Here is a 56,234-nt window from a genome sequence, read left to right on the forward strand (position 1 = left end):
GACTCGTGACCCACACAGGAAGTAGCAGCATGTCCACGCAACCTACGAATCAAGCCAGCATTGAACAACTGCACCGCGACGTTGCAGCTTTTGTCGAGGAGATGCGTAGTCCCGCCCCGAACGCGATCCGCTCTGCTGTGGTGCCGTTCAGCATCGGTGCCGCGCTGGCACTGGCAATCTTTGTTGTCGCCGCCATCGTTGTCCGACTGCTCTAGTCCTTTGCCCTCCCGCCGTCCTCAGCTGTCGTTGAGGACAGACAAAAAGAAGAACACAGACGCCTTCGACACCCAAATGTAGTCACTCTCCCACCTGCGCCCGCAACCGCCGGCCAATCACATCCATCAAATCACAACCATCGCGCAACGGAATGACCAGCAGTTTGCAGAAGTCCTCCAGCACCACCGTGTCGCAACCGAGTTCGGAGCGATAGGCGATATTTTCCAGCACCTGTGTGACCGTGCGAATCCGGTAATCCGCCGTGGCTTGCAGAACGTCGAGTGGGGCTTGGGTGTCGATGAGCAGGGAGGCCGGAACCAGGTCGATTCCGGTGAGAGGCATATATCGATTCATTGTGAAGATCTCTGTTTGATTGGCTCAAGGCCGTCACGCAGTCGTCGCCAAACGATTGGGTGGCAGCTGTGCGCAGGTTGGCGAACCGGCACAGAGAAAACCGGCAGACCCGAAGGCCTCCCGCGCACAGCCGCCATGACAGCGGCTTTGCGGGTGCGATGATACCTGCAATGAAGCGGATAGCCTTCGCATTCTCTGAAGTCAGGTCGCCAAACCCGAATCGCCTTTTGGGCGACGGCGCCGACTATAAGCCGCATGAGTTCAGCGCGGGAAGGTGAGGCATTCCGAGCTTTGTGTAGGACCGGTGACGATGAATCTTCAGACCTTTCACATCTCATCACTGGAAATGTAAACACAGACCTGAGATGTTCACCGCCCCTTGGTTTCAGCCACCAACGCTATCCTTAATCATCGCTCTCACCGTCGAGATGGACCTTCCCGAATGCAAACCCCACCCCCCCAACGCCCCCTCTGGAAAACCTACCTGCTTTTCCTCGCCCCGATGGTCCTGTCGAACTTTCTGCAATCCATGTCCGGCACGGTCAACAGCATCTACATCGGCCAGATGCTTGGCACCCAGGCGCTGGCGGCCGTGTCGGGGATGTTTCCCATCGTGTTTTTCTTCATCGCCCTGGTCATCGGCCTCGGCGCCGGCGCGGGGGTGTTGATCGGGCAGGCGTGGGGTGCGCGGGAGACGCATCTGGTGAAGGCGATTGCCGGGGCGACGTTGTTGTTGGGGGTGTTGATCGGGTTGGTGGCGGCGGTGGTGGGGAGTGTGTTTGCGCGGTCGGCGTTGGAAGGGTTAGGGACGCCGGCGGATGTGCTGGACGATGCGGTGGCGTATGCCCATGTGATGTTGTGGATCATGCCGTCGCTGTTGGTGTTTGTGTTGTTCACGCAGTTGTTGCGTGGGGTCAGTGATACGTTGTCGCCGTTGTTGGCGCTGGTGGTGTCGACCATGGTGGGGTTGGCGTTGACGCCAGCGTTGATTCGCGGCTGGTTGGGTTTTGCGCCGATGGGGATTCAGAGCGCGGCGGTTGCCGGGTTGGTGGGTAACCTGGTGGCGATGGGGTTGTTGGCGTGGCGCTTGCTTGGCAAGGGGCATCCGCTGGCGCCGGACCGTGAGTTCTTTGCGGCGATGAAGCTGGACGTGGCGATTCTCGGCAAGGTGCTGCGCATCGGTTTGCCCACCGGGTTGCAGATGGTGGTGTTGTCGCTGTCGGAGCTGGTGATTCTGGCGCTGGTGAACCAGCACGGTTCCCAGGCGACGGCGGCTTACGGGGCGGTGACGCAGATCGTCAATTACGTGCAGTTCCCGGCGCTGTCGATTGCGATTACCGCGTCGATCCTCGGGGCGCAGGCGATCGGGGCCGGGCGCATCGAGCGCATGGGACCGATTTTGAAGACCGGGCTGATGATCAATGTGTGCCTGACCGGTGGTCTGGTGGTGTTGGGGTATTTGCTGTCGCACTGGTTGCTGGCGTCGTTCCTCACCGAAGAGGCGACGCGGACCATGGCCCGGCACCTGTTGCACATCATGCTCTGGAGCCTGTTGGTGTTCGGCTTCCAGGCGATCATCGGCGGCATCATGCGTGCCAGCGGCACGGTGATGGTGCCGGTGGCGATTTCGATTGTGTGCGTGGTGGGCGTGCAGTTGCCGGCGGCGTATCTGCTGGATGCGAAGTTCGGGTTGCAAGGGGTGTGGATGGCGTTTCCGGTGGCGTATCTGGGGATGCTGGTGTTGCAGACGCTGTATTACAAACTGGTGTGGCAGCATCAGAAGATTGAGCGGTTGGTTTAGTTGGTTTTTTGATTGCCTGTTCGCGATTGTGGTGGTTCAGTGGTGTAGATGTTGACTGTGCTGACGCTTTCGCGGGCAAGCCCGCTCCTACAAGGGTAGTGGTGTTCGTAGTACTTGTGCACGACAGGCATGCCTGCCTGGGGAGGTTTTAAATGAGCCCCTTGTCCCATTCCATCCTGCAAGACCGGCCAGCGGCCGGGCGGCGTTTGGTAGAGCCGCTGCTGCCTTACGCCAATCGCCCCGATGTGATCGTTCTGGCCTTGCCCCGTGGCGGCGTGCCGGTGGCTTATGAGGTGGCCACGGCGCTGAAGGTTCGCCTGGACCTGATGCTGGTGCGAAAGCTCGGCGTGCCGTCCCACCCGGAGTACGCCATGGGCGCAATTGCCAGCGGCGGTATCCAGATTCGTAATGAAGAGGCACTGCGCGTGCACCCGATCGATCGCGCCGCTTTCGACGCCGTGGTCGAACGGGAAAGCCGCGAACTGCTGCGCCGCGAGAAGGTCTACCGCGGTACGCGGCCTGCGGTGCTGCTCAAGGATCAGGTGGTGATCCTGATCGACGACGGCCTGGCCACCGGCGCTTCAATGAGGGCGGCGATCCAGGCGCTACGGGTGCAGGCGCCTTCGCGCATCGTGGTGGCGGTGCCGGTGGCGCCGATCGAGACGGTGCAGGCCCTGCGCAGCGAGGTGGATGAACTGGTCTGCCCGCTGATGCCCGAGTGGTTCACGTCGATTGGGTATTGGTACATGGATTTTACCCAGACCTCGGATGCCGAGGTGATTGAGCTGTTGCAGCGGGCGTGGCAGCGCGAGGAGTGCTGACGGCCATCTGCAGGTGGTCGCAAATTACCGCGTGAGGTGGAATAAACGCCGGTTGTTTGCTTAAGTCATTTTGATGCCACCCGACCTGTGCGGCACCCCAATTCAAGACGGGAGCCCTCCCGGAGAGTGCCATGAACCTTCGATCCGCGCGTTGCATCGCTCTGGCCGGAACGTTGGTGTTCGGCCTGGTGCAGTTCAGCCTGGCGCCGTTCGCTGAAGCCGTGGAATACAAGAAAGTGAACGCCAAGGCCAGCACCTTGAGTTTCACCTATCAGCAGATGGGTTCGCGAAGCTACGGCACTTTCGGCAAGTTCGAGGCCAATCTCGACTTCGACACCGATAACCCTGGCACCGCCCACGCCACGCTGACCATCGACCTCAACAGCATCGACGCCGGCAGCAGCGACGCCAACACCGAGCTGCAAAAACCGGCGTGGTTCGATACGGCGACTTATCCGGTGGCGACCTTCGAGTCGACGTCCATCAAAGCCCTGGGCAATAACCGTTACACCATCACCGGCAAGCTGTCCCTGCGGGGGCTCACTCGGGAGGTGACTGTGCCGGTGCAACTGAGATCAGAGAGCGCCATCGGCATCTTCGAGGGCCAACTGGTGCTCAAGCGTGACGACTTCAAGATCGGCGAGGGCGAGTGGGCGGACAGTGTGGTGTCCAACGAGATCAATATCCGCTTCCGGATGGTGGCGCCGCAGCGGTGACACGGGCTGAACGTTAACTTCCGGTCGACGACATTCCTCCTGTGGGAGCCTGCTCGCGAAGACGGCAGAGCTGTCGAAGTGATGTCGCCTGACACTCCGCCATCGCGAGCAGGCTCGCTCCTACATTTGATCCTTGGTGAATGCCAAATCTGTGTACGACGCCGATTCAATGGTGGGAGCGAGTACGCCGCATAAAAAAAGCGCCCGATCCACATTGCATGGACCGGGCGCCGATCAAACCGCTCTACTGCGCCACTATTGGCACCGTCACGGTTTTGCCGAAGGCTGATTTGACGGTCGCCGTCGGGTTGGGCGCCGGGCCACTGCCGACGGTCGTCACCGCTATATTCCAGCGCGCGCCCGTCGCCGTAGGCGTCAGGGTGGCGGTGCCAAGGTTCGCCGTACCGGTTGTGACCGTGGCAGTCGCCGTGATGGTGTTGCCCGTGCCACGCGAGGTGGTGCCGGACAGGACCCAATACCAGCGGCTATTGCTGCGAGCGGTGACGGTAGCGCTGGTGACGATCAGGTTCTCGACGACCGCTGCCGAGACCGCCACGGACACCGTCGCCGATGCCGACTCCGCGCCCTTGGCATCGGCTGCCTTATAGGTAAAGGTCGCGGTGAACGGCGCGGCGACCGTGGCCGGTGGTGTGTAGGTCACGCGCGTACCATCGGTGCTGACCACGCCCGTGCCGGAGTTCGGTTGCTCCAGCCCCACCACTCTAAGTGGCACGTTGCCGTCAGGGTCGGTGTCGTTGGCCAGGACGTTGATGATCACCGGTTGGCCGGTGCTGCTGACGGCGCTGTCGGGGTTGGCGATCGGTTTTTGGTTATCGCCATCGTTATTGGCACGGGTATCGCCAGTGCGGAAAGTTGGCAGCGCGGAGGAGTTGACGTAGGTGACGCCGTCCCAGCCGGGCAGAGGCGCTGGCATCAACTGGAACTGGCCGGGGTGCTCGATATCCCAGCGCAGCAGCATGGACGTGTCCTCGTGCTGAGTGTTGTGGCAGTGCTCCATATAGGTCCCGGCGAATTCCCGGAAGCGGATCGCCATTTCCACGTCCACCGAGCTGTCGATGCCTTCGCCGATGCGATAGACGTCCTTGCGCGCCCATTTTTCCCATTCCGGCGGTGGGTTGCCATCGCGGTGGAGGATGACCCCCTCTTCGAAGTGCACGTGCACCGGGTGGTTCCAGCCGTTGCCGCCGCTCTTGATTCTCCACACTTCCAGGGTGCCGTCGCCGGAGAACCCGGCAGGGGTCGGGCCGTTGGCCAGTTGCGGAGCGGCGCTGATGATTCGAGGGTCCATGGGGAAGCCGAATTGACCACCGTCGGTCTTGATCGTCCAGGGTGCTTCGTCGGTGCCGTCGGAGCGGCCGAAGATGAACTCGCGATGGCGCGCCACATTGAGCTTGGCCTGCATTGCTGGGTCGTCGCGGTTGATGGTCAGCGGGATCATGACCTTGCCGGCTGGTTTGCCCGGTTTGGCGGGTTCGTAGTCGGCGGGGTTCATGCTCACGTCCTGGCCGGCATAAGGCTGGACTACCATTTGCATGAACTTGCCCACCCCCGGGTCGCCGCCGGTCCATTCCAGCCCTTTGCTGCCCAGCTGGAGCACCGCCTTGTACGTCCCGGACAGCACGTCGGCCAGGCTCAGCAGTGTAGCCTCCGGCCCCTTGCCGTCGTGGTGCTCCATCAGGTTGACGAAGTACAGTTTGTCGCCGGTGTTGATCCCGTTTTTCGCGAAGTTGACGATGATGTCGTAACGCTCGGCGATCCCTATGGTGGGCAGGATGGCGTTGTGGTTCTGAGTGTTGCCATCACCTTCCAGGTCCATGCTGCCGTCGAACGGCACAGCATGTTCCATCAGGTTGCCGTCGTTGGCGATCAAGTGGAACGGCACGCGGCTATAAGACAGGCCGGAACCGGCCGGGCCGGGGAATTCGCCGCCGGTGCCGGCGACCTCACGCACCAGCGCGATCCTGAAGTAACGCGATACCGAGCCATTGAGGATGCGGAAGCGATAGCTGCGCGCCCGCACATTCAGGCGCGGCTGGTACTGCCAGTTGACCAGGACCTGATCGCCGAGGAAGCCGTCGGTGTTGAACGGGTTGAACCACAGCTGGCCGTTCTGATCCCAGGCCTTGTCGGCAATCATCAGGTTCACATCGTAGTCGCGGTTGCCCCAGGGCAATGCCGAGCCGCTGGGCAGGCGCAGGTTGACGCCGTCTTCGAAGGCTTCGTTACCGCGATCCAGGGCGCTGTAGTAATTCATCATCACCGCGTTGCCCTTGTAGACGTTCTGCGCGGTGAAATCGACCATGTGGTCATGGAACCAGTGGGTGCTCATGGTTTCGTGCCAGTCGCCACGGATCTTGATGCTGCCGTTGTTGCATGTCTTGAGGCCCGGCGTGGCATCGTTGACGAACAGGGTTTCGCCCGGGGCGCAGGGGAACGCCGCGCGCGGATCCTGGGCGCTGGTGTTGATGGTGTCGTAACCGGCCAACTGGATCGGCCAGCGATAGTCGTAGTACTGCCCCGGAAAGAAAAACGCACCGGAAAAGCCATCGCTTTCGGCCGGGGAGTGGCCGTTGTGTTCGTGGGTGGTGAGGGTGTGCAGGCCAAACCCCATGTTGGCCGCCGGATCGATCGGCAGGGCGTTGTAGTGGCGCATCAGCGCGGCTTGACCGTAACGCACCATCAACAGTTTTGGCGGAAAGGTGCCGTCGAAGGTCCAGAGCGCCTTGTGGTTCTGAATCGGCATGTTGGGGTGAAAACGGACATTGATGCCTTTGGTGGTGCCCGCAATGACCGGGGTAATCGAGGTCTGGTTGTACAGCCCGCCCGGCCCGAACTCACCGACGGCGTAGTTGTGCAACTGTCGGCGGTCGCGCATGCCGCTGTTGATCTGGGCGCCCGCTTGCGCGGTTTTGAAGCCGACCTGCGGGAAGAACTCGTTCCAGCGTTGGTGCGACCAGCCTTTTCCTGGCGGCCGACCTTCGGCCGGCGAGCCGACCGGATGGCGGTTGAGGAAGGCTTCGATCTGCGCTTTCCACGGGTTGCGGTCCAGCACGTTGGAAAACTGCGACGGAAACGGGAACAGCCCCGGCTGGCGCATGAAGGCTACCAGCGCTGTGGGCGAAGGACTGCTGCGGGCGATGTTGTTCGGGTCCTGCGTAGGTGCCGGGCCGACGAGCGGAACCGGGAAGGTCAAGGGCGGTGCCGGCAGTGTCGGGTCGAGTGTTTCCGTGCCGAATTCTTCGAATAACAGCAGTTGCTGCGTGTACGGCTGGGCCCCGAACAATGGGCTGGGTTTGCCATTGGTGGGGATTTTGAAGGATGTCTGCAGGGCTGGCGGCAGCACGTTGTCGGTCGTTGGCGTGGTGAGGCGGGCACCAAAAGCGCCATTGGGCAGGGCGATGGCGCCCTGGTAGACGGGTGGCATGGCCCGCAAGGCAGCCGCCGCGGCATCGAGGTCGGCCGGCGGGTTGCTAAACGCCGAGGGGTCCGTCGGGGGTGGCGGGCCGAAATCATCCAGCGGTACGGCATTGGCGGTGCCGAGGCTGATGTTGATCAGCATCACAGCGGCGATACTCGGTTTCAGGAAAAAGCCGAGCGACTTGAGGTTAGGTTTGTTTTTCATTTTGTTTCCCTTGGCGCGCGCTGGTGTGGCTGATATTCGCAATTCGCCCGTTGCAAGAGGTGCGCCAAAAGCGGGGGGGACGGGGGGGTGAAAAATAGCTGTTTGATATCAAACGCTTGATGGATTCGACTTTGGTCGTGGTGGCGCAGTGGGCGGGAATCCTCGATGTTGGGGGCTTCACCCACCCATTTCCCCCCCACTCACACCACAGGCGGGTGTGAGGGTGGACGCTCTCGCGAGCAGGCTCGATCCCACAGAAAAACCAGTTGTGGGCAAACCGCTGTCCCTCTGTGGGGACGAGCCGGCTCACGAAAAGCTCAGTTAGTCCAGCACAAAGTGTGCCGGACTCCGCTGCCAGCCTCGAAAACGCAACGCCACCAGCCATAAAGCAAACGCCGGCGACGCTCATGGCGCATGAATGGGGAATGTCTGTCCATCACCCTTCGGACCGCAGGTGTCAGGCGCGCTATGATAGGCGGCCCTTGCCCCCCGGAGCCCGTCACCGCAATGCCCCTGATCAGCCACTTCAAGACCCCGTGCCCCGAGCACATCAATAGCCAGATCCTGCAGATGGTGGTCGACAACCTGACCGACATCAGCATGGTCGCGATCCCGCCCAGCAACCTGCTGTACAACCTCTATCAATACGCGATCGGCTTTGAGGTGCACCTGTATCTGGAGGCGCTGAACGGTGAAAAGGGCATTGCCGTGGAGCTGATCGTTGCGACCGACGAAGACGACCCGCAAAAGGTGATTGGCTTTGTACTGTACCTGCCGGTGCAGGACGACCCCGAGGCGTGTGGCGTGGCGTACATGGCGGTGCAGGCCGAGTATCGGCGCCAGGGCGTGGCCCGGCGGATGCTGCGGGAAATGGTCGGCCGCTATCCCCATGCCGAGCTGACCTGTGCGGTGGCCAAGGTGCCGTATTTCGAGGCGATGGGCTTCGAGGTGGTGGGTGTGCGTGCGACCCAGGTGTTGATGAACACCCGCGACCACGCCACCGATGGCTTGATGGCGCTGCTGGATGTGGCGTCGATCTACAGCTCGCTGGAAGTGCGGCAGATTCACACCTATCTGCTGCAAAAGCATGGCAAACGGGCCATGACCGACGCGGAAAAACAGCGCGACCGGCATCTGGACCAGTTGACGCGCAAGGCCAATGAATTTGTGCGGGGGCGGTTGGGTGAAGATGCCGTACCGGCCGCCGGCCCTCGGTTACGCCTGGTCTGACCGCACTCTCCCAAACACCAAATATCCCCTGTAGGAGCTGGCTTGCCAGCGAAGGCGTCTGCAGCAACAGCGCATGACTTGAGGCTGCCTTCGCTGGCAAGCCAGCTCCTACAGGGGGTGGTTGTTCGCGAGAGCTGGGGCGGTGCTTAAGTCAGCTTCACATTCATGGTAATCCGCGCCGTGAACACCTTCTTGCCCTCGGCATCGTGAATGTCCACCGGCACGATCTTGTCGCCTTCGGTGGTCCAGTCCACCGCATCCCCCTCGGCCACCGCTGTCACATCGCTCTTGGCCTTGGCCAGGTATTCCACGGTCATGCCTTTGGGTATCCAGCGCGCGCCGGCGGGAATGGAAACGTCGGTCATCATCCCGGCGGCCAGCTCGGCGGCGTTGCACATTGCAATCGCATGCACCGTACCCAAATGATTGGTGATTTCCCGGGCAAAGGGCACCTGCACGGTGGCCGAGCCTTTACGCAAATCCTTGACCAGCGGGTTGATGGTGGAGAAGTAGGGCGCCACCTGGCAGGCCATTTGGCTGAACGCTTGCGGGCCTGCGCTGTTGAACATGCTGAGGAACTGACTCATTTTGATGCCTCTTGAGGATGACAGATTGCAGAATAATGCTCTGTAACGGAATATTATTCTGTTACTGAACAGTATTCTGTCGAAGAGAAAACTGTCAACCTAGCGCCACCTGTTCGTTGGCAATCGCCAGCCTCCACCGATGACTTTTCCGGACTGTTTTTACGCATGGAAACCACCGACCTGCTCGAACGCTGCTACCCCGGACGCCGCGCCGAACTCAAGCGCGACATCTTCAGAAAGGCCCTGGGCCTGTTCAACGAACTGGGGATCGAGGCCACCACCATCGAAATGATCCGCGCCGAATGCGATACCAGTGTCGGCGCGATCTATCACCATTTCGGCAACAAGGAAGGCTTGGTGGCGGCGCTGTTTTTTACCGCCCTTGATGATCAGGCGCGCCTGCGCGACAGCTACCTGGCTGATGCGCAAACCACGCAAGCGGGGGTGCACGCGCTGGTGCACAGTTATGTGGATTGGGTCGACAGCCAGCCGGAGTGGGCACGGTTCCAGTACCACGCGCGGTTTGCCGTCACCAAGGGGCCGTTCAAGGACGAACTCGCCACCCGCAACAAGACGCGCAACAAGCAGTTGCTGGAGTGGCTGGGAGCGCACGGCAATGAGCTGGGGAGCTTTCCGGCAGAATTGATACCGTCGTTGATCGTCGGCCAGGCAGACAGTTACTGCCGCGCCTGGTTGTCGGGCCGGGTCAAGGGCAGCCCGAAGGCGTACCGGGACATGCTGGCGCAGGCGGCATGGCGGTCGCTGTGCATCGCCGAAACCCACTGAAAATCCCCCTGTAGGAGAATTGTGTTGGTTTTCAGAGGTAAAAAAAGAGCCTCAAAGCTCTTGATGGGGAGGAAGTGGAGCCGAGAGGCTCAAGATGCGCGTGAAGCAGGCGGTGAGCTTGGTAGGGGTTCAGTGCACTCACCACCTACGCAGCGGCTTGAGCAAGCAAGCGGCTGCGCAAGTTCATCCTAAAAAGACCAAGTGTTGCACTCAAGTACCGCTAGTCGCATCCCCCGGCCAACCGGCGCGACGCAACGCCTTGAGCAAGGTTTCGACATCCAGCCCCGGTACCCCATGCCCGTTGCCTTCGGCGGTGTCGGCGGCGAGCAAGGCATTGATGATGGCTTCTTCCACGGCTTCGGTGGCGGCCAGGAACAGCTCGCTGATGTGATCGTTATTGACCATGCTCAGGTTGTCGGTGGTCGGTGCTTTCTTGCTCTCATAGGCGGCCGGCGGCACGTGTTCATTGCCGGTGGCGAAGGCGATGAAGATGTCGCCGCTGTGGTCTTCATTGCCGCCGCCGGTGCGGGCCAGGCCGAGGCTGGCGCGCTGGGCCAGGCGAGTGCACTGGTGCGGCAGCAACGGCGCATCGGTGGCCAGGCAGACCACGATCGAGCCCATCCCCGGGTGGGGCAGCGAGGCCTTGAGGAACGGCGAATCGACCTGTTCCATGTAGCGCCCGACCGGATACCCGTCAACGCGCAGTTCATTGCGAATGCCATGGTTGGCCTGGACAATCGCGCCGACCGTCCAGCCACCCTGGGCGCTGCTCAAGCGTCGCGATGCGGTGCCGATGCCACCCTTGAATTCGTGGCAGATCATGCCGCTGCCACCGCCGACATTGCCTTCGGTCACTGGGCCGCCCGCCGCCGAACGCATGGCCTGGGCCACGTGTTCCGGCTTGACGTGAAAGCCGTTGATGTCGTTGAGCAGGCCGTCGAAGGTTTCCAGTACCACCGGCATGTTCCAGTAGAGGCGCCCGTCATCCGGTTGCTGCTCGCGGTCGAGCACGATCAGCGCATCGCGCACCACGCCCAGGCTGTGGGTGTTGGTGAAGGCGATGGGGCTGGTCAGCAAGCCCGCTTCGCGAATCCACTCCAGCCCCGTGGCATCGCCGTTGCCGTTGAGCACATGCACGCCGGCAAAGCACGGCTGCTGGCTGGTGGAACCGGCACGCGGTTCGATGACTGTAACGCCGGTGAGGATGTCGCGGCCGGTGGCAGTGCGTCCTCGTACATTGCTGTGGCCGACCCGAACGCCGGGGACGTCAGTGATGGCGTTGAGCGGGCCGGGCTGCAGTTGGCCGAACTGGATGTTCAGGTCGCGGGCACGTGGTTTCATGGGTATTCTCATTTTCAATTTTTGGCAGAAAAAGATGGCTGAACCTGTGTAGGAGCTGCCGAAGGCTGCGATCTTTTGATCTTTTGTTTTTGTCGATCCGCAATCTTTCAAGATCAAAAGATCGCAGCCTTCGGGGAGTGTGGGTTATTGGCCGTTTTTGACCTTGCTCCAGATCCGCGTGCGCACCCGTTCGGTGGCCGGCGGCAGGGGCTGGAGGGTGAACAGGGTGGCCATGGCTTCGGCTGGCGGATACACGGCCGGGTTGCTGCGGGTCGCTTCGGCCACCAGCGTGGTCGCGCTGCGGTTGCCGTTGGGGTAGTTGAGGTGGTCGCTGACCGGGGCGATCACTTCAGGGCGCATCAGGTAGGCGATGAAAGCCAATCCTTGTTCCGGGTGCGGTGCGTCCTTGAGCAGTACCAGCGTGTCGAACCACACCGGTGCACCTTCCTTCGGCAGGCTGTAGGCGATCCTCACGCCGTTGCCGGCCTGCTCGGCGGTGTTCTTGGCTTCGAGCATCGCGCCAGACCAGCCGACCGCCACGCAGATGTTGCCATTGGACAGGTCGCTGATGAACTTCGACGAATTGAAGTAGGCGATGTGCGGGCGCAGCTTGAGCAGCAGCGCTTCGGCCTTCTTGTAGTCCTCGGGGTTGGTGCTGTTGGGTGGCAGGCCGAGGTAGTGCAGGGCGACCGGCAGCATCTCCGACGGGGAGTCGAGCATGGCCACGCCGCATTCGCCGAGTTTGGCCAGGTTCTCTTCCTTGAACACCAGGTCCCAGGAATCCATCGGCGCCTTGTCGCCCAGTACCGCGCGCACTTTGTCGACGTTGTAGCCGATGCCGTTGGTGCCCCACAGGTAGGGTACGGCGTACTGGTTGCCCGGATCGTTGTTGGCCAGTTTCGCCAGCAGTTCGGTGTCCATGTTCTTGAAGTCCGGCATCTGCGCCCGGGGCAATGGCGCCAGGGCACCGGCCTTGATCAGCGTGGGCAAGCTGAAGTTGCTGGCAACCACCACGTCGTAGCCGCTGCGGCTGGTGAGCAGTTTGCCTTCGAGCACTTCGGCGCTGTCGAAGGTGTCGTAGACCGGCGCAATCCCGGTGTCACGCTTGAAATCCTGCAAGGTGGTGGGGCCGATATAGTCGTACCAGTTGTACACGTGCACGGTCGGGGCTTCGACGGCAAAGGCCGGCAGCGACACCGCCAGGCAGGCACCAAATCCCAGATTGAAATACAAGCGGTGACGACGCATGATGCGGCACTCCTGGCCTGTTGCGGCCGGTGGTAATCAGGAGTTTGCAGCGTATCGACCGGGGTGGCCTTTACCCATTCCCATCATGGGTTACTCGAAAGGGGTAGTGCGTGGACGCGTTGTTGAAAGAGTTGCCGGTGCACCAGGGGCTGGCACGGGTTTTCACGGCAGTGGGGCAGGACAGCTTCTGGCGTGCGCTGGTCGATACCCTGCGCTTGCTGGTGCCGCTGGACAACGCGCTGGTAGCACTGATGCGCCCGGGTCATGTGCCGCGCCTGCTGATTGACTTCGATGCCAAGGGCAGCCCCGACGAACATGAAGAACTGGCGGACTACAGCGCTGGCATGTACCTGCTCGATCCGTTCTATCAAGCCGCCTGCGCCGGCATCGCCGACGGCTTGCACAGCCTCGAATCGGTGGCCCCCGACCAGTTCCAGCACAGCGAGTACTACCTGAGTTACTTCAGCACCGTGGTCGGTGGGGACGAGTTGCAGTTCATGGTCAACGTCGATGGCGCCGTGCTCGGCCTGTCCCTGGGGCGTGCGACGCGCTTCAGTCTCGAGGAGCAGGGCCGCCTTATTTGTGTGCGTGACTGGGTGCTGGCGGCGATGCGCCGACACCTGGATTTGCTGCCGCCGCAAGGGCCGGTCGCCGAACCACCGGCGGGTGATCTGGCGACCTTGCTCGATCGCTTCGACGCACGCCTGACGCTGCGGGAGGTAGAAACAGCGCGGCGGATTCTCCAGGGCTTCTCCAGCAAGGCCATCGCCCAGCAAATGGGCATCTCCCCGGAGACGGTGAAAGTGCACCGGCGCAACCTCTATCACAAGCTCAACGTGAACGGGCATGGCGAGTTGTTTGCGCTGGTGTTGCAGCCGCGTTGAACCGTCAGCCGCGGCCCGAGCCATCGTGAGCAGGCTCGCGATGGCGATAACACTGATAACCGATTGCTCAGCCCTTTTTCATCCCCAAACATTCAATGGAGTGATCCACCATCGCCTTGGCAATCTCCAGCAAATGCCAGATCGAGTACACCATCGCCCGGTCGGCGCCCTTGAGTTGATCGCCACACTGATACGCCATGACCGAAGCACAGCGCAGCAGGTCGGCGACATAGAGCTGGGTGTCTTCAAAACTCACGTCTTTGCTGACGTTGTAGAAGCGCATTTCATCTGGTGGTGCGGGTTGCTTGCCGGTGAGGTAGAAATCGATGGCCCGATAAAGCGCGGAACGATCTCTGAGCAAATCGTCGGTGACGGTTTCGTTGGTAGGGTTTTCGGGAGGTGGATCGGGAACGGATTTTTCCATGAGTGTTGCTCCTATTGCTGTATGGGAGCCATCACTTATCGCCTACTAAACGATTGGGTGGCGGCTGTACGCAGGTTAGTAGGCCGGTCAATAGGAAAAACCGGTGCACCCGAAGGTGCCCCACGCACAGCCACCATATTCTGCATGCGGCAAAAATTACCGGACATGAGTATGGAATCGCTATGCGCCTATTGTTCCGGGCTACTAAACCCGATCACGGATGAGCAGTGACGGACCGAGACTAGCCACGGAATTCGGCAGGCGCAAGCGAGCGAAATGATCTAGGAAATGTCCTGCAAAAGAAAGGGAACGGGCCTGCAAAACCGCTGATTTTCCTGTAAGAAATATCATCAAGATCGCCACTCGTGTAGGAGCGAGCTTGCTCGCGAAAAACCTGAGGGCGCCACGGGGAATCTGGTTTCCCGCGTTATCGTTGACCTCCATCGCGAGCAGGCTCGCTCCTACAGGGCTAGCGCTTGTTCACCCCCGCGCCAACCGGTCCCCCCCAACTGAATCACCGCGACCAACACCACCAGCAGCACAACCACCGTCAGCACTAGCTGGCTGACAAACCACTGATATCCATTCGGCGCGATCCATTGTGGAAGCGAGCCTGCTCCGGGCGGCGTTCCGATGATGGCGATTTCACAGGCGCCGACCTGTTACTTCTTACAGTTTCGGTCCGGCCAAAAAAAGCTCAGTCTGTCCTCAGTCAAAGCGCAGGACCGTCAATGCCGTGAACACTCATCACCACACCGCGACACCAACGCTGTTGGTCATCGATCCACGCGTCCTGACGGTTCGTAGCGTCGGCTATTGCCGCCATCCCGACAGCCCGGAGATTACCCCACGCATCACCCGGCAACGCTTCGACGCGGCGGGCCGCTTGGTCGAGTCCTGCGACCCACGGTTGTGGGGCACGGCGCCGATGCCGAACCTGACCACGCTCTACGGCTTGAACGGGCAACCGTTGTTGACGGACAGCGTCGATGCCGGGTGGCAGTTGAGTGTGCTGGATCAGGCGGGTTCGCCCTGTTCATTCTGGGATGCACGAGGCAGTCAGCGTCACACCGAGTTCGACGAACAACAGCGGCCCGTCACCGTCACGGAACAGGCCGTGGGGGAACGACCTCGCGTGGTGGAGCGCTTGATCTATGGCGGCTCCGAACCCGCGTACGCAGCGCACAACCAGTGCGGACAGATGATCCGCCATGACCATCCGGCCGGCACACAATGGGTGGCCGACTATGGGCTTGCCGGTTCAGCGCTGGTTGAAGAGCAACGCTTGCTCCTCGAACTTGAAACACCCGACTGGCCCCCCGAACTCGATGCCAGAGATGAGCACCTGGAAGCTCAATCATTCATCACCCGCCACCGTTTCAATCCCACTGGTGAGCTTCAGGAGCAAACCGATGCCATGGGCAACGTTCACACCTTTGGCTATGACGTGGCGGGCAAGCAGAGTGAGGCCTGGTTGCAATTGGTCGGCGAGGGTAAGCGAGCGCAACGCCTGGTCAGCGACATCCGCTACAACGCCCAGGATCAAGTCGAAAGTGAAACCGCCAGCAATGGTGTGTTGACCCACGCCGAGTACGCCGCCGATGACGGACGGCTGATCCGGCTGATCCGGCTGATCCGGCTGGTGGCGGCAGTCGGCAACCAGAAGCCCTTGCAGGACCTGAACTATGTCTACGATGCGGGGGGCAACATCGTCGAACTGCACGACCTGTCCCAGCCCGTGACCCATTTCAACAACCAGCGCATCGACCCGATCAACCGCTACCGCTACGACAGTCTCTATCAACTGGTCGAAGCCCAAGGCTGGGAGGTCAGCCAGCCGAGCCATGGCCCGGCTCTGCCGACACTGTTGCCCACGCCGCTGGACCCCAACCAACGGCGCAATTACACCCAGCGCTTCGAGTACGACCGGGGCGGGAATTTGATCACCCGCCACCACAGCGGCGCGCCCGGGTTTTCGATGTTTACCTCGGCACGAAGCAACCGCAGCCTCGGGCAACGGGGCGACGGCTCGCTACCGGGAGAGCCTGGAATCGCCTTGGGTTTCGATTCCTGCGGCAACCAGTTGGAACTGCAACGCGGGCAAGCCATGGTCTGGGACATCCGCAATCAATTGCACCAGTTCACCTTGGTCAAACGCGAAGCCGAGCCCGACGACTACGAATGCTACCGCTACGACCGCCCCGGCCACCGCTTGCGCAAAACGGGATTCGCCCACAGCAGCGGCCGCACCCTGCGCACCGAAGTCCGTTACCTCCCGGGGTTGGAAATCCACCGCCAGGCCAATGGCGAAGAACACCACGTCATCAGCGTCGAAGCCGGGCGCAGCAACGTGCGGGCGCTGCATTGGCCCCAAGGCGCGCACAGTGACCAGCTGCGTTACAGCCTCGGCGATCACCTCGGCTCCAGCACCCTGGAACTGGATGACGAAGCGGGCGTGCTGACTCAGGAACACTATTACCCCTTCGGCGGGACGGCCTGCTGGGCAGGAAAAAGTGCCTTGGTGGCGCAGTACAAGACCATCCGCTACTCGGGTAAAGAGCGAGATGCAACGGGGCTTTATTACTATGGATACCGGTATTACGCACCGTGGTTACAACGGTGGATAAATCCGGATCCAGCGGGCCCCGTAAATGGGTTAAATATTTTTTGTTTCGTTTCAAACAAGGCTGTCAGTGTTAGCGATGTGGATGGACGATATTATCCTGATGAAAATGATCAGATTGAAGAAGAGATTATTCCGAACGGTTCTGTAATTGTCGCTCGTGGCCTTCATCAGTTTTCATCAGCACAATCGACCTACATTAGGTCAGAGACTCTTGAGGCGATGAATTTTTTTTCAGGTGCGCAGAATTCTGTGCACTCAGGCTATATGGAAAATACAGATATTTTGCAAAGCTACTTCAGCTCGGGATACAGCTCAGTAATGAGTAAGGTCTTGGGCTCTATGAGGCGAGGAGAAGGGCTGGCCAGGGAGTACCATGGTCCGCGTGGTCGTGGAAAGTTTCTTGGTTTTAGTGGAGTCAGTGAAAACATTAATGCCAGGGTTCACCCGGCGGACTTTTATGGTCGAGTCGCTATAAATGTAAATCCTGTTGGAGATGTTTCACTTGGGGCGGTATTAGGTCATGAGTTTTTGCATTTAAATAGAGTGAGTGGGATGGTTACTGTTGGGCCGAATGCCGTAGATCATTTTTATTTGAATCATCATGCGCAGTGGGCCCTAGGTCAGCCTATCCGGCAGTATGAGGTTCCGCAACAGGGTGTTTCTGAAGTTATCATGCGCGGAGAATTGACTGCGCAATATCTCAAAGTATTTACGAGCGATCATCGTGATTTTATTTTTGCGGTCGGAGAATATGTCTCAAAAATGCATCCTGGTATTGAGTTTAAAGGAGGTTTAGAAGATGCGGTCTCGTTTTTTAATGTTTCTCAGGATCTTAGAATGAGAATGGCATCCGAAAACTCGGACAGCATTACATTTGCAGCAATAAGCTTGCACCGGTTAAATCAGACCAGAGTTGCAGATAGCCAACTTCTCTATGATTTGCTAAGAAGTTGAGCCTATCCAACTGCTGAGCATCAAGAAGAAAGTGACTAAACAGCGAGTGTGGAAACGAGCAGGGCCGCCCCACACGGCATCTCCACCGACACAGGGAAAACCAGGATATCTTCTTTTTAAGCGTTTTCTTGGTTGGCGCTGAAAGGGCGGCGTTTATCCATGTTGTGAAAATTCTCGTTATTTCTCCAGTTTGAACACCAACGCCTTCAACCCACACTCCACATCCGCATCCGGAAACTCCGGCGGATTCTCCAGCCGCTGCTCGAACCGCAGGCTTGGCGCCTCACGGGTCACGCCGTCGATCAGGAAATCGGCACCAAACGCCGGGTCGTTCATGCAGGCCAGTACGGTGCCTTGAGGGCTGAGCAATTCCGGTAACCGGCGCAGCACGCGCTGGTAGTCCTTGGTCAGCAAAAAGCTGCCTTTCTGGAACGACGGCGGGTCGATGATCACCAGGTCGTACGGCCCCTTGCCAATCACCTTGCCCCAGGATTTGAACAGGTCGTGACCGAGGAAGCTCACCTTGCTCATGTCGTGGCCGTTGAGCCGGTGGTTGTCGCGGCCACGGTTCAAGGCGGGGCTCGACATGTCGAGGTTGACCACGTGGCTCGCGCCGCCTTCGATGGCCGCCACCGAGAAGCCGCAGGTGTACGCGAACAGGTTCAATACCCGTTTGCCCTCGGCATTGGCGCGGACCCAGTCGCGGCCGTAGCGCATGTCGAGGAACAGCCCGGTGTTCTGCTTGCGGCCCAGGTCGACCCGGTACTTCAGCCCGCCCTCAGTGATCGTCAGTTCGTCGATTTCTTCCCCCAGCAACCATTCTGTGGTGCTTTGCAGCAGGTAGCGATGTTGCAACAGCAGCGTGTGGGCACCGGATTTTGCCCACTGCTCAGACTGAGTGATCGCCATCAGCAGCTGTTTCAAGTCCTCCAGTTGCGCCGCATCCGGCTCCTTGAACAGCGCCACCAGCACCACGCCCTGCAACCAGTCCACAGTCACTTGTTCCAGCCCCGGCCAGCAGCGGCCACGGCCGTGGAACAGGCGGCGGGTTTCGGCGGGGGCGGCCGCCAGGGCGGTCAGCAGGTGCTGGTTGAGGGTGGCGAGGGCTTCAGGGTTCATCGGGTCGGGTCGGTCATTTGTGGGGGGCGGCATTTAACCATAATTGCGCAACCGGCGGACCACCACAGAACCCTGTAGGAGCGAGCGTGCTCGCGATGGTGTGTCAGTCGGCACAGCGGCGCCTGATACACCTTCGCGAGCACGCTCGCTCCTACAAGTATCCGGTGGCAGTTATCACGTTTAATTTAACTTTACGTGAGGATTTGGCGATCTCCGTACTCCCATACTCGGCTCCAACGAACAACAACAACCGGGAGCCGGACATGTCGCAGACCACTGCTTCACCCAAGTCCACTCATCCACGCTGGCTACGCCTGACCCATTGGCTCAACGCCCTGGCGGTGCTGGTGATGGTGACCAGCGGCTGGCGCATCTACAACGCCTCGCCGATCTACGAATTCAGTTTTCCCAAGTCGATCACCCTCGGCGGCTGGCTCGGTGGTGCGCTGCAATGGCATTTCGCGGCGATGTGGTTCCTGGCGATCAACGGCCTGATCTACCTGGCCTTCAATCTGTTCAGCGGACGCCTGAAACGGCGTTTCTTCCCGGTTTCACCCAAAGGCGTGCTGCAGGACCTGTGGGCCGCCTTGCGCGGAAAACTCGGGCATGCCGACCTCAGTCATTACAACCAGGTGCAACGGCTGGCTTACCTGTTCGTGATGGTCGACATCACGCTGCTGGTGCTCTCCGGGCTGGTGTTGTGGAAGTCGGTGCAGTTCCCGCTGTTGCGTGAATTGCTGTTTGGTTATGAAGGCGCGCGCCGTGTGCACTTTTTCGCCATGGCGCTGTTGGTGGCCTTCGTCGCAGTGCATCTGCTGATGGTCGCGCTGGTGCCGAAAACGCTGTTGGCCATGATTGTCGGCCGCAAGGAGCAGGTATGAAAAAGCGTATTCAGGTGCCCGGGCTGGACGAGGCTTCGATCCTCGCCGACGCCCGCAAGATCCTCGCCCCGCAAATCGAAGACCGCTCGCGCCGCTCGTTCCTGTTGCGTGGACTGACCCTCGGCGGCGTGGCCATGCTGTCCGGCTGCAACATCACCGACAACGAAAGCGTCGAGACTGCGTTGTCGTCCATGTCGCGCTTCAACGATCGGGTACAGGGTTGGCTGTTCAACCCCAATGCGATGGCGCCGACCTATCCGGCGTCGATGATCACCCGGCCGTTTCCCTTCAATGCCTTTTACGGCATCGACGAGGCGCCGACAGTGGAGGAGGAGGGCTATCGCCTGGAAGTCACCGGCCTGGTCGCCGACAAACGCAGCTGGCGCCTCGAAGAGCTGCGCGCCATGGCCCAGACCGAGCAGATCACCCGACACATTTGCGTCGAAGGCTGGAGCGCCATCGGGCGTTGGGGCGGCGTGCGCTTCAGTGACTTCCTCAAGCGCATCGGCGCCGACACCGATGCCAAATACGTCGGTTTCAAATGCGCCGACGACTACTACACCAGCATCGACATGGCCACCGCACTGCACGCGCAAACCCTGCTGACGCTGACGTATGACGGCGCGGTGCTGCCGCGCGAATACGGCTTCCCGATGAAGCTGCGCATGCCCACCAAGCTTGGCTACAAGAACCCCAAACACATTCAGGCGATTTTCGTCAGCAACACCTACAGCGGCGGCTACTGGGAAGACCAGGGCTACAACTGGTTCGGTGGCAGCTGATGGATGCCTGGCCATTTCACACGCCCACAACCCACGCTCCAAGGAGTTTCATCATGAAAAAGTTGACCACCGTTGTTCTGTCCATGTGCCTGGCCGTTGGCGCTGCCTCTGTGTTCGCAGCTGATACGATGAGCAATGACAGCATGAGCAAGGATTCGATGTCCAAGGACGCCATGTCCAAGGATGCGATGAAAAAAGACGCGATGAAGAAGACCGATTCCATGTCCAAGGACGCCATGTCCAAAGACAGCATGTCCAAGGACACGATGAAAAAAGACGCAATGTCCAAGGATGCGATGAAAAAAAGCGAAATGTCGCAGTAAGTCCAGACAACCGAAATCCCCCTGTGGGGGCAAGCCCGCTCCCACACGGATTTTGCAAGCGCCACAGATCTCCGTAGGAGCTGGCTTGCCAGCGAAAGCGCCCTCAAGGTCACTACAAAACCCGGATCGGTCACCTGGTTGCATCAAAAATGAATTTCCGCCGAGTCCGCTGCTCATACCTTTTAGGTAGCGGGTCAGAGCCCGCGAAATCATTGAGGCTATCAGGGGGCGGCACAGTCATGAGTCGAGTACCGACGGCGGGTGGAGATCTTCCTGGCGGGTTGATTCTGGTGGTTGAAGACGACCCGCTGATCCTGGATTTTCTCTGTGAGATTCTTCAGGAGGAAGGTTTTGTCGTCGAGCCGCAAACCAGTGCGGACGCGGCAGTCATGTATCTGGAGCAGCATGCGCCGGAGGTGGGCATGCTGCTGACGGACATCACCATGCCCGGCACGCTCAATGGCGCGGACCTGGCGAACCAGTTCGGCGATCGCTGGCCGGACAAGCCGATCATGATCATGTCCGGTTTCGAAACCCCTGAAAGCGCAGGCGTGCGACACGAGGTGTCCTTCATCAAGAAACCCTGGATGATTGGCGGGCTGCTCGATTGTGTGGGCCAGACCTTCAAGTCCAAACGACTCAACTGACCTGCGCGCAGGTGTTACATTGCCGGGCAAATCCGTCCGGCGCCTGCGAGGTTCTTTTCCTTGTCTGATCACACTGTTTTCAATTCGACTTACCGTGCCTTTCTGTTCGACATGGATGGCACCGTGCTGACGTCCATTGCCGCCGCCGAGCGGGTCTGGACAACCTGGGCAGTGCGCCATGGTGTCGATGTCGATACCTTCCTGCCCTCCATTCACGGCGCCCGCGCCGTCGACACCATCAGGCGCCTGGGCTTGCCCGGGGTGGATGCCGAGGCCGAGGCCGCGTGGATTACCGAGGCGGAAATCGACGATGTCGACGGGGTATTCGAAGTGGCTGGCGCGGCGAAGTTCTTGCGGTCGCTGCCTGCCAGCCAATGGGGCATCGTCACTTCCGCCCCGCGGGAACTGGCGTTGCGGCGGATAGCGGCGGCGGGGATTCCCGAGCCTGCCGTCATGATCACCGCCGAGGATGTGACTGCCGGCAAGCCGGACCCCGCCGGTTACCGCCTCGCGGCCCGGCGCCTGGGTGTCGAGCCCGGGCAGTGCCTGGTTTTCGAAGACGCCACGGTGGGGATTCTGGCGGCCGAGGCGGCGGGGGCGGACTTGATGATTGTCACGGCGACTCATGAGCAGCCTATTGAGACCCCGCATGCGACGTTGGCAAGTTATGAATCGGTCCGGGTTCAGGTGGATGCCGATGGTTCGGTTCGATTGAAGTCTGTGTAAACAACAGCAATCCCTGTAGGAAGGGCCGGGCGACGTTCCAACAGGGGATGTATGTCAGTAAAGCCCGGGGATCAGCCGCCAGGAGCGGGCGCAATAGGCCTCGTATTCGCTGCCGAACTGCGCCCGGAGCAAGGCTTCTTCCGAGTGAATGCGCGCGATCAGCGGGATCAGCGTCAGCGCCACCAGTATCAGCCCGACACCAGAACGAAAGGCCAATGCCCAACCCATGCCGATGACCATCATCCCCAGGTAACTGGGGTTGCGCAGGTTGCGGTAAATCCCGTCGGTGACCAGCCGATGCCCCGGCTGAATGGCCACCAGCCCACTGAAGCGCTTGCCCAGCACAAACACCGGCCACAGCCGCAGCGCACCGCCGACGACGAACAAGAGTGCGCCGAGCCAGCGCACGCCTTCACCGCCAAAAGTCCAGAAATCGATGCGGTCGGTATAAGCCGGCAGAAAGCCGCTCAGTAAACCGATCACGCCGAAGGCCGGAATGACCCAGCGGTTGGCCCGGTCTTCGCGTTCCCCCGAACTCAGGTTGACCTCGGTGAACAGAGATGCGACAGCCATGATCAGAGTGGCCAGGGCAACGACGACCAGTGAACCGTGGCTGAAATAGGCTGCGAAACCACCCTGTCCCCAGATCGCCAGGGCGAGGTAGGCGAGGGTGCTGACGACAGCGAAAAATGCCAGTTTGGCCGAAATTTTCATGGTACCTCCGCGAACAGCCTTACGTAGGAGCTGCCGTAGGCTGCGATCTTTTGATCGTTCTTTGGCCTTCGAGTTTCCATGGGTAAAAGATCGCAACCTGCGCCGGACCGCTGAGACGGTCGCCCCGAGGCCGGGTGAACTAAGCTTGGGAGAGAGGACCGTTCACCGCCGGCTCGCACGAGTTCGACGAGCCGGTGGCGTGAAACAGGAGCCTGTATGCTTCACATCCGCACGCCTTTGATCCTGCACCCGGGCCTGTCGACTCCGACCCGCCGTATCTGGCTGAAACTGGAAAACCTGCAACCTGGCGGCTCGTTCAAAATTCGCGGCATTGGCTTGCTGTGCAGCCGGGCGGCGCAGCAGGGCAAGCGCAAGGTGGTCTGCCCCTCCGGCGGTAACGCGGGACTGGCCACGGCCATGGCCGCTGCATGCCTGGGGCTCAAAGCATGCATCGTGGTGCCGCACACCACCCCGCAAAGCACCCGGGCGCGAATCAGCAAGACCGGCGCCGAGGTGATCGTGCACGGCAAGGTCTGGGACGAAGCCAATCAACTGGCGCGGGAACTCGCCCAGGACCCACGCAGTGAATTCGTGCCGGCCTTCGACCACCCGGTGTTGTGGGAAGGGCACAGCACCATGGTCGATGAAATCCTTGAAGACTGCCCGCCAGTGGATGTGCTGGTGACCTCGGTGGGCGGCGGTGGCTTGCTGGCGGGGCTGCTCACCGGCCTGATTCGTCATCGGCACACCGATTGCCGCATCGTGGCCTGCGAAACCGCAGGCGCGGCGTCGTTCGCCGCGGCGGTGGCGGCCGGGCACCCGGTCAAACTGGCGAAAATCGATACCGTCGCCACGTCCCTGGGCGCCGCGCAAGTGGCCGCCTGGCCGGTCAGGCACATCGGCGATTTCTCCCATGAGTGCGTGGTGCTCAGTGATGATGAGGCAATCATGGGCGTGGTGCGTTACGCCAATGATTTGCGTCAGCTGGTCGAACCGGCATGCGGGGTTTCATTGGCGATTGCCTACCTCGATCACCCGGCGATTGCCGACGCCAATGACGTGGTGATCGTGGTGTGCGGCGGGGTGAGTATCAACGCGCAACTCGTGGCCGGATGGGCACGCATGTCCACTGGCACGCACGCGAGGTAGGGCCGCAAACGCTATCCCGGTGTCACAAGCCCCACCGCTGGCGATGACGATCTTCAGTGACCGGTGACAACGCCTTCCTGGACCAGAATGGCGCGCGCCAGGTCTTCGTCGCTTGCGTTGTTGAGGGCGGGATTGTCCTGGCGGACCTTTTTCAACAGCGCCTCCAGGTAAGCACCACGAATCGCACCGCCACTGGCGACGAAGCTGGAAGCGTCATCCCGGGCGGGAATCATGAGTTTGTCGTCTTTGAACGTCGAATAAAGCGAGGCGGAAACCCCGGCCGAGGTGGCGACATCTTCGGCATCCACTTTAGCCAGAGCGGAACCGACGGGCAAACAAAGCAGCAGGGAAGAAAGGATAAACATGCGGCGCATGATGGTGTCCTCCAACAGCATGGAGCATAAGGGAAATACCACATAGTTTAGGATGCGTGGCAATCGCCGAGAGTTCCCTGGCACTGCCGACTGTGCATATGGACGGGGACTTCATGGCCTTGTCACTGGCGATTTTCTCCAGCCTGATCGACTATCGACAGCCAGAACGGGTGTGAGAGGGCTGGGGCGTTGAACGTCGATATTCAAAGTGTGGTGATCGGGGCTGGCGTCGTTGGATTGGCAGTGGCCCGGGCCTTGGCCATGAGCGGGCGCGACGTGTTGGTGGTCGAGGCCGGTGAGGGCATCGGCATGGGCATCAGCTCGCGTAACTCGCAAGTGATTCACGCCGGTATCTATTACCCGGGCGGCAGCCTCAAGGCGCGGTTGTGCGTGGAGGGCAAGCAGCGTCTCTATGCTTATTGCGATGAGCACGGTGTTGATTACCGGCGCGTCGGCAAGCTGATCGTGGCCACCGATGAGCCGCAGCGCACGGCTTTGCAGCGTCTGTTGGTGCAGGGGCGTCTTAACGGCGTCGATGACCTGCAATGGCTGGATGGCGCACAGGTCCGGGCGCTTGAACCGGCGTTGTCCTGCGTCGCGGCGCTGTGGTCGCCGTCCACCGGCATCGTCGACTCCCACGCCCTGATGCTGGCGCTTCAGGGCGATGCCGAGCGGTTCGCCGCGACGCTGGCCTTGCGCGCACCGCTGCTGTCGGCCCGTTGCATGGAGCAGGGCTTCGAGCTGCGCATGGGCGGCATTCAACCCATGACCCTGTGTTGCCGCGAATTGATCAACTGCGCGGGGCTGTCCGCTCCGGAGGTGGCGGGCAGCATCGTCGGTCTGCCTGGGCAATTCATTCCCCAGGCGCATTTGTGCAAGGGCAGTTATTTCAGTTACAGCGGCCGGGCGCCGTTTCGCCACTTGGTGTATCCGGCCCCGGAGAGCGCGGGACTGGGTGTGCACATGACGCTCGACCTGGGCGGACAGGCGCGCTTCGGGCCGGATGTCGAATGGGTCGAGCACATCGATTACCGCGTCGAACCCCGCCGGGCCGAAGGGTTCTATCAGGCGATCCGCCGTTATTGGCCAGGTTTGCCGGACAACAGCCTGCAACCGGCCTACAGCGGCATTCGCCCGAAAATCAGCGGGCCGACCGAGCCGGCCGCCGATTTTCTCATCAGCGGATGCGCCGTACATGGCGTGCCGGGGCTGGTGAATCTGTTTGGCATCGAATCACCGGGGCTGACCAGTTGCCTGGCGCTCGCCGAACAGGTAGTAAAACGCCTGGACGACCGATGATCAGGGCTGGCACTGCCTTGCGGGCATTGGGTCTATGCTTGGGAGTGCGCTTACTGCCATCGGAGAACTCTGATGATCACCGTACGCACTGCCTGTCTGCTGGCCGATTACAAACGCTGGGCCAATCAGCGCCTCTTTGACAGCCTCGCAGCGCTCCCTCCGGGGGAAGTCAAAAAAGAACGGGTGTCGGTGTTCAAAAACATGATCGGCACCCTCAATCACGTCTACGTGGTCGATTGCATCTGGCAGGCGCACCTCGAAGGCCGGGGGCATGGCTTCAAGACCTCACACGACCTGCTGCATGCCGATCTGTTCGAACTGCGCATGGCACAAAAAGAGATCGATCGCTGGTACTGCGACTGGAGTGCCCGGCAAACCGATGCCTCCCTGGACAAGCCCCTGGAATTCACCTTTGTCTCGGGCGAAAGCGGCACCATGAGCGCTGGCGCGATGCTGATGCACGTGGTCAACCACGCCAGCTATCACCGTGGCTGGGTGGTGCAGATGTACTTCGAGATTCCGGCCATGCCACCTGTGACCGACATGCCGGTGTATTTGCGCGAGTCCGAGCCGTTAGTCCTGCAGTCGATCAATGCCCCGATAGTGGCGCCGCCATGTGCTGTGCAATTTTCGAGCGCAACCAGCGTTCTGCCGGATCGTTATCGTTGACCCCGTTCCAGACCATCGACAGTTCGGACAGCTTGATATCAAACGGCGCGTCGTCTGCCCGCAGCTGACTGCTGCCTTCGATCAACGCACTGGCCGCGTAATCCGGCACGGTGGCGAGCATGTCTGTACCCGCCAGCAAGGCCCGCAACCCCGCGAACTGTGGCACCGCCAGCACCACCCGGCGCGAACGGCCGATGCGTGCCAGGTCGTTGTCGATGGCACCGCTCAAGTCCCCGGAGAACGACACCAGCGCGTGAGGGCGTTCGCAGAACTCGTCCAGGGTCAACGGACCCGGACGATCATCGCCGCGCAGGATCTTCACACTCAAGTCGCGCAACTTCTTGCGCTTGGCATTGGCTGGCAACTCCGTGGTGTAGCTGATTCCGACGGAAATCTCGCCGCTGGCCAGCATCGATGGCATCAGCAGGAAATTCACCCGGCGCACCACCACCACAACGTTCTGCGCCTCTTCACGAATCTGCTTGAGCAGCGGTGGAAACAGCCCAAACTCGGCGTCGTCGGACAGGCCGATGCGAAACACATCGCGGCTGGTGGAGGGTTCAAAATCCTTGGCCCGGCTGACTGCCCCGGAAATGGTGTCCATCGCCGGCTGCAATTCCTTGAGAATCTGCAACGCCCGCAGGGTCGGCTCCAGGGTGCGTCCGTTGCGCACCAGCAACGGGTCGTCGAACAGATCGCGCAACTTTGCCAGCGACGCGCTGACAGCGGGCTGGCCGAGGAACAGTTTTTCCCCGGCCCGGGTCAGGTTCTTTTCGAACATCAGGGTTTCGAAAATCACCAGCAGGTTCATGTCCACGCGGCGCAGGTCGTTGCGGTTCATGGTGGTGGCTCGCTGGGGTTTGGGGTCTTTTCAGTAAAGCACCAAACCCTGCGGAATCTGGAATTCGCTGATGACCTGTAGGAGCGAGCCTGCTCCGGGCGGCGTTCCGACGAAAGCGGTGGGTCAGTCACATGGATGCTGGATGTGCTACATCGCGCTTGAGGCGACCAATATCTATCAGGGTGGGCTTGAGGCGTTGCGGGCCAATTATCCGGCTTGATAAACACCAGCAATCCCTTGTAGGAGCGAGCCTGCTCGCGATGGACGCTAGGTCGACGCGTCGAATCAGACTGCACGCGTTATCGTTGACGTCCATCGCGTGCAGGCTCGCTCCTACAGGGGATCAATTTCAGGCTTGAGGAATCAGACTCTCCCGACAATCGAGCACCAGCCGTGCGCCACCCAGTTCGCTGGTGCCCACCTCCAGGGTAAACCCGTGCAGGCTGACAATCGCCGCGACGATGGACAGCCCCAGCCCGAAGCCGCTCTTTTGATTGCCCGCCTCGGCACGGTAGAAACGCTGGAACACCGCTTCACGTTCCGCCTCGGGAATGCCCGGGCCGGAGTCGAGCACTTCGATCCGCGTGTGCCCGCCTGCATTGATCCCGCGCAAGATCACCGCGCCACCGGGCGGAGTGAATTTGATCGAGTTGCTGAGCAGGTTCGCCACGGCTTCGAACAGCAGTGCGCGGTCGCCATTGAGGGGGGGCAATGACGCGGGCAGGTGCAGTTGGAACACCAGGCCGTCGTCTTCCGCCAGGGGCAGATAGAACTCATGCAGCTCTTGCAACAACGACACCGGATCCAGTTGCACGAAACCGGAGCGACGCTGGCGATCTTCCAGTTCGGAAATCCGCAACAAGCCACGGAAACGTGCCATCAACGTGTCGGCCTCGGCCAGCACCATGTCCAGTTGCATGGCCTGCGGCGAGCCTTCGCCGGCTTGCTGCTGCATGCGGTAAAGCTGCGCGCGCAGACGGGTCAGGGGCGTGCGCAGGTCATGGGCGATGTTGTCGCACACACCCTTGACCTCGTTCATCAAGCGCTCAATGCGTTCGAGCATGGCATTGACGATGGCGGCGAGCATGTCCAGTTCGTCACGCCGGTTTGACAGTGGCAAACGCCGGCTCAGGTCGCCAGCGACGATGGCTTCGGCACTGGCCTGAATCCCGCGAATGCGTCGCAATGGCCGGCGCCGCAGCAAATACCAGCCGACGATGCCCGGCACGATGGTCAGGGTCACACCCCAGAACAGGGCGTGAAGGATGATCCGGGTGACGGCGAACAGCGAGCCGTTGTCGCGAACCAGAATCAGCCACCAACCATCGCGGGTCTGGGTCGCCACGGCGTCGCAGCTGTCGTTGGGCAGGGTCGGGTCGTCGGACTCGGCGCAGTCGCTGAGCGTGTGGATCTTGCCATCGAGCGGCAAGCTGTCCGGAATGTAGCGCAGGGCGCCGCTGAGGTAACGCTGCCGGCCATCGAACAGGCCGTAGGCGTCGATGCCACGGATATCGAAGGTCATGCTGACGGCGAGGGCGTCCACCAGTTGCTCGCCCGAGAAGCGTGAAAACAGGTGCTGGCGTTGCATCAGCGAATGCTTGGCCAGGTTGTCCAGGTAAGCGGAAACCTCGTAGTACATGACCCCCATGAGAATCCCGCTCCAGATCACGAACAGCGAACTGTAGAGCGCCAGCAGACGGCTGCTGGAAGAGCGCCAGCCTTTAGAGGGGTTCGGCAATGACATAACCCGAGCCTCGCACGGTCCGAATCAGTGGGACATTGCCAGGCGGGTCGATCTTCTTGCGCAGACGGCCGATGTGGACGTCGATCAGGTTGGTGCCGGGGTCGAAGTGGTAACCCCAGACTTCTTCGAAAATCATCATCCGCGAGAGGATTTGCCCGGTATTGCGCATCAGGAATTCCAGCAGTTTGTATTCGGTGGGCAACAGCGTCAGCAGTTGACCGTCGCGGCTGGCTTCGTGGCTGATCAGGTTCAGCTCCAGATCCGCCACCCGCAGCGTGGTGGCCTGGGCGGTCACGGTGTTCTGCCGGCGCAGCAGGACTTCGACCCGGGCGGCCATTTCATCGGTGGCGAAGGGTTTGGTCAGGTAGTCGTCGCCGCCGGCGCGCAAGCCGCGCACGCGCTCATCGACGTCGGACAGTGCGCTGATCATCAGGATCGGCGTGGCCACGCCCATGGTCCGCAGCGTGGTGACGATCGCCAGGCCATCGAGCTCGGGCAACATGCGGTCGAGGGTGATCAGGTCATAGTTGCCGCTGACCGCACGCTCGAGCCCTTCGCGACCATTGTCGACCCAGTCGACGTCGAGGCCGTGGCTACTCAGTTCGGCGACAATTTCCCGGGCGGTCACGGCGTCGTCTTCGATGGTCAAGATGCGGGTCATAGGGCTGGCCTGATAAGCAGTTCAATACGAAGTAGCAAGCATTTTGCCAAGAATTGTCCGCGACTTAATAAATTAACTTTCATCTGACTGGGGTCGCAGTTCGCAACATTGATATCATTGGGCCACAACTTCAGTAGGGGGCTGCATCGTGCGCAACTCGATCCGCTATCGCTGGATGCCGATTTGTCTGTTGCTGTTCAGTGTTTTCATTTCATCGGCCTGGGCTGGCAATACACCCTGCTCCGGCAAGAAGGGTGGAATCGATCGATGCGATGGCGATCTGTTCCTGTGTAATGACGGCTCTATCAGTGGCTCGAAAAAAAGTTGCTCGGCAATGTTCGGCGGTCAGACCCAGGCGCGTCCACAAGCGTTTATCCAGGACACGCAGGGCTGTTCTTGTGGCACCGGTTCGTTTTGTACCGGGCCCAGAGGCGGCATTTACTGCCTGACCCCCAGTGGCAATAAAAGCTATAAGCACAAATAACCAATGCAGGTGTCGACTGGCCTACCGCCATCGCGAGCAAGCTCGCTCCCACAATGGCTTGAGGTCGAGCACAAATTCCGTGTACGACGCAGATTACTGTGGGAGCGAGCTTGCTCGCGATAGCGGGCTGACAGGCAAAACGAATCGGTCAGTCAATCGGCGTACTGATAAACACCTCAAGCCCCTCGGCATACGCAGTAAACGCTGCAACCCGCGGAAACTGCGCCGCACTCACCTGATCCGGTACCACCAAATTGGTAAAGCTCCAGGCTACGGCGAGGGTAATGCCGTCCTGCCCAATCGAACCGTCAGCCTTCAGCGGATGTTTTTCCAGCTCCCGCTCCAGCGCCGAATAGGCCTCCGTCAGCTGTCCTTCGACGCGCTGCACCCAGGGTCCGAATTGAATTTCCACCGGCCGCAAGTTGCGCTCGTAGTAAAGCTGCACGGACTTTTCGCTGGCGGCCAGCGCCAGGCCGATCAGGCGTAACGCGCGCAAGCGCTGACCCGGTGCGACGGGCATCAGGCTGTTATCGGCCAAGACTTCCAGATAGTCGATGATCAGTGTCGAGTCCATCAACACCTCACCGTCATCCAGCACCAGCGTGGGCGCCTTGACCACCGGGTTGATCTGCTGGAATTGTTCGAAGTGGCGGAACACCGAGACCGATTGATGTTCCAGGGTGATTCCCAGGCATTTGGCAGAAATGGCGGCGCGCCTTACATAGGGCGAATCCAGCATACCGATCAGCTTCATGGTCCTTTCCTTTATATGGCCATTTCGGGAGGGACAACGTTAGCTGAGGTTCGCAGCCCTGCAAATGACCGTGAATATGCCCGGTGCAGGCCGTTTGTCATCTATATACAGCCGCTCGGTTGAATTTCTTGCTATAAACGCACTCCGATTACCACCTCAAAGCCTGCGGTAGAGCATTTTCCGGGCTTTGTCGGACAAATTCGCTGTCTTTTCAGTTGCTGAGGCCTCAAGTCGGCCGTAGACTGCCGCCCCTCGTAAATTGAGTGCCGGGTGGCGCTTGGAACAAACGGCGCCTTTCCGATGGCCTGCCCAGGTCTGCCGGAACGCTCCCTAATTCGCCTTAATGCACGTTTTTTTATAGAGATATCAATGACAAAGGACAAGTTGCTGGCCATGCCGGCGGATGACTACATGAATGCCGAGCAACATGCTTTTTTCTCCGAGCTGTTGCAGAACATGAAAGTCGAAACCCATGAGCGCATCGAACAGAACCGCATCGCCATCGAAAGCCTGGACACCCCGGCCGATCCGGCAGACGCGGCTTCGGTCGAAGAAGAACGCACCTGGCTGGTGAACGCGATCGATCGCGACCAGCGCATGCTGCCTCAGTTGGAACAAGCCCTTGAGCGCATCAAGGAAGACAGCTTTGGCTGGTGCGACGACAGCGGCGAGCCGATTGGTCTCAAGCGCCTGCTGATCAGCCCGACCACCAAGTACTGCATCGAAGCTCAAGAGCGTCACGAGCAAATCGACAAGCACCAGCGTCAGGCCTGATTCTGCAAGGCAGTCCATCAAGATGGACTGCCTTTGAAAAGATCGCAGCCTGCAACAGCGCCTACGCAATTGAAGTAGGGCGCTGTTGCAGGCTGCGATCTTCGTTTTCTGCTGTCTTCGATTTCCCGATTGTTCTATTGATCTGCTGCAACGCTCACGACTAAAGGCTCATGGATAATGGCTTTATAGTGGCGTTTAATGCGAAGACAACAATTAGAAGCTTTCCGGGGTAACGATGATGACGAGAGACGGGTCTCTGGTTGCGGCAGTGCCTGCACCCGTGCTGTTGCCGAAAAACCGCTGGCTGACACCGACGCTGCAAAGCATCGCCCTGATGCTGTTGTTAAGTGGCATGACGCTGGGCGGATGGTCGCTCTACCTTGGGCTGCCCCTGGCCGTATTGATTGTCTGGCTGCCTCGCCTGCGTTCGCGCGCGACCCCGGTGGCTGCTTCCTCCGACAACGCCGATGCCATTGGCGAGTTGACTCGCGACCTTTCTTACACCACCAGCCATAACGCGCTGTCAGCCGCCGGTGTGGCGTTCTCGGTTCGGCAATTGGCGGACAAACTGCAATCGCAGCTCACGGCGGCGGCACAGATCGTCAGCAACGCCGAGGTCATGATCACCACCGAACAGGCCACCTCGACGCTCAGTCGCCAGGCGCTGAGTGCCGCCAGCGAGGCTCATCAAAGTGGCGCGGTAGGGCGTACGCAACTGATCGAGTCCATTGCGCGCATGCATCAGCTCAGCCAGCGCGCCAGCAACAGCCGTGAACTGATCGAAGCCTTGAGCCTGCGCAGCGATGATATCCAGCGCGTGACCCTGGTGATTCAGTCCATCGCCAGCCAGACCAACCTGTTGGCGTTGAACGCAGCGATAGAAGCGGCGCGGGCGGGGGAGCACGGTCGCGGGTTTGCAGTGGTGGCCGACGAGGTTCGCGGGCTTGCTGCACGCACGGCGACGGCCACGGGCGAAGTGGGCGAAATGGTAGCCGACATTCAGCAACGCACCGCGCAGGTAGTGGAGCAGATCCGCCAACTGTCCAGCGACCTTGATACCGGCGTCGAGCAGGTCGAACAGACGGGGCAGCACCTGGAGAACATTGCCCGTCTGGCGGCCAGTGTCGAGTCCCAGGTCGGGGCAATCGCCCAGGGGGCAGACACCAACCGTGAACAACTCGACAGCCTGTTCCACGCCATCGAACAGATGCGCAGCGACCTGGCGGTCAGCGACCAGCAGACTCAATGCCTGGCCCATGCGGCGGTGCAAATGGAAGGGCAGGCCGAAACCATCAGCGAGCGTCTTGCCGAGGTGGGGCTGGATGACTATCACCAGCGGATCTATGACCTGGCGCGCGAAGGCGCTACGCAGATTGCAGCGCGATTCGAGGCGGATATCGATGCCGGTCGAATCAGTCTCGACGATCTGTTCGACCGCAATTACCAGACTATTCCCAATACCAGCCCGGCCAAGTACCAGACGCGTTTCGACCGCTACACCGATCAGGTTCTGCCAACGATCCAGGAACCGTTGTTACCGCGTCACGAAGGATTGGTGTTCGCCATCGCCTGCACCCAGCAGGGTTATGTGCCGACCCATAACAAGGCGTTCAGCCAGCCGTTGACGGGGGACGCGCAGGTCGATGCCTTGCAGAACCGGACCAAACGCAAGTTCGCTGACCGCACCGGTATCCGCTGTGGCAGCCATCAGAAGGCCGTGCTGCTGCAAACCTATACACGCGACACCGGCGAGTTGATGCACGATCTCTCGGTACCGATCATGCTCAGGGGCCGGCATTGGGGTGGTTTGCGCCTGGGCTACAAACCGGAAAAGCCGCGTTAGAAAACCCGGACAGTCGGGCGACTGTTGCAATTTCTGCAATTAACCTGTGCAGGGTTTTGCTGTTTCCTCGCCGGGAAATTAATTAGCATACCTATTAATTAGGTTGCTAATTAAGTTGGGAGGGTCAGCATGCAAGGCAAAGTTGACGTCGCGGTCATGATTGGCAGCGGAGTACCTGCCAATCTGCGTCGTCGCGCACCGCCAACCCGACAATCAGGCTTTCAGCGCGCCTTCATCGACCGCCGCCTTCAACTCCCTGGCCGATTCCTGGGCCGCAATGGCGGCGACATCCGGGGTTTTGAACCAGCGATCTTTTTCGACCTGGTAATACGTCACGGTCTTTAGCGGTGGTTTGGCTCGCATGACAATCACGGCCTGGAATTCACCGTCGATTTCTCTGGCTTCCCCCCGGATAAAAAACTCGCCGATATCAAATTCCGTCACGTTGCAGACTTCCCCTGGAAATACAATGTTGTTGTCAACGCAACCCGATTTTTTGCGGATCCGTTTTATTGGGCTGGCAGTATGGCAGTAGTTGCCCGTCGACGGCTGAGATAAGTCGGCGGGCAGACGAAACGTCGATGGCGATGAGTGCGGCGGGCATGTCAACAATGTGATTCAAGAAACCGGGCGAGGGCACAGGCTTCATTATGATCCGCTCGGAAACCTCTTACGCAGCCTGTCGAAATATCCTTGATATGAAAGAAGGCAATGCCTGCCATCACCACCTGAAATCGCGGGCGGGCCGGGACATCGTGAAGCGGTTCGTGGTGGCGAAACCGTATCGGGTGCGGGATCGGCGCTGTTTCTGAGTCAGGCGCCAAGGGATAAGCAAAGTGAGTCAGCGTGCACATATGAAGTCCTTTTCATGGTTTTATCGACGTATGTACGTCGTTTTGGCTAGTCTCCAAGAGCATCGCTGCTCTAGAATCACCCTCACTGGCGGGGAATCGATGTTTATCTAATGCAATTTTTTGCGGACGATATGTAGGAAAAGATTTTTTCTTGATGAGATTTTTCCCCGAAGTTGATAGTCCATAATTTTCTGGCAGCAGGAAGGGTGTTTTCCTTCAGCCTGTGACGAACGCCGGGCAGGACGACACGAGTGACGTTCCAGTAGTCTTCTCAAGCTTCGTGATGAGTGAGCGCACTGCTCATTCAGGGCTTCAATCCGGGTTCTCTGGCGACACCTTCGGCATTGCCGCTTTTTTGGCTGTGCGTTTATTTCTCGCGTACGGCACCATTTTTCAGATGTGGGGATGTTTCCTTGGCAGTAAGTAATCTCGATATGCATGCTTTGTTCGTACTGGGTGATTTGCGCGCAAAGCTGGTCAAGCTGTTTCAGTCACGTTTCGTTTACATCACCGAACAGAACGCTGAAGGCATCTACATTGCCGAAATCGACACCGAATCAGCCCTGGTGGTGGATGACAAGCCGGGACTCAAACTCAAGGTCGGCGATCATTTCAGCGCGTCCGTGCTGCCCAGTCGTGAAGGCGGCAAGCTGGACATCAAGTTCCGCGACATCAAACTGACGGTTTACGGAATTGGCGATTACGCTTTCGTGACCACGGCCGACGGTCAGGGGATAGTGTTCAAGGAAGGTCACAGCGTGGTGATGGTGTTTGCCGCCCATCAACAGCTGCAGGAAGGCCTGACCAAGACCCTCAAAGCCGTGACCGCCAAAGCGGCCAAGTGGCGCAAGGGCGAGCTGGTGACCTTCAAGGCCAGCGAGTGATGACCCTGACCCGCGCCGATTTCCACGAACAGAACCAGGCCAGCGCTCAAGACGAAGCGCGGCGGCTGTTCGGGCAGAAGGTCATTCTGCAAGGAGCCTGGCTGAATTGGGTGGCGTCACAGCTTTACCAACTGCAACCGGCGGCATACGCCAGCATGGTCAGGCGCGAGCTGATGCGTTTGCAGCAAACCTGCGAAAACTGATCCACGCACCTCGAAAGCAGGAACCTCTACTACAGTCATTGGACTGAGTATTCAGAGGCTTCGCGGTCTACTGCCAGGCCATCCTGCTATTGCTGTGAACAGCACGAGGTGCAAAAGCATGAACGGATTTCGACGGTTGCTGGCTGCTGTCCTGGCCGCTTTCGGTTTACTGGCGACACCCGCTCCGGTGTTTGCCGCCCAGGCGCCGATCCACTTCGCCGACCTGAACTGGGAAAGCGGCAGCCTGATTACCGATGTCCTGCGCATCATTGTCGAGAACGGCTACGGGCTGCCGACCGACACCTTGCCGGGCACCACCATCACCCTGGAAACCGCGCTGGCCAACAATGATATCCAGGTCATTGGCGAAGAGTGGGCCGGTCGCAGCCCGGTCTGGGTCAAGGCGGAAGCCGAAGGCAAAGTCGTCAGCCTCGGCGATACGGTCAAGGGCGCTACCGAAGGCTGGTGGGTGCCGGAATATGTGATCAAGGGCGACCCGGCCAAGGGCATCAAACCGCTGGCGCCAGACCTGCGCAGCGTCAGCGACCTGCCGCGTTACAAAGACGTGTTCAAGGACCCGGAAGCCCCGACCAAGGGACGTTTCCTCAACAGCCCCATCGGTTGGACCTCGGAAGTGGTCAACAAGCAGAAGCTCAAGGCGTATGGGCTGGACGACAGCTACGTGAACTTCCGCAGCGGTTCGGGTGCAGCACTGGATGCCGAGATCAGTTCGTCCATTCATCGTGGCAAGCCGGTACTGTTTTACTACTGGTCACCCACGCCGTTGCTCGGCCGCTTCAAGTTGATTCAACTCGAAGAGCCACCGTTCGACGCGCAAGCCTGGAAGACCTTGACCGACGCCGATAACCCCAACCCACAGCCGACCCGTTCCCTGGCCTCCAAACTGTCCATCGGTGTGTCCACACCTTTCCAGAAGCAGTATCCGCAGATTGCCGAGTTCTTCGCCAAGGTCGACTTTCCGATCGACCCGCTGAACAAAGCGCTGGCCGAGATGAGCGAGAAACATACACCGCCGCGTCAGGCGGCGCAGGCGTTCATGAAAGCTCATCCGGACGTCTGGAGGGCCTGGCTGCCCAAGGACGTGGCGGATAAAGTCTCCGCCGCCCTGTAGGCGCTGCCGCAGGCTGCGATCTTTTGATCTTGTCTTAAAAAGCAAAATTAAAAGATCGCAGCCTGCGGCAGCTCCTACAATGTTCTGCTCATATCCCTTTCAAGGACCTTTGAACCATGACCTTGCTGTTGGCTCAATGGCTGGTGACGATCTTTGCAATGATCAGTCTGGTACATGTGTATTGGGCGTTGGGTGGTGAGTGGGCGGCGGTGGCGGCGATCCCGCAAGTGCCGCAGGTGGGCAGCGCGCAACTGCGACCGGCGTTCAAGGCACGAGGCTGGGTCACGTTGGTGGTGGCCGGGCTGTTGCTGTTGATTGCCGCGCTGGTGTGCTTGCGGGTGGGTTGGTGGCTGCCACCCTTGCATCACTGGTCGTTGCAGTGGGTGATCAGCGCGATTGCGATTTTGCTGTTTGCCCGAGCGATTGGCGATTCGGAGCTGGTGGGTTTTTTCAAAGAGGTCAAAGGCTCGAAATTTGCCCGGCTGGACACCTGGGTTTACTCGCCGTTGTGCGTGGTGCTGGGGGCGGGGTTGTTGGCGGTGGCCTGGGTCTGAGACATGTAGTGGCTGGTCTATCGCTTTCGTCGGATCGCCGCCCGGACCAAGCCCGCTCCTACAGGAGATTTGTGAGCGACACAGCCCCCTGTAGGAGCGGGCTTGCCCGCGAAGAGGCCGGTCCAGCCAATACAAATCCTTGGTCTAACTACCACTCTCCGTACGCCGACTGCTCACTTCAGCCGGCACATCATCCCCGGCCATGCGCTTGCGAAACAGCGCCGCCCGGGCCAGCAGCAAGGTCGTCACCGGCACGGTAATCGCCAGCAGGATCGGAATCAGCCAGGCGTGCAATACCGGCGCGGACTTGAGCGCCGAAAAGTAGATGATCGAAGCCAGCGCCACGCACCAGGCCCCGAGCGTCGAGGCCAGGGCCGGTGGGTGCATGCGCTGGAAGTAATCCTTCATGCACAACAGGCCCGTGGCGCCGATCAATGCAAACAGACTGCCGAGCACCAGCAGGATCGCCACCGGGATTTCCACCCACAACGACAATGGCGTATTCATTCGATCACCTCACCACGCAGCAGGAATTTCGCCAGGGCGAACGAGCCGACGAAACCGAACAGGGCGATCAGCAGTGCCGCCTCGAAGTAGGTATCACTGGCATAGCGAATACCCAGCGCCAGCATCATCAGCATCGCGACGATGTACAGGTAGTCCAGCGCCAGGACCCGGTCCTGGGCCGACGGCCCCTTGAACAGGCGGATCAGGGTCAGGATCATCGCCAGGGAAAAGAAGAACAGGCTCAGCAGGATCGCGCTCGACAGCAAGGGGCTCATTCGAAGATCTCCATCAACGGACGTTCGTAGGTCGCCTTGAAGTGCTGGATGAACAGCGCCTCATCGTCCAGGTCGAAGACGTGCAACAGCAGAATGCTGCGGTCCAGCGCCAGCTCCGACCAGACCGTACCGGGCACTACCGTGGTGATCATCGACAGCGCGGCCAGGCCATTGGCATCGCGCAAATCCAGCGGCACCTTGATGAATCGCGAGCGGGGCGGGCGGCGACCAGCATTGAGTACGCTCCAGGCCACGGCGAGGTTGGACACCAGCACATCACGCCCGACCAGCAGGACCAGGCGCAGGATCACCCCGGGACGACGGATGCGTACCGGCAGCGGACGCAGCCTGCGCATCATCAATGGCGCACAGAACCCCAGCACCGCACCCAGCAGCAGATTGCCGGGGCTGGTCGACAGGTTCAGCAGCAACCACAGCAGCCACAAGGCCAGCGACAGCAGCGGTGCCGGAAACAGGCGCTTCATGGCTGCACCTCCAGCGTGGTCGCATGGGCCGGCGGGTTCGGTACGACGCGCGTGCCGAGCACCGCCATCACGTATTGCTGGGGGTTGTACAAGGCATCGGCGGCGGCCTGGGTGTAGCGCAGCAGCGGATCGGCCTTGAGGGTCAGCGCAATGCTCAAGCCCAGCAGGGCGAAGATCGGCACGCATTCCAGGCGTCGCAACAGGGGCGATGGACGTTCGGCTGGCGTCCAGAAGCGCTGGATACCCAAGCGCGAGAACGCGATCAGCGATGCCAGCCCGGACACAATCAACAACACCAGCAGGCCCCACGCGGCGTTGGAAACCGGTGTGTCGCCGCTGTTGCCCAGGCCCAGCGGATTGAGCAGGGCGCCGATTAACCCGAGTTTGCCGATAAAGCCGGAGAGCGGCGGCATGCCGATGATCAGCAAGGCGCAAGCGATGAAACTCAGGCCAAGAAACGCCATGGTCCAGGGAATCACCTGGCCGACCACGGCTTTTTGCTCGTCGTCGAGGTTGATGCCTTTGGGCGGATGCAGGGATTCCAGTGGCCGGGGCAGCAGTTCGGCTTCATCGTCGAGCGACACTTCGTTGGCCGAGCGCGAGCGCTCGATCAGTTCGGCCAGCAGGAACAGCGCGCTCAACGCCAGGGTCGAGCTGAACAGGTAGAACAGTGCCGCGCCGACCAGGTTCGGCTGGGCGAAACCGATGGTCGACAACAGAATGCCCGCCGACACCAGAATGCTCAGGCTGGCCATGCGCTCCAGGCGTTGCGCGGCGAGGATCGCCATGGCGGCGCAGACGATGGTCGCCATGCCACCGTAAATCAGCCACTCACCGCCATAGAACGCCGATGCCCCGGCCTGGGCGGAGAACAGCAGCGTCCACAGGCGCAGCAAGGTGTAGACCCCTACCTTGGTCATGATCGCGAACATCGCCGCCACCGGCGCACTGGCCGAGGAATAGGCCGGCACCAGCCAGAAGTTCAGCGGCCACATGCCGGCCTTGGCCAGAAACGCGACGGCCAGGATCCCCGCGCCGGCGTGCAGCAAGCCGCGATCAGCTGCGGACACCAGCGGGATCTTTACCGCCAGGTCGGCCATGTTCAACGTGCCGGTGACGCCATAGATCAGCGCCGCGCCGATCAGAAACAGCGACGAGGCCAGCAGGTTGATCGAGATGTAATGCAGCCCCGACGACACCCGCGCCCGGCCCGAACCGTGGAGCATCAACCCGTAGGACGCCGCCAACAACACTTCAAAGAATACGAACAGGTTGAACAGGTCAGCGGTGAGGAACGCGCCGTAAAGGCCCATCATCTGGATCTGGAACAGCGCGTGAAAACTCGAACCGGCGCCGTCCCAGCGGGCCATGGCAAACAGCAGGGCACAGACGCCGATAATGCCGGTCAGCACCAGCATCAGCGCCGACAGGCGATCGACCACCAGCACCAGGCCGAACGGCACTTGCCAGTTGCTCGGCAGGTACACGCCGATGGAGCCGGGCACGCCGGTGGTCTGCGTCCATTGCCACAACGCCATGGCAATGCCCAGCCCGAGCAGGCTGGAGAACAGATTGATCCTGGCCTTGAGCGGCCGGTGCTTCTCGCCGAGCATCAGCATGATCGCGGCAGTCAGCAACGGCAGCAGAATGGGGGCGACGATCAGGTGGTTCATCGCAATCATTCCCTGGGCTCCCGGCCATCCACATGGTCAGTGCCGGTCAGGCCCCGGGAGGCCAGCAGCACCACCAGGAACAACGCGGTCATGGCGAAGCTGATGACGATCGCCGTCAGCACCAGTGCTTGCGGCAACGGGTCGGTGTAATGCAACAGGTCCTGAGGGATGCCCTCCTTGATGATCGGTTCCTTGCCGATGAACAGGCTGCCCATGCTGAAAATGAACAGATTGACGCCGTAGGACAGCAGGCACAGGCCCATGACCACCTGGAACGTCCGTGGACGCAGGATCAGCCACACGCCGGACGCGGCCAGTACGCCGATGGCGATTGCGATGACTTCTTCCATCAGACGACCTCCTTCATGGCAACGGATTTAGGCTGGGCAGCGGTTTTGTGACCCCGCACCGATTGGTGGGCGAGGGCGGTGAGGATCAACAGGGTCGAGCCGACCACCACGCCGTACACGCCGATGTCGAAGAACAGCGCGCTGGCCAGGTGAATGTCACCCAGCAGCGGCAACGAGAAATGCCAGGTGTGGGTGGTCAGGAACGGATAGCCGACCAGCATCGCGCCCAGGCCCGTGGCCGTGGCAATCATCATTCCGGTGCCCATCCAGCGCAGTGGCCGCAGGCTCATTTGCGCCTCGACCCACTGCGTGCCGGCGACCATGTATTGCAGGATGAACGCCACCGACATTACCAGCCCCGCAACAAAGCCGCCGCCCGGTTGATTGTGCCCACGCATGAACAAGTAGAACGACACCACCAGCGCCACTGGCAACAGCAGACGCACCAGCACCGCCGGCACCATCATGAAGCCGAGTGCGGTGTCGCTGGCGTGACGCGGGTTGACCAGGTCGGTGACCACGTCCGGTGCGAGCAAGCGTTGTTGGGCCGGCAGTTGCAGGCTTTCTTTCGGTGGGCGGAAGCGGCGCAGCAGGGCGAACACAGTCAGGGCCACCGCCACCAGCACGGTGATTTCACCGAGGGTGTCGAAACCACGGAAGTCCACCAGCATCACGTTGACCACGTTGCTGCCGCCGCCTTCGGGCAAGGCGCGACTCAGGTAGAACGAGGAAATATCGTTGGGCGTCTGGCGCGTCAGCATGGCGTAGGCCAGCAACGCCATGCCGACACCGACGGAGGTCGACAGCAGCAAGTCGCGGATACGCCGCACCCGGGCCCGGCGCAGACTGCCGGGCAACGGCGAAACCTCCTCGATCCGTCGTGGCAGCCAGCGCAGGCCCAGCAGGATCAGCACCGTGGTCACCACTTCGACCGCCAGTTGGGTCAGGGCCAGGTCCGGCGCCGAAAACCAGACGAAGGTGATGCAGGTCATCAGGCCGCAGACGCTGACCATGGTCAGGGCCGCGAGCCGGTGATACTTGGCTTGATAGGCCGCACCAAGGGCGCAGGCGATGGCCAGCAACCACAAGGTGACGAAGACGATCGACCCGGGTATTTTCGGCCGGTCGCCCCAGTGCAGGCTGCTGTGCAGCATAGGGATCAACCCGGCCAGCACGGCGGCGAACACCACCAGGAACAACTGCATTTGCAGGCGCCGGGTGCCAATCCGCGGCTCCAGGCGCCGGGCCAGGCGCAGGATCGCGACCAGTGCGTATTCGAACAGGTGCTTGCCGTCCAGGCGACCAATGACCGGCGGACGGTCGAAGCGCCCGCGCTTGAATTGATTGCGCAGCAGCAGATAGAGCACGGTGCCGCAGGACAATGCGATCAGGCTCATGATCATTGGCGCGTTCAGGCCATGCCAGATCGCCAGGCTGTACTCGGGCAGCGTGCCGCCGACCACCGGTTGCGCCGCCGCCGCGAGGAGCGGGCCGACCACCTGGGCCGGGAAGATCCCCACCAGCAAACAAGTGAACACCAGCAACTCGACCGGCGCGCGCATCCAGCGCGGTGGCTCGTGGGGCGTGTGGGGCAAGTCGGTCGCGGGCGGACCGAAGAACACATCCACGGTGAAACGCAGGGAGTAAGCCACGCTGAAGGTACCGGCAATGGTTGCCACGATCGGCAAGCTCAACTCGACCCAGCGGGTGGCATTGATGAATACGGTTTCGGCGAAGAACATTTCCTTGGACAGGAAGCCGTTGAGCAACGGTACGCCGGCCATCGAGGCGCTGGCGACCATGGCCAGGGTGGCGGTGAACGGCATCAGCCTGTACAGGCCACTGAGTTTGCGGATGTCGCGGGTGCCGCTTTCGTGGTCGATGATGCCCGCGGCCATGAACAACGAGGCCTTGAACGTCGCATGGTTGAGGATGTGGAACACCGCGGCGACGGCGGCCAGCGGGCTGTTCAGGCCGAGCAGCAGGGTGATCAGGCCGAGGTGGCTGATGGTCGAGTAGGCCAGCAAGCCCTTGAGGTCGTTCTGGAACATTGCGCAGTACGCCCCGAGCAACAGGGTGCAGGCGCCGGCGCCGCTGACGATGTAGAACCATTCTTCACTGCCCGAGAGCGATGGCCATAGCCGCGCGAGCAGAAACACCCCGGCCTTGACCATGGTCGCCGAGTGCAGGTACGCCGACACGGGGGTCGGCGCGGCCATGGCGTGGGGCAGCCAGAAATGGAAGGGAAATTGCGCACTTTTGCTCAGTGCGCCGATCAGGATCAGGGGCAATAGAATCGGGTAGAGGGCATGGGCGCGAATCAGGTCGCCGGCGGCCAGGACCTTGTCCAGGTCATAGCTGCCGACCACATGGCCAAGTAGCATGGTCCCCGCCAGCAGGCACAAACCGCCCGCGCCGGTCACCATCAGCGCCATGTAGGCGCCGCGCCGGGCATCGGCGCGATGGTGCCAGTAACCGATCAACAGGAACGAGAAGAGGCTGGTCAGCTCCCAGAAAAACACGATCTGGATCAGGTTGCCGGAGATCACCAGCCCGAGCATGGCGCCCATGAAGGCCAGGAAAAACGCGAAGAAACGCGGCACTGGATCGTTCGGCGACATGTAGTAGCGGGCGTACAGCGAAACCAGGGTGCCGATGCCCAGCACCAGCATGGAGAACAGCCAGGCGAAACCGTCCATGCGCAGGACGAAGTTCAGGCCCAGGCTGGGCAACCAGAGAAACTCTTCGCGAATGACGCCGCCATGGGCGATCTGCGGGTACAGGAACGCGACCTGAAGGGTGCCGATCAGGGCGATCAGGCCAGCCAGCAGGGATTCGGCGTTACGGGCATTGTGCGGCAACACGGCCGCCAAACAGCTGCCTATGAAAGGCAGAAGCAGTAGAACTATCAGGGACATAGGCTTCTAATCTGCGGAAGTTTGTGAAGCATCATACGTGCCAGCTCCCCGATCACCAAACGCCAAGCTGTCGCAGAATCCTACACGGTAGACGGAAAAGCCCTGATTCACATTGTTTCATCGGGAGGCAAAAAAGATCGCAGCCTGCGGCAGCTCCTACAGGGTACGCATTTCAATGTAGGAGCTGCCGCAGGCTGCGATCTTTTGATCTGTATGCTTCAGTTGCCGCTTTCGCTTTCCAGCACTTCATCAACCGCCGCAGCCTTGCCCTTGGTCTTCAACTCACTGACTATCACCGCCGCTACAATCAACCCGGCCCCGAGCAGGGCAATCGCCGGCAGGCGTTCCCCGGCGATGCGCCCGACAATCCCGGCCCATACCGGCTCGCCGGCATAGATCAGCGTGGCGCGGGTCGGTGACACGCTTTTCTGTGCCCAGTTCATCGCCACCTGAATCGCCGCGCTTGCCGCCCCAAGGCCCAGCGCGCTGCACAGCAACAACCATGAGAAATCCGGAATCGCCTCGTTGGTCGGCACCACCATCAGGAACGACAGCACCGAAGTGACCGCCAGTTGCACCGCCGTCACCCGGCGTACATCGACCTGGCCGGCATAGGTGCTGATCAGGATGATCTCGGCCGCAATGGCCACGGCGCTGATCAAGGTGGCGATTTCACCGGGGCTGAAGTTGAACGCCGCACCGGACGGCCCGGACAACAGCATCAACCCGGTAAAGGCCAGCATGATGCCGATGCTGGGCATCAATCCCGGTCGCCGCCCCATCACCAGCCATTGCAGCAACGGCACGAAAGGGACGTACAGCGCGGTAATGAATGCCGACTGGCTGCTGGGAATGCTTTGCAGTCCGACCGTCTGCAAGCCGTAGCCGAGCATGATCGCCACGCCGATGAACGACCCGGCCTTGAGTTCGAACAAGGTCATGTCGCGCAGTTGACGCCAGGAAAACAGGGCGACGATGCCCGCGGCGGCGGCAAAGCGCAGGCCGACGAAAAGCATCGGGCCGCTGACGGTCATCGCGTGCTGTACCAGCAGGAAGGTACCGCCCCAGACCATCGTGATCAGCACCAGCACGCATTCGGCCTTGCTGAACCGTGTGAAACGGGAGGAAGCCTTTGGGGAGTTCACCGACGTCATGACCTTGCACGCTACTGGAGGGAGACGCACAATGCGCCGAATGTTGCGCAGTATACTGCCCAACCCCACCCAGTGAGCAATATAGTGCACAAAGATTCTACCCAACGGGCTTCGGTCCTCCAGCACGTCAGTCAAAACGTCCGTCGTTTGCGGCATGCCGCCGGCCTGAGCCAGAGCGCGCTGGCGGAAAAGTCCGGTGTCAGCCGTCGAATGTTGGTGGCGATCGAGGCGGGGGAAAAGAACGTCAGCCTGACCACCCTCGACCGGGTGGCCGAAGCCCTCGACGTTGCCTTCAGTGATTTGATCCAGGCCCCCGACGCTCGGGATCCCAGCCGTATCAATGAACTGGCCTGGACCGGCACGATCCCCGGCAGCAAAGCGGTGTTGCTCTCCAAGGCCCAGGCCAGCCGCGAAGTCGAGCAGTGGGAGTGGTGCCTGCAACCGGGCGAGGTGTATCCGTCGGAGCCGGACGCCGATGGCTGGAGCGAGCAGATTTATGTCTTCGAAGGTTGCCTGACCGTTATGCTCGGCGACCAGCCACAGCCTATCGCCGCGGGTGAGTTCTTCATGTTCGCCAGCAACCAGCCGCACTGTTATCGCAACGACGGGGCGGTGGCGGCGCGGTTTGTGCGTAATGTGGTGATCTGAACAGGGAGAGCACGATGGACCAGACCTTGACCAATGACGCCGACATCCTGATTGTCGGTGGCGGCCTCAGTGGTGCGATGCTGGCGGCGCAGTTGATGCGCTTGCCGGGCCGGCGCCGGGTGCTGGTGATCGAGCCCCGGGCCGAGCTGGGGCGGGGCGAAGCCTACAGTGCGGTGGAACTGGGCCATACACTCAACGGCAATGCGGCGCGGATGAGTGTCGACCCGGACAACGCCGACGACCTGACTCAATGGTTGACCGGGTACATCGCGGCGGGCGGCTGGCCGGAATCGGATCAGCAGGATGTGCCGATCAGCGAACTGTTTCCACCACGGGGCGTATTCGGCCTGTACGCCCGACAGCGCCTGGCACAAGCACAGGCGGTGGGTGCGCTGAACGGTTCGACGGTCGAGCATGTGCAGGCCGAGGCGGTCGATTTGCAAACCGATGCCGACGCCGTGCGGTTGACCTTGAGCGATGGCCGATGCGTGCAGGGCGCGTTTGCGGTGCTGGCCACCGGGATGTTTCCCGCCGCGCGCACGCCACAAACCGAATCCAGCGGCTTGAATGCGGCCGCCCTCGATCCGTGGGACGTGGCGGCCATGCAGCGGCTCGATCCGCAATCGACAGTCATGATCATCGGCTCGGGCCTGACCATGGTCGATGCCGTGGTGTCCCTGGAACAGGCCGGGCATCGCGGGCCGATCGAAGTGTTTTCCCGACATGGCCTGTTGCCCCATGTGCGTCGCCAGCCACCGGCCTGGGTGGATTTTCTCGCTGAGGACCTGTGCATCCGTACACCTCGCCAGCTGATGCGCGAACTGCGTCGACACTGCCGGGACGCCATCGCCCAGGGCATCGACTGGCAAGCGCCACTGGACACGGTGCGGGCACATATCGGCCGCTTGTGGCATCAGGCGACGGACGTGCAGCGTCGGCAGTTCGTGCGGCATGTGCGGCCGTGGTGGGAAAGCCATCACCATCGCTCGCCACCCTTGAGCGCCGAACGGGTGGAGCGCTTATATAAAGAAGGGCGGTTACGTATTCACGCGGCCTCGTTCCAGGGGCTTGAGCCTTCGCCCAATGGCGAGGTGAGTATTCGCCTTCGACGGCGCGGCGAGGCGCAGGCCTTTGTGGTCAGCGGTGCCGCCCTGATCAACTCCAGCGGTATCGAATACGACTGGCGCCGGGTCGCGCGACCGTTGCCCCGGCAATTGCTCGCCCGCGGTCTGGTGCGGCCGGGGCCTTTGGCCTTGGGCATCGCGGCAGAGGTCGATGGCGCGGTCCTGAACGCCGCGGGTCAGCCCGCCCGCCGCCTGTTTGCCATGGGCCCGCCGTTGCGCGGAATATGGTGGGAAAGTACTGCCGTCACCGATGTGGCGAGCCAGGCCAAAGCGTTGGCTGAGCGGCTGGTGGTCAGCCAGCGCCTCTTGCCAGTGTGCCATTGACGGGACTCGTCGATCAGGTTGTGGGTCTGAGTGCATATCCGTTGCTGCAGTAACGGGGGCAGGTGGATCAAGATCAAGAGTGCCAGGCGAGCTAACGCTCGGCCTGATGAGTGGTGAGAAGCGTGGGTGTACGCCGCTCTGCCTTTGCTCTTGTGTGGGAGCCGCGGTGCGGCGATCCGACCTGCTCGCGATAGCGGCCGGCCAGTCGACCTGGTTTCGCGAATATATCACTGCGTAGGCGCTGCCGAAGGCGGCGATCTTTTGATCTGGTTGGTCAGTAATAACGCCAAAAGATCGCAGCCTCGTTGCACTCGACAGCTCCTACGGGGCAATGCGTACGCATGACGAACCAGGCCGGCCAGCCGGCCTGATTTTGCGGATGTATCACTGCGTAGGAGCTGCCGAAGGCTGCGATCTTTTGACCTTGTTTGTCAGTAATACAGCCAAAAGATCGCAGCCTCGTTGCACTCGACAGCTCCTACCAGCTCCTACGGGGAATGCACCCGGCAAAAAAACGCGCCGCCCCACCCGAGGCCGCGGTTTTCCATAGGGTTGAAGCCGGCCCCATCAACCAACGTGGCTAATGGGCGCGGGCTCAGTTGGCGATCACCGGCACCGTTCGCACGGAGCCTTGAGACGAGGTGATCGTGGCGGTCGGGTTCGCCGACGGAACGACCGTGGTGGTGTTGTTCACCGTCAACCGCCAGCGACCGTTCCCCGGTACGGTGGTGGTGCCCAGAGTGACCAGTCCGGTCGGCGTGGTGACCTTGATGGTGATGGTGTTGCCGGTGGTCACCGATGATGTGCCGGCAAAGTTCCAGGTGAAGCGGTTATTGGCGCGGGCGCTCACCGTTGCGGTGGTCACTGCGAAGGTTTCCGCAACAGGCCGTGGCGAAACCTGCACCGTGACCGTGGCCGGCGACGTCGACAGGGCGCCGAAGCTGTCCCGGGCGATGTAGGTGAAGGTCGTGGTGAAGGCCGTGGTCACGATGGCCGGCGGGGTGTAGGTGAGCACTGTGCCGTTACTGCTGACGGTGCCGCGATCTGCTGCGGGTTGAGTGAAGCTGTCGACCGCTAGCGGCACGTTGCCTTCCGGATCGGTGTCGTTGGCCAGCACGCTGATTGGAATCGCCACACCCTGTGTCGTGACGGCATCGGCGACGGCCACCGGAGGTTGGTTAGGCGCCACGGTAATGGTCACGATTGCCGCTGTCGTCGAGGCCAGGCCTTTGGCGTCCTGGGCCTTGTAGGTGAAGGTCGTGGTCAGCGGCGCGTTGACGACAGCGGGAGGGGTGTAGATCACCGACGTAGTGCCGCTCAAGGCCGCGGTGCCCTGGCCGGCGGCCGGTTGGGTCAGCGTGGTAATGCTCAGCGGCGTATTGCCGTCCGGGTCCCTGTCGTTAACCAGCAGATTGAGGGTGATCGGCACACCGAAGCTGGTGCTGGCAGTATCGGCGACAGAGATCGGAGCCTGGTTCGCGCCGGTGTCCGGTGCCGTGCCGACGACTACGACCGGCTCGGTATCACTGCCGCCGGCGGCGGACTTGACCGTAACGGTTGCAGGGGGCTGGCTCAGGTCAGCCACCGTCAGGCGTTGCAGGATGCCGGTTTTCGACAGCCGTCCGTAACCCTGGGCGACCATGTCCGGTACTACCACTTCGTCGGTGGAGGTGGCCTCGATCAGCAGGCTGTGGTTGCTCCAGTCGTAACGAACGGTCTGGATTTTCACCACGTCCGAGAGCTTGCCCGATACTGCAGTCGGGCGGGTGGTCCCGGCGGGGTTGGTGGCGGTGACCACCACGACCGCAGGCACGGTGCCGTTGGTCAGCAGATGCTGGCCAAAGAACACGCCGTTGTTATCGCCCGGCATGTTGGTCAGGCAAGGCGACACAGGCGGACCGGGCACCAGGGCGATGCTTTCGCGAAAGCACAGGGTCGAACCGTTGGCGGCTTGGGCAAACACTTCGACCCGGGTGTTGTTACCGCCCGTGCCGGCTGTACGGCGGTAGGTGGCACGGGTCATGTCCACCGCGGTTTGCGCGCGGTTGTCGAGCACCTTGCCGGACAGGGTGAAGAGGTTGGTCTGAAGGGTCCCGGCCGGACCCTGGATGCGCACGAAGTTGGTGTTGTTGGGGCTGCCGGTCACGGCTTCGGTGAGGTTCGGGTCGCCGACGAAGGTTTCGACGGCACCGGTGTCCGGGTTCACCTCGGTGTAGGGGCCGTTGACGCTGCGCAGGAACGGTCCGATCGCACCATTGACTGCACCCGTGAAAACCCCCGGTGCGCCGATACCGACGTCCCTGGTGATGTTGATCGCACGACGGCCGGGGGTGGTGACATTGACCGTTTCCACACCATAGGGGTGGGTAATGGTGTAGGTCCCGGCAGTAGGAATGTTCACCCGCATACGGATTCGCGCGAAGCTGATCTGGTCGCCGTCGACCGGGTTGCCGCCGGCAAATGCCGCCTCGATCCCGGCGACATAGGCGTCCATGCCATAGCCCGCGGCGTTGTCGGGGATGCTGGTTTCGGCGAGGAACCAGAAGGCTTCGTCCGGCCAGTTATCCGGGAACACCATCGGCAGGGTGTCGTCGAAAATACCGGGTGTCGGCAGCAGGGTGCACATGTAGGCCGGTGGCACACTGGCTGGCACCCGCGAGCTGGTGGCGCGGGACTGGCACAGCTCCATCGACAGTAGATTGTTGTCCTGATACCAGATCGGGAATTTCCCGGTGGCAAAGGTATAAGGGCCGGGATCGACGGCGGCGAGTTGCGCGAAGGCACTGCAGGACAGCGATAGAGTCAGTCCCAGGGTGTTGAGCGCCAGGCGTGGCCATTTATTCATGATTCCTCCTGATGAGGATCTGGGCATGTGAGCGTTCATTGCACGATGACCACTTCTTCGGTATCGCTGCCGCCATTGGATGACGTCACGCGAATCTGGGCCGGCGGTATCGGCGAGATGCCGGTGGCCAGGCTTTTCACGGCGCCGTCGCCACTCAGGGCGCCGATGGCGATACCGGTGCCGGAGGTGGCGGTGAGCACCGGTGGCGATGTTTCATCGCTGGTCGAGGCCACGATGGTGATTTGCCCGGTGCTCAGGCTGTATTCGGCACGTGAGATCGTCACCAGGTCGGTCAGCGGCATGGGCAAGGTGGTCGGCGCGCTGCTGGCGATGGCCAGGTGGTTGTCGGCGGTCACCTGCAAGGTGCCTGGCAGCGTCGGATTGTTCGGCGACTGCGCATACCAGTGGCCGGTGGTGTTCGCTTCGGTGAAGTTCAGGACCGGGTTGTTGCTGGCCAGGGTCACGGTGGCCGGTGGCGGCGGGGCCATCACGAACACATCTTGCTGGGCCACCGGGGCGCTGGCGCCGGCCTGTCGCGAGTAGGTGCTGCGCTCGGCGATCACCGGGGTTGGCCGGACCACCGTCGACAACTTGCCGGATACGGCGAAGAGGGTGGTGCGCAAGTCCAGGCCATTGGGGCCTTCAATGCGCACGTAGTTAGTGTTGAACGGACTGCCGGTGACGGCTTCGGTGAGGTTCGGATCGCCGACGAATTGTTCGGCCTGGCCAGTGGTCGGGTTGGTCTCGGTGTAGGGGCCGTTGACGCTGCGCAGGAACGGCCCGACGTCGCCCTTGAGCGCGCCGTCATAGGTTTTCGGCGCACCGATGCCGATGTCCCGGGTCATGTTGATCGCCCGTCTGCCTGGGGTGTCGACGTTGAACACTTCGACGCCGTAGGGGTGGGTGATGACATAGGTGCCGGCGACGGGTACGTCGATGCGAATACGGATACGGGCGAAGCTGATCTGGTCGCCCTCCAGCGGATCACCGCCACTGAAGGCGGCTTCAAGCGCCGAGACATAGGTCAGGTCAATGCCTCGGGCGGCATCGACGATGGTGGTTTCGCCGGTGGCCCAGAACGCTTCGTCGGGGAAATTGGTCGGGAAGACCAGCGGTTGGGTGTCGTCGAAAATGCCGGGATTAGGGATCAACGAGCACATGTAAGTCGGGGCGTCCGGCGTGCTGGCAACCCTGGAACTGACAGCCTTGGATAAACACAGGTCAAGGGTTCGGCCGTGGGTGTCCTGATACCAGGCGGCGAAATTGCCGTTGGCTGGCAGGTAGGGGCCGGGGTCTACGGCAAACAGCGCTGCCTGGGCAATACCTTGGCCTAGAGCGGTCACGACCAGGGCGGTCGCGGTTTTGCACAGTAAAGGGTGCATGAGTATTCCCTCTATCGAAGTACCTGCCCCTTGGGGACGGGTCAGTTGGCAGGGAGTTTGGCAACTTCCATACCAATCAGCGAAAACGCCCGTGAGACGCCCGCAGTAAAGGTGTTGGCGCCGTCACGGGTGATAGACCGGGAAGTTCGGGAGCGGGCAGCTGTCCCCAACTTTGGGGGTGGATGGGACAGTGGGGCGGGGGGGTATCGCAGTCCCCAGGTTCGGGCAAACGGCCATGAGTGGGCTATAAACCTATAGGGGGTTTCCGGGAACCGTGTCCATGAACTCGATGACCAAAGTGCTTGTGACCGAAAGCGAAGCCCGTTGGAACACGCGCAAGCGGCCGTTCGATCTGCTGCGCTGGTTTTCGCTGGTCAGCATGGTGGTGATCGGCATGGTGGCGGTGGCGCTGGGGGCGGTGACCTCGCGGTTCGTGATTACCGAAAGCGTGCAGCGCGATGCGCTATTGACCTCGCAATTCATTCAGTCGATTGCCTTGACCGAGTTGCGCCATGTGTCGATTCCCAACTCCCCGAGCATGGGTGAGTTGCTCGACCCACGAAATGACAAGGACTTTCCTGACGTCGACCCGCTGTCACGTGCCGATTTCCGTGATGATTTCATTGACCATGTCGAACATTTACCGGACGTGATCCTGGCCAGCATCTATGCCCCCGACCGCAGGGTGATCTGGTCGACCAACCCGGCCTTGATGGGTATCACGATTTATGGCGATGAAGACCTCGACCGGGCGTTCAGCTCCAGGCTTCCTGTGTCGAGCAGTTACCACGATGTGGACAAATCCCGCATGGAACAGAAGTTCCTGGAACCACCCAAATTCATCTTCATCGAAAACTACGTTCCCTTGTTCGACGCCGATGGTCGCAAGGTCACGGCGATGGTCGAGATTTACAAGGAACCGCAGGACCTGATCAATCGCATGCAGCGCGGCCTGGTGCTGATCTGGCTGGCGACCGCCTTGGGCGGCGGTCTGATTTATATGGGGCTGTACTGGATTGTGCGGCGGGCGGCGATCCTGCTGGCGACGCAGCAGAAGCAATTGATCACCAACGAAACCTTTGTGGCGCTGGGGGAGGTGTCCTCGGCGGTCGCCCACAGTCTGCGCAATCCGTTGGCGAACATCCGTTCAAGCGCCGAGCTGGCGATAGAGGTCGACAGCGGTCCGGCACACGGGAACATCAACGACATCATTTGTCAGGTCGATCGCATGTCGAAATGGGTACGGGAGTTGCTCCAGTCTCTGCGACCGCTCACTGACGAGGCTGAACCGGTGAACCTGGTGGCGGCCCTGCATGACAGCCTGATGGCTTACGAACAGCAGATCAGCAAGGCCAGGATCAACGTGGTGTTCGAGCCGGACCAGACGCCCATGGTCCTGAGTCAGGAGGTGCAACTGACCCAGATCCTCAACAGCCTGCTGTCCAACGCGGTGGATGCCATGGACGGCGGCGGTACGCTGACCATCCAGATCGAACCGCGCGATACCCAGCGCGTCAGCGTGAAGGTGAGCGATACCGGCAAAGGCATGAGCGAGGAGCAGCGCAGATTGGCCTTCCGGCCGTTCTTTACCACCAAGCAGGGCGGGCTGGGCGTCGGGCTGGTGCTGGTCAAGCGGATCATGGAGCGTTTCGGCGGTGCGGTGACCCTGGACAGCCGTGAAGGCGAGGGCACCACTGTCCGTCTGACGTTTAAATTGGCCTCCTGAAAATGGGGATGAGCCGTCCCCCGTTAGTGGGGATTCAATCCCCGGTCATTTTCACGGTCATGGCACATGAGTTTTGATAAGTAATTGTTTTTTCTAGTGTTAATGCTTTTGTATAAAAAAATCACATAATTGGCGAGGTCCTTGCAAAACCACCATCACCCCCCTTCACGACATCGAGGCGGCTGGTGATGGAAAAAAAGCGCAGTGCAACGAAGATTCTTTCGATTTGCCTGATGGAGCCAAAGGCTCACGCAACATCACGTGGATGGAAAACACCCTGCCGTCTTGCCGTGCAGGCCAGTTTCAATCCCCCCACCAACCTTCCTCACTGGCGACGGCTTCGGCCCTGAAGTGACCGTCAAGCAATGAACCGGGAGGGTGTCGACATGAACATGAAAATGCGTTCACCACGCTCACGAGCCTTGGGCATGCACCTGGTGCTGATGGTGGTGACCGGTTTGCTGGCCAGCCAGCTGCTGGTCGCCAGCCAGCCAACGTCGACGCCCACTCCTGCATCCACTCCCGAACCCGCTGTCGTTGAAGACAATACCCCGTGGGGTGGCAACTATTTCCCCAACACCCTGCTGACCGACCAGGACGGTCAACAGCTGCGTTTTTTCGATGACATGATCAAAGGCAAGGTGGTGGTGATCAACTTCATCTTCACCTCGTGCAGCGACTCCTGCCCCCTGGAAACCGCGCGCCTGCGCCAGGTGCAGAAACTGCTGGGGGATCGGGTCGGCAAGGACATCTTTTTCTATTCCATCAGCATCGACCCCTTGAGTGATACCCCCGAGGTGCTCAAAGCCTATGCACAACGCTTCCAGGTCGGGCCAGGCTGGAAATTCCTCACCGGGGAGTTCGCCGATATCACCGACCTGCGCAAGAAGCTGGGGCTGTTCATCGAAGGCGTCGATAACGGGCGCAACAAGGACCACAACCTGAGCCTGATCATTGGCAACCAGGCAACGGGCCGCTGGATGAAATCCTCGCCGTTCGAAAATCCGTGGATTCTGGCCGATCAACTGGCCAATACCCTGCATAACTGGAAACAGCCCAGTGTGGAAGAAAGCTACGTCAACGCACCGGAAATCCGCCCGCCGAGCAATGGCGAAGAGCTGTTTCGCACCCGCTGCGCGTCTTGCCACAGCCTCGGTCCGCTGGACGGGCAGGGCATCGGCATGCACAGCATCGGCCCGGACCTGATCGGCGTGACCCGACAGCGCGATCCGGCCTGGCTCATTCGCTGGATCCGCGAACCGGATCGCATGCTCGCGGAAAAGGACCCGATCGCGATGGAGCTGTTCGATCGCTACAACAAGATCCCGATGCCCAACTTGCGGCTGGATGAGCATTCCGTCCACTCCATCATCGATTTCCTGCAAGAAGAAACCGACCGTCAGCATCCGCCAGAGGTCAGTGGTAATGAGGAACCTGAGCATCATCATTCGGTCGCGCAACCCGACATGACCCAGGTGCAATAGCGTTGAATATAGTTACGCGGGCCAGCCAATTGCTATCAATGTTACCTACACTGACTTGATACCCGGCTGGAAAGGCTCGATTTCAAAGACTCAGGACACCGCCATGCAGATACTGGAACAACAAAAAGTAGCTGCGCCACAGGCCCCGGCAGTACCGCGCAAGGGCTGGCGGCCGCAGTTCAACTTGCTGCGCTGGTTCTCCCTGGCAAGCTTTTTCATCATCGCCGTGGTGGCACTGGGGCTGGGTTACATCTCCACGCGCTTTGTGGTCAATGAAAGCATCGAGCGCGATTCGATGCTGACGGCGCAGTTCATTCAAGCCATTGGCGAGGCCGAAACCCGTCATGCCAGGATTTCGCCGGACAGAACCATCGGCGAAATGCTCGACCCGCGTCTGGACCATGCCGATTCCGACATCAACCCCGAAGCCCGGGCCGCCGCGCGCTTTGAGTTTCTCGACCATGTGGCGCATCTGCCGGACATCCTGCTGGCGACGGTGTACGCCCAGGACCGCACCGTGGTCTGGTCGACGAGCTCCGAGTTGATTGGCATACGCATCGAAGACGACGAGGAGCTGAATAAATCTTTCGAAATGAAATCGCCGGTGTCCACCCGCTACCACGAGATCGATGAGGAGCGCCCCGAGCAGCGCCTGCTGCGCGAACCGCAATACCTGTTCGTCGAGAACTACATTCCGATGTTCAATGCCGACAGAAGCAAAGTGATTGCCATGGTGGAGATCTACAAGGAACCGGTGGACCTGGTGGAGCGCATCCAGCGTGGCTTCAAGGCGATCTGGCTGGCCACCCTGATTGGCGGGGCGGTCATTTACCTGGGGCTGTTCTGGATCGTGCGGCGTGCGGCGATACAGCTGCAGAACCAGCAGAACCAGCTGATCGCCAACGAAACCTTTGTCGCCTTGGGGGAAATGTCCTCGGCGGTCGCCCACAGCCTGCGCAACCCACTGGCGAACATCCGTTCCAGCGCCGAACTGGCCCAGGAAATCGCCAGCCAGACCGCACAGAAAAACATTGGCGACATCATCAATCAGGTCGACCGCATGTCGCGCTGGGTCCGTGAATTGCTGGTGTCGTTGCGGCCGATGAATGACGACTGTGAAACGGTCGACCTGGTGCTGGCCCTCGATGACACCTTGAGTGCCTTCGAGTCCCTGATCAAACGTTCGAACGTCGAAGTGCGTTTCTCGCCTATCAGCGTGCCACAGGTCGTCAGCCAACAGGTGTTGCTCACGCAGATACTCAATAGCCTGTTTGCCAACGCACTGGAAGCCATGCCCAAGGGGGGCGTGTTGACGATCGAGATCGATTCTTCTGTGCCCGGCGACTTGAGAATGACCCTGACCGACACCGGCAAGGGCATATCCAAACAACAGCAACAAATGGTCTTCAAGCCGTTTTTCACCACCAAGCAAGGCGGTTTGGGCGTGGGTCTGGCCCTGGTCAAGAGAATAATGGAGCGATTTGACGGCTCGGTCGAACTGACAAGTCGGGAACAGGAAGGAACCCGTGTTTGTCTCAATTTCAAAGTGGCAACGGGAGGAGCATATGGAGCACAGCATTCTGCTGGTCGAGGATGATGAAATTCTCGCCGAGAATATTCAGAACTATCTGGAGCGCAAGGGCTTCGAGGTGACCGTTTGCCACTCGGCCGAAGATGCACTGGAGCAATTGGGCTCCTTCGCTCCTGACGTGGTACTGACCGACAACTCGTTGCCGGGCATGAGTGGTCACGACCTGATCCAGAAGCTGCGCGTCAGCGCGCCGGATCTGAAAGTGATCATGATGACCGGCTACGGCAACGTCGAAGACGCCGTGGCGGCGATGAAAGAGGGCGCCTTTCACTACGTCACCAAACCGGTGGCCCTGCCGGAGCTCAAGCAGCTGCTGGACAAGGCCCTGGCTACCGACCGCATGGAGCGCACGCTGTCGTTTTACCAGGAGCGCGAAGCCCAGAAGTCGGGGTTGCAGGCGCTGATTGGCGAGTCGGCACCGATGATGTACCTCAAGAGCACCATCAGCCAGTTGCTCGACGCCGAACGGCGGATGGCCAATAGCGATCTGCCGCCGGTCCTGGTGGAAGGCGAGACCGGCACCGGCAAGGAACTGGTGGCCCGGGCCTTGCACTTCGACGGCTCGCGCGCCAAAGGCCCGTTCATTGAATTCAACTGCGCTTCGATCCCGTCCAATCTGGTGGAATCGGAACTGTTCGGCCACGAGAAGGGCGCCTTCACCGACGCCAAGGAGCGTCGAATGGGGCTGGTGGAAGCGGCCGATGGC

The 56,234-nt window shown here is 60.8% G+C and carries 53 protein-coding genes (1 of these 53 running past the window's edge); 29 read left to right on the forward strand and 24 right to left on the reverse strand.

Annotated elements, in window-relative coordinates; translation table 11 throughout:
• Positions 1-29 precede the first annotated feature (29 nt).
• The gene (locus tag KW849_RS17420; protein ID WP_218430544.1) at positions 30-215 is read left to right on the forward strand and encodes a hypothetical protein; all 186 of its coding nucleotides are present in this window, start codon (positions 30-32) and stop codon (positions 213-215) included.
• 82 nt (positions 216-297) lie between these two features.
• Here KW849_RS17420 and KW849_RS17425 read toward each other — a convergent pair whose 3' ends face one another.
• Positions 298-570, reverse strand: a complete 273-nt coding sequence (locus tag KW849_RS17425) for a hypothetical protein (protein ID WP_218430545.1) — start codon at positions 568-570, stop codon at positions 298-300.
• A 442-nt stretch (positions 571-1,012) separates the two neighbouring features.
• On the opposite strand from KW849_RS17425, the gene KW849_RS17430 reads away from it, so the two are divergent.
• From KW849_RS17430 to KW849_RS17440, 3 genes are all read left to right on the forward strand, one after another.
• Positions 1,013-2,371, forward strand: coding sequence for an MATE family efflux transporter (locus tag KW849_RS17430; protein ID WP_218430546.1), 1,359 nt, complete (start codon positions 1,013-1,015; stop codon positions 2,369-2,371).
• 152 nt (positions 2,372-2,523) lie between these two features.
• Positions 2,524-3,192: a phosphoribosyltransferase gene (locus KW849_RS17435; RefSeq protein ID WP_218430547.1), complete on the forward strand. Its 669-nt coding sequence runs from the start codon at positions 2,524-2,526 to the stop codon at positions 3,190-3,192.
• 131 nt (positions 3,193-3,323) lie between these two features.
• Positions 3,324-3,908 (forward strand): YceI family protein, encoded by a 585-nt coding sequence (locus KW849_RS17440; protein WP_218430548.1) that lies wholly within the window; start codon positions 3,324-3,326, stop codon positions 3,906-3,908.
• 244 nt (positions 3,909-4,152) lie between these two features.
• Here the strand turns inward: KW849_RS17440 and KW849_RS17445 are convergent, their stop codons facing one another.
• Positions 4,153-7,551, reverse strand: coding sequence for an Ig-like domain-containing protein (locus KW849_RS17445; RefSeq protein ID WP_218430549.1), 3,399 nt, complete (start codon positions 7,549-7,551; stop codon positions 4,153-4,155).
• A 507-nt stretch (positions 7,552-8,058) separates the two neighbouring features.
• Here KW849_RS17445 and KW849_RS17450 point away from each other — a divergent pair.
• Positions 8,059-8,781, forward strand: a complete 723-nt coding sequence (locus tag KW849_RS17450) for a GNAT family N-acetyltransferase (RefSeq protein ID WP_218430550.1) — start codon at positions 8,059-8,061, stop codon at positions 8,779-8,781.
• Positions 8,782-8,927: 146 nt separating this feature from the next.
• On the opposite strand, the gene KW849_RS17455 is transcribed toward KW849_RS17450, so the two are convergent.
• Positions 8,928-9,368 carry a hotdog fold domain-containing protein gene (locus KW849_RS17455; RefSeq protein ID WP_218430551.1) on the reverse strand — a complete coding sequence of 147 codons (441 nt, stop codon included), beginning with the start codon at positions 9,366-9,368 and terminating at the stop codon, positions 8,928-8,930.
• A 165-nt stretch (positions 9,369-9,533) separates the two neighbouring features.
• Between KW849_RS17455 and KW849_RS17460 the strand changes: the two genes are divergently transcribed.
• Positions 9,534-10,154 (forward strand): TetR/AcrR family transcriptional regulator, encoded by a 621-nt coding sequence (locus tag KW849_RS17460; RefSeq protein ID WP_218430552.1) that lies wholly within the window; start codon positions 9,534-9,536, stop codon positions 10,152-10,154.
• A gap of 210 nt (positions 10,155-10,364) precedes the next feature.
• Here KW849_RS17460 and KW849_RS17465 read toward each other — a convergent pair whose 3' ends face one another.
• Together KW849_RS17465 and KW849_RS17470 are read right to left on the reverse strand one after the other, a co-directional pair.
• Positions 10,365-11,495 (reverse strand): P1 family peptidase, encoded by a 1,131-nt coding sequence (locus KW849_RS17465; protein ID WP_218430553.1) that lies wholly within the window; start codon positions 11,493-11,495, stop codon positions 10,365-10,367.
• 144 nt (positions 11,496-11,639) lie between these two features.
• Positions 11,640-12,743, reverse strand: coding sequence for an extracellular solute-binding protein (locus KW849_RS17470; protein WP_218430554.1), 1,104 nt, complete (start codon positions 12,741-12,743; stop codon positions 11,640-11,642).
• A 110-nt stretch (positions 12,744-12,853) separates the two neighbouring features.
• On the opposite strand from KW849_RS17470, the gene KW849_RS17475 reads away from it, so the two are divergent.
• A complete protein-coding gene (locus tag KW849_RS17475; RefSeq protein WP_218430555.1) occupies positions 12,854-13,627 on the forward strand; it encodes a helix-turn-helix transcriptional regulator in 774 nt (257 codons plus the stop codon).
• A gap of 67 nt (positions 13,628-13,694) precedes the next feature.
• Here KW849_RS17475 and KW849_RS17480 read toward each other — a convergent pair whose 3' ends face one another.
• Entirely contained in the window at positions 13,695-14,051 is a 357-nt protein-coding gene (locus KW849_RS17480) for a DUF6124 family protein (RefSeq protein WP_218430556.1), read from the reverse strand.
• Positions 14,052-14,787: 736 nt separating this feature from the next.
• Here KW849_RS17480 and KW849_RS17485 point away from each other — a divergent pair.
• On the forward strand, positions 14,788-17,631 hold the full coding sequence (locus KW849_RS17485) for an RHS repeat domain-containing protein (protein ID WP_371319149.1): 2,844 nt from the start codon (positions 14,788-14,790) through the stop codon (positions 17,629-17,631).
• Between the two features lie 177 nt (positions 17,632-17,808).
• Here the strand turns inward: KW849_RS17485 and KW849_RS17490 are convergent, their stop codons facing one another.
• Complete coding sequence (locus KW849_RS17490) at positions 17,809-18,750, reverse strand: class I SAM-dependent methyltransferase (protein WP_218430557.1); 942 nt, start codon at positions 18,748-18,750, stop codon at positions 17,809-17,811.
• 263 nt (positions 18,751-19,013) lie between these two features.
• Here KW849_RS17490 and KW849_RS17495 point away from each other — a divergent pair, with 263 nt between their 5' ends.
• The 5 genes from KW849_RS17495 (at position 19,014) to KW849_RS17515 (ending at position 22,109) form a co-directional block, all read left to right on the forward strand.
• The gene (locus tag KW849_RS17495; RefSeq protein WP_218430558.1) at positions 19,014-19,631 is read left to right on the forward strand and encodes a cytochrome b/b6 domain-containing protein; all 618 of its coding nucleotides are present in this window, start codon (positions 19,014-19,016) and stop codon (positions 19,629-19,631) included.
• Entirely contained in the window at positions 19,628-20,413 is a 786-nt protein-coding gene (locus KW849_RS17500) for a molybdopterin-dependent oxidoreductase (RefSeq protein WP_218430559.1), read from the forward strand. The genes KW849_RS17495 and KW849_RS17500 overlap by 4 nt, the downstream gene beginning before the upstream one ends.
• Positions 20,414-20,466: 53 nt before the next feature.
• A complete protein-coding gene (locus tag KW849_RS17505; protein ID WP_218430560.1) occupies positions 20,467-20,736 on the forward strand; it encodes a pentapeptide MXKDX repeat protein in 270 nt (89 codons plus the stop codon).
• Positions 20,737-20,975: 239 nt separating this feature from the next.
• Complete coding sequence (locus tag KW849_RS17510; protein ID WP_218430561.1) at positions 20,976-21,383, forward strand: response regulator; 408 nt, start codon at positions 20,976-20,978, stop codon at positions 21,381-21,383.
• 60 nt (positions 21,384-21,443) lie between these two features.
• Positions 21,444-22,109: an HAD-IA family hydrolase gene (locus KW849_RS17515; protein ID WP_218430562.1), complete on the forward strand. Its 666-nt coding sequence runs from the start codon at positions 21,444-21,446 to the stop codon at positions 22,107-22,109.
• A gap of 54 nt (positions 22,110-22,163) precedes the next feature.
• Here KW849_RS17515 and KW849_RS17520 read toward each other — a convergent pair whose 3' ends face one another.
• On the reverse strand, positions 22,164-22,823 hold the full coding sequence (locus tag KW849_RS17520; protein ID WP_218430563.1) for an isoprenylcysteine carboxylmethyltransferase family protein: 660 nt from the start codon (positions 22,821-22,823) through the stop codon (positions 22,164-22,166).
• A 216-nt stretch (positions 22,824-23,039) separates the two neighbouring features.
• Here KW849_RS17520 and KW849_RS17525 point away from each other — a divergent pair, with 216 nt between their 5' ends.
• Positions 23,040-23,972, forward strand: a complete 933-nt coding sequence (locus KW849_RS17525) for a pyridoxal-phosphate dependent enzyme (RefSeq protein WP_218430564.1) — start codon at positions 23,040-23,042, stop codon at positions 23,970-23,972.
• Between the two features lie 53 nt (positions 23,973-24,025).
• Here the strand turns inward: KW849_RS17525 and KW849_RS17530 are convergent, their stop codons facing one another.
• Positions 24,026-24,346 carry a DUF2388 domain-containing protein gene (locus tag KW849_RS17530; protein ID WP_108218118.1) on the reverse strand — a complete coding sequence of 107 codons (321 nt, stop codon included), beginning with the start codon at positions 24,344-24,346 and terminating at the stop codon, positions 24,026-24,028.
• A 189-nt stretch (positions 24,347-24,535) separates the two neighbouring features.
• On the opposite strand from KW849_RS17530, the gene KW849_RS17535 reads away from it, so the two are divergent.
• Both KW849_RS17535 and KW849_RS17540 read left to right on the forward strand, forming a co-directional pair.
• Entirely contained in the window at positions 24,536-25,645 is a 1,110-nt protein-coding gene (locus KW849_RS17535; RefSeq protein WP_218430565.1) for an NAD(P)/FAD-dependent oxidoreductase, read from the forward strand.
• Positions 25,646-25,717: 72 nt separating this feature from the next.
• Positions 25,718-26,314: a DinB family protein gene (locus KW849_RS17540; protein ID WP_218430566.1), complete on the forward strand. Its 597-nt coding sequence runs from the start codon at positions 25,718-25,720 to the stop codon at positions 26,312-26,314.
• On the opposite strand, the gene KW849_RS17545 is transcribed toward KW849_RS17540, so the two are convergent.
• The 3 genes from KW849_RS17545 to KW849_RS17555 all read right to left on the reverse strand — a co-directional run bounded on the left by KW849_RS17545 (position 26,235) and on the right by KW849_RS17555 (position 29,560).
• Positions 26,235-27,155, reverse strand: coding sequence for a LysR substrate-binding domain-containing protein (locus KW849_RS17545; protein ID WP_218430567.1), 921 nt, complete (start codon positions 27,153-27,155; stop codon positions 26,235-26,237). The two genes, KW849_RS17540 and KW849_RS17545, sit on opposite strands and share 80 nt — an antisense overlap.
• Before the next feature lie 349 nt (positions 27,156-27,504).
• Positions 27,505-28,899 (reverse strand): HAMP domain-containing sensor histidine kinase, encoded by a 1,395-nt coding sequence (locus KW849_RS17550; protein ID WP_218430568.1) that lies wholly within the window; start codon positions 28,897-28,899, stop codon positions 27,505-27,507.
• Positions 28,877-29,560, reverse strand: a complete 684-nt coding sequence (locus KW849_RS17555) for a response regulator transcription factor (protein WP_095055782.1) — start codon at positions 29,558-29,560, stop codon at positions 28,877-28,879. The genes KW849_RS17550 and KW849_RS17555 overlap by 23 nt, the downstream gene beginning before the upstream one ends.
• Before the next feature lie 175 nt (positions 29,561-29,735).
• On the opposite strand from KW849_RS17555, the gene KW849_RS31380 reads away from it, so the two are divergent.
• Positions 29,736-30,044, forward strand: a complete 309-nt coding sequence (locus KW849_RS31380) for a hypothetical protein (protein ID WP_256357269.1) — start codon at positions 29,736-29,738, stop codon at positions 30,042-30,044.
• Between the two features lie 148 nt (positions 30,045-30,192).
• Here KW849_RS31380 and KW849_RS17560 read toward each other — a convergent pair whose 3' ends face one another.
• Positions 30,193-30,798 (reverse strand): glutathione S-transferase, encoded by a 606-nt coding sequence (locus tag KW849_RS17560; RefSeq protein WP_218430569.1) that lies wholly within the window; start codon positions 30,796-30,798, stop codon positions 30,193-30,195.
• Positions 30,799-31,167: 369 nt separating this feature from the next.
• Between KW849_RS17560 and KW849_RS17565 the strand changes: the two genes are divergently transcribed.
• A complete protein-coding gene (locus KW849_RS17565; protein ID WP_007935965.1) occupies positions 31,168-31,572 on the forward strand; it encodes a TraR/DksA C4-type zinc finger protein in 405 nt (134 codons plus the stop codon).
• Positions 31,573-32,191: 619 nt separating this feature from the next.
• The gene (locus KW849_RS17570) at positions 32,192-33,415 is read left to right on the forward strand and encodes a methyl-accepting chemotaxis protein (RefSeq protein ID WP_371319150.1); all 1,224 of its coding nucleotides are present in this window, start codon (positions 32,192-32,194) and stop codon (positions 33,413-33,415) included.
• A gap of 213 nt (positions 33,416-33,628) precedes the next feature.
• Here the strand turns inward: KW849_RS17570 and KW849_RS17575 are convergent, their stop codons facing one another.
• Positions 33,629-33,859 (reverse strand): hypothetical protein, encoded by a 231-nt coding sequence (locus KW849_RS17575; RefSeq protein ID WP_218430570.1) that lies wholly within the window; start codon positions 33,857-33,859, stop codon positions 33,629-33,631.
• 161 nt (positions 33,860-34,020) lie between these two features.
• A complete protein-coding gene (locus KW849_RS31385; protein ID WP_108217953.1) occupies positions 34,021-34,269 on the reverse strand; it encodes a hypothetical protein in 249 nt (82 codons plus the stop codon).
• A gap of 434 nt (positions 34,270-34,703) precedes the next feature.
• Here KW849_RS31385 and KW849_RS17580 point away from each other — a divergent pair, with 434 nt between their 5' ends.
• The 4 genes from KW849_RS17580 to KW849_RS17595 all read left to right on the forward strand — a co-directional run bounded on the left by KW849_RS17580 (position 34,704) and on the right by KW849_RS17595 (position 37,042).
• Positions 34,704-35,153, forward strand: a complete 450-nt coding sequence (locus KW849_RS17580; protein ID WP_177413236.1) for a hypothetical protein — start codon at positions 34,704-34,706, stop codon at positions 35,151-35,153.
• Positions 35,153-35,356, forward strand: coding sequence for a hypothetical protein (locus KW849_RS17585; RefSeq protein ID WP_218430571.1), 204 nt, complete (start codon positions 35,153-35,155; stop codon positions 35,354-35,356). Before KW849_RS17580 ends, KW849_RS17585 begins: the two co-directional genes overlap by 1 nt.
• A 118-nt stretch (positions 35,357-35,474) precedes the next feature.
• Complete coding sequence (locus tag KW849_RS17590; RefSeq protein ID WP_218430572.1) at positions 35,475-36,488, forward strand: ABC transporter substrate-binding protein; 1,014 nt, start codon at positions 35,475-35,477, stop codon at positions 36,486-36,488.
• A 116-nt stretch (positions 36,489-36,604) separates the two neighbouring features.
• Positions 36,605-37,042 carry a DUF3995 domain-containing protein gene (locus KW849_RS17595; RefSeq protein WP_218430573.1) on the forward strand — a complete coding sequence of 146 codons (438 nt, stop codon included), beginning with the start codon at positions 36,605-36,607 and terminating at the stop codon, positions 37,040-37,042.
• A gap of 144 nt (positions 37,043-37,186) precedes the next feature.
• Here KW849_RS17595 and KW849_RS17600 read toward each other — a convergent pair whose 3' ends face one another.
• The 7 genes from KW849_RS17600 to KW849_RS17630 form a co-directional block, all read right to left on the reverse strand.
• Positions 37,187-37,549 (reverse strand): Na+/H+ antiporter subunit G, encoded by a 363-nt coding sequence (locus KW849_RS17600; RefSeq protein ID WP_218430574.1) that lies wholly within the window; start codon positions 37,547-37,549, stop codon positions 37,187-37,189.
• The gene (locus KW849_RS17605) at positions 37,546-37,824 is read right to left on the reverse strand and encodes a K+/H+ antiporter subunit F (RefSeq protein WP_108217960.1); all 279 of its coding nucleotides are present in this window, start codon (positions 37,822-37,824) and stop codon (positions 37,546-37,548) included. Before KW849_RS17605 ends, KW849_RS17600 begins: the two co-directional genes overlap by 4 nt.
• The gene (locus KW849_RS17610) at positions 37,821-38,309 is read right to left on the reverse strand and encodes a Na+/H+ antiporter subunit E (RefSeq protein ID WP_108217961.1); all 489 of its coding nucleotides are present in this window, start codon (positions 38,307-38,309) and stop codon (positions 37,821-37,823) included. Before KW849_RS17610 ends, KW849_RS17605 begins: the two co-directional genes overlap by 4 nt.
• Entirely contained in the window at positions 38,306-39,991 is a 1,686-nt protein-coding gene (locus tag KW849_RS17615; protein ID WP_218430575.1) for a monovalent cation/H+ antiporter subunit D, read from the reverse strand. The genes KW849_RS17610 and KW849_RS17615 overlap by 4 nt, the downstream gene beginning before the upstream one ends.
• Positions 39,988-40,332, reverse strand: a complete 345-nt coding sequence (locus KW849_RS17620) for a Na+/H+ antiporter subunit C (RefSeq protein WP_218430576.1) — start codon at positions 40,330-40,332, stop codon at positions 39,988-39,990. The genes KW849_RS17615 and KW849_RS17620 overlap by 4 nt, the downstream gene beginning before the upstream one ends.
• A complete protein-coding gene (locus KW849_RS17625; protein WP_218430577.1) occupies positions 40,332-43,250 on the reverse strand; it encodes a monovalent cation/H+ antiporter subunit A in 2,919 nt (972 codons plus the stop codon). The genes KW849_RS17620 and KW849_RS17625 overlap by 1 nt, the downstream gene beginning before the upstream one ends.
• Before the next feature lie 218 nt (positions 43,251-43,468).
• On the reverse strand, positions 43,469-44,494 hold the full coding sequence (locus KW849_RS17630) for a DMT family transporter (RefSeq protein ID WP_218430578.1): 1,026 nt from the start codon (positions 44,492-44,494) through the stop codon (positions 43,469-43,471).
• Here KW849_RS17630 and KW849_RS17635 point away from each other — a divergent pair.
• Both KW849_RS17635 and KW849_RS17640 read left to right on the forward strand, forming a co-directional pair.
• Positions 44,489-45,052 carry an XRE family transcriptional regulator gene (locus KW849_RS17635; RefSeq protein ID WP_218430579.1) on the forward strand — a complete coding sequence of 188 codons (564 nt, stop codon included), beginning with the start codon at positions 44,489-44,491 and terminating at the stop codon, positions 45,050-45,052. The two genes, KW849_RS17630 and KW849_RS17635, sit on opposite strands and share 6 nt — an antisense overlap.
• Positions 45,053-45,066: 14 nt before the next feature.
• Complete coding sequence (locus KW849_RS17640; protein ID WP_218430580.1) at positions 45,067-46,500, forward strand: FAD/NAD(P)-binding protein; 1,434 nt, start codon at positions 45,067-45,069, stop codon at positions 46,498-46,500.
• A gap of 595 nt (positions 46,501-47,095) precedes the next feature.
• Here the strand turns inward: KW849_RS17640 and KW849_RS17645 are convergent.
• Both KW849_RS17645 and KW849_RS17650 read right to left on the reverse strand, forming a co-directional pair.
• Positions 47,096-49,345, reverse strand: coding sequence for an Ig-like domain-containing protein (locus KW849_RS17645; protein ID WP_218430581.1), 2,250 nt, complete (start codon positions 49,343-49,345; stop codon positions 47,096-47,098).
• 35 nt (positions 49,346-49,380) lie between these two features.
• Complete coding sequence (locus tag KW849_RS17650) at positions 49,381-50,727, reverse strand: hypothetical protein (protein ID WP_218430582.1); 1,347 nt, start codon at positions 50,725-50,727, stop codon at positions 49,381-49,383.
• Between the two features lie 280 nt (positions 50,728-51,007).
• Between KW849_RS17650 and KW849_RS17655 the strand changes: the two genes are divergently transcribed.
• The 4 genes from KW849_RS17655 to KW849_RS17670 all read left to right on the forward strand — a co-directional run.
• Positions 51,008-52,453, forward strand: coding sequence for a HAMP domain-containing sensor histidine kinase (locus tag KW849_RS17655; protein ID WP_218430583.1), 1,446 nt, complete (start codon positions 51,008-51,010; stop codon positions 52,451-52,453).
• A 386-nt stretch (positions 52,454-52,839) separates the two neighbouring features.
• The gene (locus tag KW849_RS17660) at positions 52,840-53,937 is read left to right on the forward strand and encodes an SCO family protein (protein WP_218430584.1); all 1,098 of its coding nucleotides are present in this window, start codon (positions 52,840-52,842) and stop codon (positions 53,935-53,937) included.
• Positions 53,938-54,040: 103 nt separating this feature from the next.
• Positions 54,041-55,534 carry a HAMP domain-containing sensor histidine kinase gene (locus KW849_RS17665; protein WP_218430585.1) on the forward strand — a complete coding sequence of 498 codons (1,494 nt, stop codon included), beginning with the start codon at positions 54,041-54,043 and terminating at the stop codon, positions 55,532-55,534.
• Positions 55,503-56,234, forward strand: partial view of a sigma-54 dependent transcriptional regulator gene (locus tag KW849_RS17670; protein WP_218430586.1) — the 5' portion only. The gene runs 711 nt beyond the window's last position; 732 of the gene's 1,443 nt are visible here — the first part of the coding sequence; its start codon is at positions 55,503-55,505; its stop codon lies beyond the right edge, outside the window. Before KW849_RS17665 ends, KW849_RS17670 begins: the two co-directional genes overlap by 32 nt.

Origin of the sequence: Pseudomonas sp. PDM26 (genome assembly GCF_019219185.1) — a bacterium.
GTDB lineage: Bacteria > Pseudomonadota > Gammaproteobacteria > Pseudomonadales > Pseudomonadaceae > Aquipseudomonas.

What these genes read in the sequence shown, in the direction of transcription:
- KW849_RS17420 (WP_218430544.1), top strand. Translation starts at nt 30, where the DNA reads ATGTCCACGCAACCTACGAATCAAGCCAGCATTGAACAACTGCACCGC.
- KW849_RS17425 (WP_218430545.1), bottom strand. Translation starts at nt 570, where the DNA reads ATGAATCGATATATGCCTCTCACCGGAATCGACCTGGTTCCGGCCTCC.
- KW849_RS17430 (WP_218430546.1), top strand. Translation starts at nt 1,013, where the DNA reads ATGCAAACCCCACCCCCCCAACGCCCCCTCTGGAAAACCTACCTGCTT.
- KW849_RS17435 (WP_218430547.1), top strand. Translation starts at nt 2,524, where the DNA reads ATGAGCCCCTTGTCCCATTCCATCCTGCAAGACCGGCCAGCGGCCGGG.
- KW849_RS17440 (WP_218430548.1), top strand. Translation starts at nt 3,324, where the DNA reads ATGAACCTTCGATCCGCGCGTTGCATCGCTCTGGCCGGAACGTTGGTG.
- KW849_RS17445 (WP_218430549.1), bottom strand. Translation starts at nt 7,551, where the DNA reads ATGAAAAACAAACCTAACCTCAAGTCGCTCGGCTTTTTCCTGAAACCG.
- KW849_RS17450 (WP_218430550.1), top strand. Translation starts at nt 8,059, where the DNA reads ATGCCCCTGATCAGCCACTTCAAGACCCCGTGCCCCGAGCACATCAAT.
- KW849_RS17455 (WP_218430551.1), bottom strand. Translation starts at nt 9,368, where the DNA reads ATGAGTCAGTTCCTCAGCATGTTCAACAGCGCAGGCCCGCAAGCGTTC.
- KW849_RS17460 (WP_218430552.1), top strand. Translation starts at nt 9,534, where the DNA reads ATGGAAACCACCGACCTGCTCGAACGCTGCTACCCCGGACGCCGCGCC.
- KW849_RS17465 (WP_218430553.1), bottom strand. Translation starts at nt 11,495, where the DNA reads ATGAAACCACGTGCCCGCGACCTGAACATCCAGTTCGGCCAACTGCAG.
- KW849_RS17470 (WP_218430554.1), bottom strand. Translation starts at nt 12,743, where the DNA reads ATGCGTCGTCACCGCTTGTATTTCAATCTGGGATTTGGTGCCTGCCTG.
- KW849_RS17480 (WP_218430556.1), bottom strand. Translation starts at nt 14,051, where the DNA reads ATGGAAAAATCCGTTCCCGATCCACCTCCCGAAAACCCTACCAACGAA.
- KW849_RS17490 (WP_218430557.1), bottom strand. Translation starts at nt 18,750, where the DNA reads ATGAACCCTGAAGCCCTCGCCACCCTCAACCAGCACCTGCTGACCGCC.
- KW849_RS17495 (WP_218430558.1), top strand. Translation starts at nt 19,014, where the DNA reads ATGTCGCAGACCACTGCTTCACCCAAGTCCACTCATCCACGCTGGCTA.
- KW849_RS17500 (WP_218430559.1), top strand. Translation starts at nt 19,628, where the DNA reads ATGAAAAAGCGTATTCAGGTGCCCGGGCTGGACGAGGCTTCGATCCTC.
- KW849_RS17505 (WP_218430560.1), top strand. Translation starts at nt 20,467, where the DNA reads ATGAAAAAGTTGACCACCGTTGTTCTGTCCATGTGCCTGGCCGTTGGC.
- KW849_RS17510 (WP_218430561.1), top strand. Translation starts at nt 20,976, where the DNA reads ATGAGTCGAGTACCGACGGCGGGTGGAGATCTTCCTGGCGGGTTGATT.
- KW849_RS17520 (WP_218430563.1), bottom strand. Translation starts at nt 22,823, where the DNA reads ATGAAAATTTCGGCCAAACTGGCATTTTTCGCTGTCGTCAGCACCCTC.
- KW849_RS17525 (WP_218430564.1), top strand. Translation starts at nt 23,040, where the DNA reads ATGCTTCACATCCGCACGCCTTTGATCCTGCACCCGGGCCTGTCGACT.
- KW849_RS17530 (WP_108218118.1), bottom strand. Translation starts at nt 24,346, where the DNA reads ATGCGCCGCATGTTTATCCTTTCTTCCCTGCTGCTTTGTTTGCCCGTC.
- KW849_RS17540 (WP_218430566.1), top strand. Translation starts at nt 25,718, where the DNA reads ATGATCACCGTACGCACTGCCTGTCTGCTGGCCGATTACAAACGCTGG.
- KW849_RS17545 (WP_218430567.1), bottom strand. Translation starts at nt 27,155, where the DNA reads ATGAACCGCAACGACCTGCGCCGCGTGGACATGAACCTGCTGGTGATT.
- KW849_RS17550 (WP_218430568.1), bottom strand. Translation starts at nt 28,899, where the DNA reads ATGTCATTGCCGAACCCCTCTAAAGGCTGGCGCTCTTCCAGCAGCCGT.
- KW849_RS17555 (WP_095055782.1), bottom strand. Translation starts at nt 29,560, where the DNA reads ATGACCCGCATCTTGACCATCGAAGACGACGCCGTGACCGCCCGGGAA.
- KW849_RS31380 (WP_256357269.1), top strand. Translation starts at nt 29,736, where the DNA reads ATGCCGATTTGTCTGTTGCTGTTCAGTGTTTTCATTTCATCGGCCTGG.
- KW849_RS17560 (WP_218430569.1), bottom strand. Translation starts at nt 30,798, where the DNA reads ATGAAGCTGATCGGTATGCTGGATTCGCCCTATGTAAGGCGCGCCGCC.
- KW849_RS17565 (WP_007935965.1), top strand. Translation starts at nt 31,168, where the DNA reads ATGACAAAGGACAAGTTGCTGGCCATGCCGGCGGATGACTACATGAAT.
- KW849_RS17570 (WP_371319150.1), top strand. Translation starts at nt 32,192, where the DNA reads ATGATCACCACCGAACAGGCCACCTCGACGCTCAGTCGCCAGGCGCTG.
- KW849_RS31385 (WP_108217953.1), bottom strand. Translation starts at nt 34,269, where the DNA reads ATGTGCACGCTGACTCACTTTGCTTATCCCTTGGCGCCTGACTCAGAA.
- KW849_RS17580 (WP_177413236.1), top strand. Translation starts at nt 34,704, where the DNA reads ATGCATGCTTTGTTCGTACTGGGTGATTTGCGCGCAAAGCTGGTCAAG.
- KW849_RS17585 (WP_218430571.1), top strand. Translation starts at nt 35,153, where the DNA reads ATGACCCTGACCCGCGCCGATTTCCACGAACAGAACCAGGCCAGCGCT.
- KW849_RS17590 (WP_218430572.1), top strand. Translation starts at nt 35,475, where the DNA reads ATGAACGGATTTCGACGGTTGCTGGCTGCTGTCCTGGCCGCTTTCGGT.
- KW849_RS17595 (WP_218430573.1), top strand. Translation starts at nt 36,605, where the DNA reads ATGACCTTGCTGTTGGCTCAATGGCTGGTGACGATCTTTGCAATGATC.
- KW849_RS17600 (WP_218430574.1), bottom strand. Translation starts at nt 37,549, where the DNA reads ATGAATACGCCATTGTCGTTGTGGGTGGAAATCCCGGTGGCGATCCTG.
- KW849_RS17605 (WP_108217960.1), bottom strand. Translation starts at nt 37,824, where the DNA reads ATGAGCCCCTTGCTGTCGAGCGCGATCCTGCTGAGCCTGTTCTTCTTT.
- KW849_RS17610 (WP_108217961.1), bottom strand. Translation starts at nt 38,309, where the DNA reads ATGAAGCGCCTGTTTCCGGCACCGCTGCTGTCGCTGGCCTTGTGGCTG.
- KW849_RS17615 (WP_218430575.1), bottom strand. Translation starts at nt 39,991, where the DNA reads ATGATTGCGATGAACCACCTGATCGTCGCCCCCATTCTGCTGCCGTTG.
- KW849_RS17620 (WP_218430576.1), bottom strand. Translation starts at nt 40,332, where the DNA reads ATGGAAGAAGTCATCGCAATCGCCATCGGCGTACTGGCCGCGTCCGGC.
- KW849_RS17625 (WP_218430577.1), bottom strand. Translation starts at nt 43,250, where the DNA reads ATGTCCCTGATAGTTCTACTGCTTCTGCCTTTCATAGGCAGCTGTTTG.
- KW849_RS17640 (WP_218430580.1), top strand. Translation starts at nt 45,067, where the DNA reads ATGGACCAGACCTTGACCAATGACGCCGACATCCTGATTGTCGGTGGC.
- KW849_RS17645 (WP_218430581.1), bottom strand. Translation starts at nt 49,345, where the DNA reads ATGAATAAATGGCCACGCCTGGCGCTCAACACCCTGGGACTGACTCTA.
- KW849_RS17650 (WP_218430582.1), bottom strand. Translation starts at nt 50,727, where the DNA reads ATGCACCCTTTACTGTGCAAAACCGCGACCGCCCTGGTCGTGACCGCT.
- KW849_RS17655 (WP_218430583.1), top strand. Translation starts at nt 51,008, where the DNA reads ATGAACTCGATGACCAAAGTGCTTGTGACCGAAAGCGAAGCCCGTTGG.
- KW849_RS17660 (WP_218430584.1), top strand. Translation starts at nt 52,840, where the DNA reads ATGAACATGAAAATGCGTTCACCACGCTCACGAGCCTTGGGCATGCAC.
- KW849_RS17665 (WP_218430585.1), top strand. Translation starts at nt 54,041, where the DNA reads ATGCAGATACTGGAACAACAAAAAGTAGCTGCGCCACAGGCCCCGGCA.